Source organism: Croceitalea sp. W27 (genome assembly GCF_055693185.1).
This window is the reverse complement of record NZ_CM146327.1, coordinates 3,565,344-3,621,832: the sequence shown is the minus strand read 5'-3', so window position 1 is coordinate 3,621,832 and position 56,489 is coordinate 3,565,344. Positions and strand designations below refer to the sequence as shown.

64 protein-coding genes (2 of these 64 cut by a window edge) are annotated in these 56,489 nt (G+C 35.4%); 43 read left to right on the top strand and 21 right to left on the bottom strand.

The annotated features are described in order from the left end of the window. Positions 1–828, bottom strand: the 5' portion of a protein-coding gene (locus tag ACZ1GR_RS16515) for an IS110 family RNA-guided transposase (RefSeq protein WP_472608679.1). 228 nt of this gene lie to the left of the window's left edge; the window shows 828 of its 1,056 coding nt (coding positions 1–828); the start codon lies at positions 826–828; its stop codon lies off the left edge, out of view. A 563-nt stretch (positions 829–1,391) separates the two neighbouring features. On the opposite strand from ACZ1GR_RS16515, the gene ACZ1GR_RS16510 reads away from it, so the two are divergent. Next, a complete protein-coding gene (locus ACZ1GR_RS16510; protein WP_472609952.1) occupies positions 1,392–2,387 on the top strand; it encodes an IS110 family RNA-guided transposase in 996 nt (331 codons plus the stop codon). 141 nt (positions 2,388–2,528) lie between these two features. On the opposite strand, the gene ACZ1GR_RS16505 is transcribed toward ACZ1GR_RS16510, so the two are convergent. The 4 genes from ACZ1GR_RS16505 to ACZ1GR_RS16490 form a co-directional block, all read right to left on the bottom strand. After that, positions 2,529–3,089 (bottom strand): BfmA/BtgA family mobilization protein, encoded by a 561-nt coding sequence (locus ACZ1GR_RS16505; protein WP_472609953.1) that lies wholly within the window; start codon positions 3,087–3,089, stop codon positions 2,529–2,531. A 411-nt stretch (positions 3,090–3,500) separates the two neighbouring features. Continuing rightward, the gene (locus tag ACZ1GR_RS16500; protein WP_472609952.1) at positions 3,501–4,496 is read right to left on the bottom strand and encodes an IS110 family RNA-guided transposase; all 996 of its coding nucleotides are present in this window, start codon (positions 4,494–4,496) and stop codon (positions 3,501–3,503) included. 255 nt (positions 4,497–4,751) lie between these two features. After that, on the bottom strand, positions 4,752–6,023 hold the full coding sequence (locus ACZ1GR_RS16495; protein WP_472609951.1) for a site-specific integrase: 1,272 nt from the start codon (positions 6,021–6,023) through the stop codon (positions 4,752–4,754). Positions 6,024–6,490: 467 nt separating this feature from the next. Continuing rightward, the gene (locus ACZ1GR_RS16490; protein ID WP_472609950.1) at positions 6,491–7,390 is read right to left on the bottom strand and encodes a universal stress protein; all 900 of its coding nucleotides are present in this window, start codon (positions 7,388–7,390) and stop codon (positions 6,491–6,493) included. 114 nt (positions 7,391–7,504) lie between these two features. On the opposite strand from ACZ1GR_RS16490, the gene ACZ1GR_RS16485 reads away from it, so the two are divergent. The 9 genes from ACZ1GR_RS16485 (at position 7,505) to ACZ1GR_RS16445 (ending at position 16,765) form a co-directional block, all read left to right on the top strand. Continuing rightward, entirely contained in the window at positions 7,505–9,901 is a 2,397-nt protein-coding gene (locus ACZ1GR_RS16485) for a heavy metal translocating P-type ATPase (RefSeq protein ID WP_472609949.1), read from the top strand. Between the two features lie 70 nt (positions 9,902–9,971). After that, positions 9,972–10,187 carry a cbb3-type cytochrome oxidase assembly protein CcoS gene (ccoS, locus tag ACZ1GR_RS16480; protein ID WP_472609948.1) on the top strand — a complete coding sequence of 72 codons (216 nt, stop codon included), beginning with the start codon at positions 9,972–9,974 and terminating at the stop codon, positions 10,185–10,187. 12 nt (positions 10,188–10,199) lie between these two features. Next, a complete protein-coding gene (gene ccoN, locus ACZ1GR_RS16475) occupies positions 10,200–12,398 on the top strand; it encodes a cytochrome-c oxidase, cbb3-type subunit I (RefSeq protein ID WP_472609947.1) in 2,199 nt (732 codons plus the stop codon). Between the two features lie 6 nt (positions 12,399–12,404). After that, positions 12,405–12,596: a CcoQ/FixQ family Cbb3-type cytochrome c oxidase assembly chaperone gene (locus ACZ1GR_RS16470; protein ID WP_472609946.1), complete on the top strand. Its 192-nt coding sequence runs from the start codon at positions 12,405–12,407 to the stop codon at positions 12,594–12,596. After that, the gene (locus tag ACZ1GR_RS16465) at positions 12,593–13,549 is read left to right on the top strand and encodes a cbb3-type cytochrome c oxidase N-terminal domain-containing protein (RefSeq protein WP_472609945.1); all 957 of its coding nucleotides are present in this window, start codon (positions 12,593–12,595) and stop codon (positions 13,547–13,549) included. Before ACZ1GR_RS16470 ends, ACZ1GR_RS16465 begins: the two co-directional genes overlap by 4 nt. Before the next feature lie 38 nt (positions 13,550–13,587). Continuing rightward, a complete protein-coding gene (gene ccoG / locus ACZ1GR_RS16460) occupies positions 13,588–15,006 on the top strand; it encodes a cytochrome c oxidase accessory protein CcoG (RefSeq protein ID WP_472609944.1) in 1,419 nt (472 codons plus the stop codon). Positions 15,007–15,106: 100 nt separating this feature from the next. After that, positions 15,107–15,553, top strand: coding sequence for a FixH family protein (locus ACZ1GR_RS16455; RefSeq protein WP_472609943.1), 447 nt, complete (start codon positions 15,107–15,109; stop codon positions 15,551–15,553). Position 15,554: 1 nt separating this feature from the next. Beyond that, on the top strand, positions 15,555–16,259 hold the full coding sequence (locus ACZ1GR_RS16450) for a sulfite exporter TauE/SafE family protein (RefSeq protein ID WP_472609942.1): 705 nt from the start codon (positions 15,555–15,557) through the stop codon (positions 16,257–16,259). A gap of 11 nt (positions 16,260–16,270) precedes the next feature. Beyond that, the gene (locus ACZ1GR_RS16445; RefSeq protein ID WP_472609941.1) at positions 16,271–16,765 is read left to right on the top strand and encodes a GTP-binding protein; all 495 of its coding nucleotides are present in this window, start codon (positions 16,271–16,273) and stop codon (positions 16,763–16,765) included. A gap of 72 nt (positions 16,766–16,837) precedes the next feature. On the opposite strand, the gene ACZ1GR_RS16440 is transcribed toward ACZ1GR_RS16445, so the two are convergent. Continuing rightward, a complete protein-coding gene (locus ACZ1GR_RS16440; RefSeq protein WP_472609940.1) occupies positions 16,838–17,659 on the bottom strand; it encodes a universal stress protein in 822 nt (273 codons plus the stop codon). 18 nt (positions 17,660–17,677) lie between these two features. Further along, positions 17,678–19,039 (bottom strand): oxygen-independent coproporphyrinogen III oxidase, encoded by a 1,362-nt coding sequence (hemN, locus tag ACZ1GR_RS16435; RefSeq protein WP_472609939.1) that lies wholly within the window; start codon positions 19,037–19,039, stop codon positions 17,678–17,680. Positions 19,040–19,195: 156 nt separating this feature from the next. Between hemN and ACZ1GR_RS16430 the strand changes: the two genes are divergently transcribed. From ACZ1GR_RS16430 to ACZ1GR_RS16410, 5 genes are read left to right on the top strand one after another with little or no spacing between them, the layout of a single operon-like run. Continuing rightward, a complete protein-coding gene (locus ACZ1GR_RS16430; RefSeq protein WP_472609938.1) occupies positions 19,196–19,927 on the top strand; it encodes a sulfite exporter TauE/SafE family protein in 732 nt (243 codons plus the stop codon). A 6-nt stretch (positions 19,928–19,933) separates the two neighbouring features. Then, positions 19,934–20,728 carry a patatin-like phospholipase family protein gene (locus ACZ1GR_RS16425; RefSeq protein ID WP_472609937.1) on the top strand — a complete coding sequence of 265 codons (795 nt, stop codon included), beginning with the start codon at positions 19,934–19,936 and terminating at the stop codon, positions 20,726–20,728. Positions 20,729–20,738: 10 nt separating this feature from the next. Continuing rightward, positions 20,739–21,533, top strand: a complete 795-nt coding sequence (locus ACZ1GR_RS16420; RefSeq protein WP_472609936.1) for a DUF6544 family protein — start codon at positions 20,739–20,741, stop codon at positions 21,531–21,533. A 1-nt stretch (position 21,534) separates the two neighbouring features. After that, a complete protein-coding gene (locus tag ACZ1GR_RS16415; protein ID WP_472609935.1) occupies positions 21,535–22,425 on the top strand; it encodes a DnaJ C-terminal domain-containing protein in 891 nt (296 codons plus the stop codon). A gap of 5 nt (positions 22,426–22,430) precedes the next feature. After that, positions 22,431–22,724: a chaperone modulator CbpM gene (locus ACZ1GR_RS16410; RefSeq protein WP_472609934.1), complete on the top strand. Its 294-nt coding sequence runs from the start codon at positions 22,431–22,433 to the stop codon at positions 22,722–22,724. Between the two features lie 11 nt (positions 22,725–22,735). Here ACZ1GR_RS16410 and ACZ1GR_RS16405 read toward each other — a convergent pair whose 3' ends face one another. The 5 genes from ACZ1GR_RS16405 to ACZ1GR_RS16385 form a co-directional block, all read right to left on the bottom strand. Beyond that, positions 22,736–22,939, bottom strand: a complete 204-nt coding sequence (locus tag ACZ1GR_RS16405; protein ID WP_472609933.1) for a YgaP family membrane protein — start codon at positions 22,937–22,939, stop codon at positions 22,736–22,738. A 75-nt stretch (positions 22,940–23,014) separates the two neighbouring features. Further along, entirely contained in the window at positions 23,015–23,281 is a 267-nt protein-coding gene (locus tag ACZ1GR_RS16400) for a heavy-metal-associated domain-containing protein (RefSeq protein ID WP_472609932.1), read from the bottom strand. A gap of 28 nt (positions 23,282–23,309) precedes the next feature. Further along, the gene (locus tag ACZ1GR_RS16395; protein WP_472609931.1) at positions 23,310–24,008 is read right to left on the bottom strand and encodes an ABC transporter ATP-binding protein; all 699 of its coding nucleotides are present in this window, start codon (positions 24,006–24,008) and stop codon (positions 23,310–23,312) included. Between the two features lie 8 nt (positions 24,009–24,016). After that, a complete protein-coding gene (locus tag ACZ1GR_RS16390; RefSeq protein ID WP_472609930.1) occupies positions 24,017–25,279 on the bottom strand; it encodes an ABC transporter permease in 1,263 nt (420 codons plus the stop codon). Then, positions 25,276–26,376 carry an efflux RND transporter periplasmic adaptor subunit gene (locus ACZ1GR_RS16385; protein ID WP_472609929.1) on the bottom strand — a complete coding sequence of 367 codons (1,101 nt, stop codon included), beginning with the start codon at positions 26,374–26,376 and terminating at the stop codon, positions 25,276–25,278. Before ACZ1GR_RS16385 ends, ACZ1GR_RS16390 begins: the two co-directional genes overlap by 4 nt. A 174-nt stretch (positions 26,377–26,550) precedes the next feature. On the opposite strand from ACZ1GR_RS16385, the gene ACZ1GR_RS16380 reads away from it, so the two are divergent. The 5 genes from ACZ1GR_RS16380 to hpf all read left to right on the top strand — a co-directional run bounded on the left by ACZ1GR_RS16380 (position 26,551) and on the right by hpf (position 31,746). Further along, on the top strand, positions 26,551–27,519 hold the full coding sequence (locus ACZ1GR_RS16380) for a 1-phosphofructokinase family hexose kinase (RefSeq protein WP_472609928.1): 969 nt from the start codon (positions 26,551–26,553) through the stop codon (positions 27,517–27,519). Between the two features lie 9 nt (positions 27,520–27,528). Next, entirely contained in the window at positions 27,529–29,391 is a 1,863-nt protein-coding gene (locus ACZ1GR_RS16375; RefSeq protein ID WP_472609927.1) for a CBS domain-containing protein, read from the top strand. Then, a complete protein-coding gene (locus ACZ1GR_RS16370; protein ID WP_472609926.1) occupies positions 29,388–30,587 on the top strand; it encodes an aspartoacylase in 1,200 nt (399 codons plus the stop codon). The genes ACZ1GR_RS16375 and ACZ1GR_RS16370 overlap by 4 nt, the downstream gene beginning before the upstream one ends. A gap of 467 nt (positions 30,588–31,054) precedes the next feature. Further along, positions 31,055–31,444, top strand: a complete 390-nt coding sequence (locus ACZ1GR_RS16365) for a DUF302 domain-containing protein (RefSeq protein WP_472609925.1) — start codon at positions 31,055–31,057, stop codon at positions 31,442–31,444. 2 nt (positions 31,445–31,446) lie between these two features. Continuing rightward, on the top strand, positions 31,447–31,746 hold the full coding sequence (hpf, locus tag ACZ1GR_RS16360; RefSeq protein ID WP_472609924.1) for a ribosome hibernation-promoting factor, HPF/YfiA family: 300 nt from the start codon (positions 31,447–31,449) through the stop codon (positions 31,744–31,746). A 36-nt stretch (positions 31,747–31,782) separates the two neighbouring features. Here the strand turns inward: hpf and ACZ1GR_RS16355 are convergent, their stop codons facing one another. Next, positions 31,783–32,208 (bottom strand): hypothetical protein, encoded by a 426-nt coding sequence (locus ACZ1GR_RS16355; protein WP_472609923.1) that lies wholly within the window; start codon positions 32,206–32,208, stop codon positions 31,783–31,785. Between the two features lie 95 nt (positions 32,209–32,303). On the opposite strand from ACZ1GR_RS16355, the gene ACZ1GR_RS16350 reads away from it, so the two are divergent. From ACZ1GR_RS16350 to ACZ1GR_RS16325, 6 genes are all read left to right on the top strand, one after another. After that, positions 32,304–33,458 carry a PAS domain-containing sensor histidine kinase gene (locus ACZ1GR_RS16350; RefSeq protein WP_472611833.1) on the top strand — a complete coding sequence of 385 codons (1,155 nt, stop codon included), beginning with the start codon at positions 32,304–32,306 and terminating at the stop codon, positions 33,456–33,458. Beyond that, positions 33,455–34,507: a response regulator gene (locus ACZ1GR_RS16345; protein ID WP_472609922.1), complete on the top strand. Its 1,053-nt coding sequence runs from the start codon at positions 33,455–33,457 to the stop codon at positions 34,505–34,507. The genes ACZ1GR_RS16350 and ACZ1GR_RS16345 overlap by 4 nt, the downstream gene beginning before the upstream one ends. 86 nt (positions 34,508–34,593) lie before the next feature. Further along, positions 34,594–35,442: a universal stress protein gene (locus ACZ1GR_RS16340; protein ID WP_472609921.1), complete on the top strand. Its 849-nt coding sequence runs from the start codon at positions 34,594–34,596 to the stop codon at positions 35,440–35,442. A gap of 83 nt (positions 35,443–35,525) precedes the next feature. Next, a complete protein-coding gene (locus ACZ1GR_RS16335; RefSeq protein ID WP_472609920.1) occupies positions 35,526–36,371 on the top strand; it encodes a universal stress protein in 846 nt (281 codons plus the stop codon). A 10-nt stretch (positions 36,372–36,381) separates the two neighbouring features. Next, complete coding sequence (locus ACZ1GR_RS16330) at positions 36,382–37,224, top strand: universal stress protein (protein ID WP_472609919.1); 843 nt, start codon at positions 36,382–36,384, stop codon at positions 37,222–37,224. 8 nt (positions 37,225–37,232) lie between these two features. Then, positions 37,233–38,084, top strand: coding sequence for a universal stress protein (locus ACZ1GR_RS16325; RefSeq protein WP_472609918.1), 852 nt, complete (start codon positions 37,233–37,235; stop codon positions 38,082–38,084). A gap of 23 nt (positions 38,085–38,107) precedes the next feature. On the opposite strand, the gene ACZ1GR_RS16320 is transcribed toward ACZ1GR_RS16325, so the two are convergent. Continuing rightward, entirely contained in the window at positions 38,108–38,368 is a 261-nt protein-coding gene (locus ACZ1GR_RS16320) for a hypothetical protein (protein WP_472609917.1), read from the bottom strand. A 103-nt stretch (positions 38,369–38,471) separates the two neighbouring features. Between ACZ1GR_RS16320 and ACZ1GR_RS16315 the strand changes: the two genes are divergently transcribed. After that, positions 38,472–39,446: an ROK family protein gene (locus tag ACZ1GR_RS16315; RefSeq protein ID WP_472609916.1), complete on the top strand. Its 975-nt coding sequence runs from the start codon at positions 38,472–38,474 to the stop codon at positions 39,444–39,446. Here the strand turns inward: ACZ1GR_RS16315 and ACZ1GR_RS16310 are convergent. Both ACZ1GR_RS16310 and trxA read right to left on the bottom strand, forming a co-directional pair. Next, on the bottom strand, positions 39,443–39,892 hold the full coding sequence (locus ACZ1GR_RS16310) for a hypothetical protein (RefSeq protein WP_472609915.1): 450 nt from the start codon (positions 39,890–39,892) through the stop codon (positions 39,443–39,445). The two genes, ACZ1GR_RS16315 and ACZ1GR_RS16310, sit on opposite strands and share 4 nt — an antisense overlap. A gap of 116 nt (positions 39,893–40,008) precedes the next feature. Further along, complete coding sequence (gene trxA, locus ACZ1GR_RS16305; protein ID WP_472609914.1) at positions 40,009–40,308, bottom strand: thioredoxin; 300 nt, start codon at positions 40,306–40,308, stop codon at positions 40,009–40,011. A gap of 119 nt (positions 40,309–40,427) precedes the next feature. Here trxA and ACZ1GR_RS16300 point away from each other — a divergent pair, with 119 nt between their 5' ends. The 12 genes from ACZ1GR_RS16300 to ACZ1GR_RS16245 all read left to right on the top strand — a co-directional run bounded on the left by ACZ1GR_RS16300 (position 40,428) and on the right by ACZ1GR_RS16245 (position 49,894). Next, complete coding sequence (locus ACZ1GR_RS16300; protein WP_472609913.1) at positions 40,428–41,270, top strand: universal stress protein; 843 nt, start codon at positions 40,428–40,430, stop codon at positions 41,268–41,270. A 5-nt stretch (positions 41,271–41,275) separates the two neighbouring features. Then, entirely contained in the window at positions 41,276–42,136 is an 861-nt protein-coding gene (locus tag ACZ1GR_RS16295; RefSeq protein ID WP_472609912.1) for a universal stress protein, read from the top strand. Between the two features lie 64 nt (positions 42,137–42,200). After that, on the top strand, positions 42,201–43,049 hold the full coding sequence (locus ACZ1GR_RS16290; RefSeq protein ID WP_472609911.1) for a universal stress protein: 849 nt from the start codon (positions 42,201–42,203) through the stop codon (positions 43,047–43,049). 45 nt (positions 43,050–43,094) lie between these two features. Further along, positions 43,095–43,505, top strand: coding sequence for a hypothetical protein (locus ACZ1GR_RS16285; RefSeq protein ID WP_472609910.1), 411 nt, complete (start codon positions 43,095–43,097; stop codon positions 43,503–43,505). Beyond that, a complete protein-coding gene (locus ACZ1GR_RS16280) occupies positions 43,506–44,414 on the top strand; it encodes a mechanosensitive ion channel family protein (protein ID WP_472609909.1) in 909 nt (302 codons plus the stop codon). It abuts the gene before it with no gap. Then, complete coding sequence (locus tag ACZ1GR_RS16275; protein WP_472609908.1) at positions 44,411–45,250, top strand: restriction endonuclease; 840 nt, start codon at positions 44,411–44,413, stop codon at positions 45,248–45,250. The genes ACZ1GR_RS16280 and ACZ1GR_RS16275 overlap by 4 nt, the downstream gene beginning before the upstream one ends. A gap of 2 nt (positions 45,251–45,252) precedes the next feature. Next, the gene (locus ACZ1GR_RS16270; RefSeq protein ID WP_472609907.1) at positions 45,253–46,626 is read left to right on the top strand and encodes an MBL fold metallo-hydrolase RNA specificity domain-containing protein; all 1,374 of its coding nucleotides are present in this window, start codon (positions 45,253–45,255) and stop codon (positions 46,624–46,626) included. A gap of 108 nt (positions 46,627–46,734) precedes the next feature. Further along, positions 46,735–47,166, top strand: coding sequence for a hypothetical protein (locus ACZ1GR_RS16265; protein ID WP_472609906.1), 432 nt, complete (start codon positions 46,735–46,737; stop codon positions 47,164–47,166). A 99-nt stretch (positions 47,167–47,265) separates the two neighbouring features. Beyond that, positions 47,266–47,706 carry an Hsp20/alpha crystallin family protein gene (locus ACZ1GR_RS16260; protein WP_472609905.1) on the top strand — a complete coding sequence of 147 codons (441 nt, stop codon included), beginning with the start codon at positions 47,266–47,268 and terminating at the stop codon, positions 47,704–47,706. 74 nt (positions 47,707–47,780) lie between these two features. Further along, entirely contained in the window at positions 47,781–48,242 is a 462-nt protein-coding gene (locus ACZ1GR_RS16255; RefSeq protein WP_472609904.1) for a hypothetical protein, read from the top strand. Between the two features lie 10 nt (positions 48,243–48,252). Beyond that, complete coding sequence (locus ACZ1GR_RS16250) at positions 48,253–48,906, top strand: hypothetical protein (RefSeq protein WP_472609903.1); 654 nt, start codon at positions 48,253–48,255, stop codon at positions 48,904–48,906. Then, on the top strand, positions 48,887–49,894 hold the full coding sequence (locus ACZ1GR_RS16245) for a 2-hydroxyacid dehydrogenase (RefSeq protein ID WP_472609902.1): 1,008 nt from the start codon (positions 48,887–48,889) through the stop codon (positions 49,892–49,894). Before ACZ1GR_RS16250 ends, ACZ1GR_RS16245 begins: the two co-directional genes overlap by 20 nt. Here ACZ1GR_RS16245 and ACZ1GR_RS16240 read toward each other — a convergent pair. The 3 genes from ACZ1GR_RS16240 to ACZ1GR_RS16230 form a co-directional block, all read right to left on the bottom strand. Then, positions 49,889–50,167 (bottom strand): phospholipase D-like domain-containing protein, encoded by a 279-nt coding sequence (locus ACZ1GR_RS16240; protein ID WP_472611832.1) that lies wholly within the window; start codon positions 50,165–50,167, stop codon positions 49,889–49,891. The two genes, ACZ1GR_RS16245 and ACZ1GR_RS16240, sit on opposite strands and share 6 nt — an antisense overlap. A gap of 25 nt (positions 50,168–50,192) precedes the next feature. Continuing rightward, positions 50,193–51,245: a cardiolipin synthase gene (gene cls, locus ACZ1GR_RS16235; RefSeq protein ID WP_472609901.1), complete on the bottom strand. Its 1,053-nt coding sequence runs from the start codon at positions 51,243–51,245 to the stop codon at positions 50,193–50,195. A 90-nt stretch (positions 51,246–51,335) separates the two neighbouring features. Continuing rightward, on the bottom strand, positions 51,336–52,064 hold the full coding sequence (locus ACZ1GR_RS16230) for an energy transducer TonB (RefSeq protein ID WP_472609900.1): 729 nt from the start codon (positions 52,062–52,064) through the stop codon (positions 51,336–51,338). A 457-nt stretch (positions 52,065–52,521) separates the two neighbouring features. Between ACZ1GR_RS16230 and ACZ1GR_RS16225 the strand changes: the two genes are divergently transcribed. The 4 genes from ACZ1GR_RS16225 (at position 52,522) to ACZ1GR_RS16210 (ending at position 55,443) form a co-directional block, all read left to right on the top strand. Next, positions 52,522–53,349: an RteC domain-containing protein gene (locus ACZ1GR_RS16225; protein ID WP_472609899.1), complete on the top strand. Its 828-nt coding sequence runs from the start codon at positions 52,522–52,524 to the stop codon at positions 53,347–53,349. A 165-nt stretch (positions 53,350–53,514) separates the two neighbouring features. After that, the gene (locus tag ACZ1GR_RS16220; protein WP_472609898.1) at positions 53,515–53,817 is read left to right on the top strand and encodes a helix-turn-helix domain-containing protein; all 303 of its coding nucleotides are present in this window, start codon (positions 53,515–53,517) and stop codon (positions 53,815–53,817) included. Then, positions 53,798–54,913 (top strand): hypothetical protein, encoded by a 1,116-nt coding sequence (locus ACZ1GR_RS16215; protein ID WP_472609897.1) that lies wholly within the window; start codon positions 53,798–53,800, stop codon positions 54,911–54,913. The genes ACZ1GR_RS16220 and ACZ1GR_RS16215 overlap by 20 nt, the downstream gene beginning before the upstream one ends. A gap of 2 nt (positions 54,914–54,915) precedes the next feature. Further along, on the top strand, positions 54,916–55,443 hold the full coding sequence (locus tag ACZ1GR_RS16210; RefSeq protein WP_472609896.1) for an ORF6N domain-containing protein: 528 nt from the start codon (positions 54,916–54,918) through the stop codon (positions 55,441–55,443). Here ACZ1GR_RS16210 and ACZ1GR_RS16205 read toward each other — a convergent pair. After that, positions 55,440–55,877: a hypothetical protein gene (locus tag ACZ1GR_RS16205; protein ID WP_472609895.1), complete on the bottom strand. Its 438-nt coding sequence runs from the start codon at positions 55,875–55,877 to the stop codon at positions 55,440–55,442. The genes ACZ1GR_RS16210 and ACZ1GR_RS16205 overlap by 4 nt on opposite strands. Positions 55,878–56,029: 152 nt before the next feature. Further along, a protein-coding gene (locus tag ACZ1GR_RS16200; protein WP_472609894.1) for an N-acetylmuramoyl-L-alanine amidase family protein crosses the window boundary here: on the bottom strand, positions 56,030–56,489 show its 3' portion. The gene runs 170 nt beyond the window's last position; the window shows 460 of its 630 coding nt (coding positions 171–630); its start codon lies off the right edge, out of view; the stop codon is at positions 56,030–56,032.

Sequence of the window (56,489 nt, the reverse complement as noted above, 5' to 3'; positions counted from 1 at the left end):
AGTGTCCCCGCTTTGGTAAATGCCAGGGGAGAGACCAACATAGCCCGCCAGCTGTTTGATGTTCCTGAACCTTCGCAGGTCCCCCAGCTCGCTCAAGATGCCACTGGCAACTATGGGGCCGATTCCCGGGATACTGCGCAGGAGCATATAATCTTCTTTGTAATGTTTCTTGGTCCATTTGCGCAGTTGTGTGGAAACGTCCCTGAACTCCCGGTCGATGAACCTAAAGCTCCGCATGCGGCTCTCCAATGACTCCTTGCCCGTTTGGAACTCAAAGTCCAGGGCATCCAACCAATGCCTGAAACCATGGCTCCAGTGGTCGTTGTCGTACTGTTCGGGCACCTTGATACCATAATAGAGCAACTGCATCTTGATGTAGCTCTTTATCTGGCGCATGTCCTTCACAAGGTCGTTCCTCCTTCGGAACAGGCTGCGAAGCTGCTCACGCTTGGGATCCGGTACCTCGATACCGGCCAACCTGCCGTCCTTGAGCTCCCTTGCCAATAGTTGCGCATCTATGCTATCGGTCTTGGTATGGCGCTCCTTGCCACGGCGGAAAACATCCGCCGGGTTCACTACCATTGAATCCCAACCATAGGACTCAAAACAACGGTGGGCGGAATAACCGCAGCAGCCCGCCTCATAGACAGTGCTGACATGGTGGCCACCATAGTACTTGTTCACGTAGCTCTCCAATTGATAAGCGTCCGGAACCATGGAAAAGGTCTTGCCCATTCCGATATCAGTGGCACAATGTACCTTCCAGCTCCGTTTGTGGATGTCAATGCCAATGTATAACTTAGGTGTTGCAGTAATTTGAGTGTCCATATCTTAAGTTTTTTGCTAACCTTTAAGATACTCGACTTACTGCTTTTTCATAGATGCTAACCGCAATTACGGCGGATTCGACTGCGTCCGAATCCACTCGGAATTGCTAACGTCAGTGCTAAACCGAAAATTAACGCATATTAACCCGTAACTGACGGTTACACGAGACCGTTAGAGCACATTCAGCTGAAGCTGACTTTTTGGCTGTTTAAGAGCTATTGGTCAAATAAGAATTTTTTTATCGCTCAGCGAACGAAACTTCGTTTCGCGCTGCAAGCCCCAAATCCTTTAGATTAGCTTCTATATAAAAACCAAATAAAAAATCATTTTAATAATGTTGAAAAGAGGGGGTCTGGGGGAGACTCATAACTTCCTTTTTTGTGGATAACTTTGGTTTATTGAAAAAAGAATGGGGTGAACTCTCCCCAAATCTGGGTTAACGACCCAAGGTAAGTATTAGTCCCCATTCTTTCTTAATCCGGTTACAAGGACCAAATAGAATTTTAGGTAATACCTGTTAAAGGTTTTAGTCAAAGTAACCATTTTAAAAGCAAGATAAAGTTATGAAAATCAAAGAGACCATCGGTATCGATGTAAGCAAGTTGACCCTTGATGCCTGTATTCACTCGAATCAACAATCTTCAAAATTTGAAAATTCCAAAAAAGGTTTTGCCCTTCTAGTGAAATGGGCTTATATTAATAGTGAACATTCCAAGGAACATATTCTATTCGCATTTGAGCATACTGGACTGTACTCCGAAAAGCTCAACGAACACCTTACGAAAAAGGGAATACCCCATACCGTAATATCGGGATTGGAAATCAAAAGGTCATTGGGCATTGTCAGGGGAAAGGACGACAGGATAGATGCTGCAAAGATTGCACGTTACGCCTACAGGATGAGAGATGAGATAGCATTGTCCAAAGCCCCTTCAAAACAAGTTGTGACACTGAAAAAACTATTGTCCCTTAGGGAAAGGCTCATCAAACAAAGAGCGGGCTACAAAGCCAGTCTTAAGGAACAGAAGAAAGTGCTTGTTCAAAAAGACTTCAAATTATTGTTCAAAGTGCAGCAAAAAATGGTAGTGGAGCTCACCAAGCAGATAAAGACCATTGACCTAGAAATGGAATCCATCGTCAAAGCTGATACAGAGCTTTTGCGCATCTACGGCCTTTTACTTAGCATCAGGTGCATCGGAAGCCAAGCTGCAATGCTCTTTATCGTTCATACCGAAGGGTTCACAAAGTTCAAGAATGCAAGAAAGTTCGCTGCATATTGTGGAATCGCGCCTTACCCAAACCAATCTGGAACAAGTATCAGGGGAAGGACTAAGGTCAGTCCGCTTGCCAACAAAAAAATCAAGAGTTTGCTGAACATGTGCGCCATGTCATCCATTATCTACAATGCGGAAATCAGAAAGTACTATGACCTAAGGGTAGCGGCTGGAAAGAACAAGATGAGCACCATCAACATTATACGCAACAAACTTGTATCAAGGGCATTCGCAGTCGTCAATCGCGGCACACCATACGTTAACGTATATGGACATGCCTCTTAAACATTATTTTTCCTTCAAATCGCCCCCACTAAAAGACAGGGTGGGTTGAAGGAAAAATAATATCTCAAAAAAAGTGCTGATTTTATTTGGAAAGTCCATAGAATACTTACCAAACTTCATCCTATCTTTTTGCGAGGCAAATCATAGTTCTTGTTTAAGTGATTCCTTCAAACTTTCCAAATCACTTTCAGTAATGTCCAGTTTAAAGTATGCTTTACCAAATCTTGATTTTTCCAACTTCACTTTATTAAGTAGTTCCAATACTTTGTTTCGCTCTTTTTTCCAGTTCTCTTTGAGGATATAGTTGTCATATTGGGTTATTCTATTTTGTTTTAAGGATTGCTCGAACATTCTCTTTTCAAACTCCAAACCCTCCCTTCTGTCCTTTTCTTCCTTCTCAGCATATTCAAACAACTTCTTTAGTTTATCATGAGTTGGTCTTAATTGTTCCCGCTCTATTCTTCGTAGCAACTCTTCTATATAATCAAAGCGTTTATTCAATCTATGCTCAAATCCCATGTGGTCCATCAAATATTTGTCCTTTGGAGAAATCTTAGCCCCCTCAAAGAAGTCCATCATCAGTTCCAAGGTAAGCGTATGAGACTTCGAAATCTTCTTTGAAAACTCCCGATATCTTCCAGCGGTTATCCGATTGATGCTTACAGCCGAGAAATCACTTTTTTTCTTCTTTTTTAATTCCATTTACAGTAAATTTTTTCAACATTTATAGGGTCCCACAGGTTTTTTACTGTGTTTTTGACGCAAAAAATAATTGCACTATACTTTTAATTCATTGAAAATCAATGGTTTGAATAACGTAACATCGCTTTAGCGTGTTACCCTCTTGCTTTACAAACCTTATCCGCTTCGCTGCTAAAATTTGTAAACTTTGATCAGTACTTTTCATTCAAAAAGTAGGTCGCGCCCTATCCGATTTTTTCTTTACGCTTATCTTTCCGGAACACTAAAAAAGTCGGACAGGAACCATGCGCTTTTAGTTTTGGTAAGTATTCTATGGACTTTCCAAATAAAATCAGCACTTTTTTTGAGATATTATTTTTCCTTCAACCCACCCTGTCTTTTAGTGGGGGCGATTTGAAGGAAAAATAATGTTTAAGAGGCATGTCCATATACGTTAACGTATGGTGTGCCGCGATTGACGACTGCGAATGCCCTTGATACAAGTTTGTTGCGTATAATGTTGATGGTGCTCATCTTGTTCTTTCCAGCCGCTACCCTTAGGTCATAGTACTTTCTGATTTCCGCATTGTAGATAATGGATGACATGGCGCACATGTTCAGCAAACTCTTGATTTTTTTGTTGGCAAGCGGACTGACCTTAGTCCTTCCCCTGATACTTGTTCCAGATTGGTTTGGGTAAGGCGCGATTCCACAATATGCAGCGAACTTTCTTGCATTCTTGAACTTTGTGAACCCTTCGGTATGAACGATAAAGAGCATTGCAGCTTGGCTTCCGATGCACCTGATGCTAAGTAAAAGGCCGTAGATGCGCAAAAGCTCTGTATCAGCTTTGACGATGGATTCCATTTCTAGGTCAATGGTCTTTATCTGCTTGGTGAGCTCCACTACCATTTTTTGCTGCACTTTGAACAATAATTTGAAGTCTTTTTGAACAAGCACTTTCTTCTGTTCCTTAAGACTGGCTTTGTAGCCCGCTCTTTGTTTGATGAGCCTTTCCCTAAGGGACAATAGTTTTTTCAGTGTCACAACTTGTTTTGAAGGGGCTTTGGACAATGCTATCTCATCTCTCATCCTGTAGGCGTAACGTGCAATCTTTGCAGCATCTATCCTGTCGTCCTTTCCCCTGACAATGCCCAATGACCTTTTGATTTCCAATCCCGATATTACGGTATGGGGTATTCCCTTTTTCGTAAGGTGTTCGTTGAGCTTTTCGGAGTACAGTCCAGTATGCTCAAATGCGAATAGAATATGTTCCTTGGAATGTTCACTATTAATATAAGCCCATTTCACTAGAAGGGCAAAACCTTTTTTGGAATTTTCAAATTTTGAAGATTGTTGATTCGAGTGAATACAGGCATCAAGGGTCAACTTGCTTACATCGATACCGATGGTCTCTTTGATTTTCATAACTTTATCTTGCTTTTAAAATGGTTACTTTGACTAAAACCTTTAACAGGTATTACCTAAAATTCTATTTGGTCCTTGTAACCGGATTAAGAAAGAATGGGGACTAATACTTACCTTGGGTCGTTAACCCAGATTTGGGGAGAGTTCACCCCATTCTTTTTTCAATAAACCAAAGTTATCCACAAAAAAGGAAGTTATGAGTCTCCCCCAGACCCCCTCTTTTCAACATTATTAAAATGATTTTTTATTTGGTTTTTATATAGAAGCTAATCTAAAGGATTTGGGGACTAAGCTTCTTTCAACTTCCTTCTTATTCTTTAATTTCTCCATCAACTCTTGCATATCCTCCCCTACTTTCTTCTGTACCACTCTTGCATAGATTTGGGTCGTGGACAGCTTTGTATGTCCTAAAAGTTTTGAAACAGTTTCAATAGGTACTCCATTTGAAAGTGTAACAGTTGTGGCGAATGTGTGCCGTGCGACATGGAAGGTAATGTTCTTATGGATGTCACAGGCCTTGGCGATTTCCTTTAGGTTTTTGTTTGTCTTTTGGTTGCTTAACACTGGTAACAATTCTCCTGTCAGTTGCATTTCTTCCTTGTACTTCTCCAAGATTTCTTTGGCTTTTGGCAATAATGGAATTTTGACCGTTTCATTTGTTTTAGCTCTTTTGGTATAGATCCACTGGTGGCCATCTATCCCTATCAAGACTTGGTTGGGCTTTAATTCTTTGATGTCAACGTATGAGAGTCCTGTATAACAACTGAACAAGAAGACATCCTTTACGGTTTCTAGACCTCTGGTCATAAAAGAGATGTTTTCCAGTAGCTGAAGTTCTCTTTCTGTGAGATAATCTCTCTCGTTTCTTATAAATCTAAGCTTATAGTTTCTAAATGGGTCCTTTTCCAGCCATTCCATTCTTAAGGAAAGATTGATAATCTTTCGCAATCGTTCCATATGTTTCATTACCCCATTGTTGGTACAGGTCTTTCTTGTCGTCTTGGGCTTATAGGTTCTAATAAAGTTTTCAAAGTTCACGATAAACTTATAGTTCAACTGTACCAAATAAATATCATTGGTTTTTAGTTTTTCCAGTAGAAACTCTTTTAAGTACTTCTCCGTGGAAAAGTAATTTTTTAATGTTCCTGGTTTGAGCTCGTTGTTAATGTTCTTGTTGTGATATGCTACTGCCTGCATCAAACTCATTCGTTCTTCGTCCTCCCCGAAGTACCTTAGCTTGATTCCCTTCGCCGTAATTAGCTTCCTTTCCGAGTGCAATTGCTTATGGGCATTGAAGACTTCGGCATATACGTCATCCAGATAACTGTTGAATAAAATCAGGTTTTCACTGGTTTCTTTCGCTCTACACCTAAAAATGTCCCAATTGCACACCGCAATGTCCCGTTTGATACTAAATTCTGCCCGTTCTTTGTTGACCGTAATCCGAACATAAATGTCCAATCTTTCGGGGTTGTTCCGTTTTTTTCTAGTGAAGAAAATCACTCCTAATGTGCTGTCCGTACGCATGTTGTAAGTCTTTTTGGTTAAACAGTTATTGCTCAAAGACTACATCTAAATTGCTCTAAATGGTACTTAAAGTTAGCACATATTGTATACAGTTTTGTACACCGAATTGCACACCAGAAAGGTGGTTTTAAACGATATCAAATGATTGCAGAAAAAATGAAAAACCCTGCTAATCAATAAATTAGCAGGGTAATGAAGTCCACCTAAAGGCGGTTCGTCGGGGTGGCAGGAGGTAACCCATGCCACGCTATTCCTTTATTTACAGGACCTTCAGCCTTTTTCAATTTTGGAGGTAACCGAATAGGTAACTTTTTATTTGATTTAACTTGTGTTAAATTCTCTTCTAAAGATACGTAAGTCAAAAGAACAATACAACTAAAAAATTCAAGAATATTAAAATAATTCTAAGGCTTTACATATAAAAAACAGAATCCTCTATTATAATTAATTGTTCATCTTATAACGCTCTAAATCGAGGTTGCAGATACCCAATTATTACTTTTTGTAGAATTGGACATACCTAACTCTGGTATTATCAAAAGCGGAATTTTGGTATGAAAAGCCACTTTTCTTAAAATAGGTTCGGTTTTAATCTTTTCAAGATATCCTTTAGGACAGTTCAATAGTGCCAATAAATGTATATCCAGTTTTTTTGCAAATGATTCCAAAGCTTTTGAAACTGAATTTTCTGTTGAAACGATATGTAAATAATTTGGTATATCTCCAAAATATTTCTGAATAGACCTTAAATTAAACTTTTGGATATTTAACAGTGGGGCTTTTTCTTCAGTTACGTTAACTATACGTATAGTAGATTTAAAGGTTTTAGCTAATTCTAAAACCAGTTGTAACTCAGACTGGGAATAGAAACGATACAAGTCGGTAGCAAAACCTATTTCCATTGGTGCCTTAAAATCAAAGTTTTCTGGTATGGCTAATATAGGACAGCTCTTTACAGATTTAATTACGTTTACTGTTGTACTCCCCATAAAAACTTCCTTGAGTCCAGAAGCTCCCTTGGTTCCCATAATCACCAATTCAGATTTTGTATCATTTATCAATCTTTTGATTTCATTGTTTAATAATCTTGGAGATGAAATAGTCTTAAAAAAATGCCAAGGCCTATTTTGAATATCCTTTAAAATATTTAAAAACTCCTGTAAGCCTTTTTGAGAATTTAGGGCATTAATATTATCTGAAGTACCCATGTCCAGCGTAGCTGAATAAATACTATGATATGATTCTAAAGGAACGTAACAGTTGACTATATGAAAAGTGCATCTTTCTTTTTCTAAGAGCTTCAAAGCATATTTACATGCATTCAATGCATTTTCGGAAAAATCAGTTGGAAGAATAATATGCTTCATAAACCAAAAATTTTTCAAATATGCATTGAACTAGAACCTTAGACTATGACATCCGTCATATTTTAAGCAATAATCCTTCTTCACCTTTGTAGCAAGGTATAAGCAAATGTAATTATGAATAGTAGAAACTGCTATCATTGCGGTGAGGACTGTAGTAACAGTATCATTGAATTTGATGATAAAAAATTCTGTTGTAATGGATGCAAAACAGTCTATGATATTTTCGTTAGTAACGATCTATCCTATTATTATGATATACAATCTGCTGCTGGAGCCACTCCTAAAAAGGTTGAAGGAAAGTATGATTTTCTCGATAGTAATGCTATTGTTGAAAAACTAACAGAATTCAATGATGGAAATTTACAACTGATAAACCTATATATTCCTTATATACATTGTAGTTCTTGCATTTGGATTTTAGAAAATCTAAAAAAACTCAATACAGCTATTAAAAATTCTCTGGTTGATTTTCCAAGGAAAAAGCTGAGAATATCTTATAACAGCAATGAAATATCTCTTAAAGAGCTTGTATTATTATTAACAAAAATTGGATACGAACCTTACATCTCTTTAGATGATTACGAAAATAAAAAGAAACCTGTCAATCGTAGTTTAATATACAAACTCGGTGTTGCAGGTTTTGCCTTTGGAAATGTTATGTTTCTATCCTTTCCGGATTATTTTGATTTATCGTCAAGTGCTGAATCTGGCGGGGAATTCTGGCTTAATCAATATAAAGATGTTTTTCGTTGGTTGATGTTCACATTTTCACTTCCTGTAGTATTTTACGCTGGATGGGATTATTTTATTTCTGCATACAAAGGACTGCGCTCCAATTTCCTAAATATTGATGTGCCTATAGTTCTAGGGATTATAGTTTTGTTTTTAAGAAGTACAATAGACATTATTTTTGATTTGGGTCCAGGCTTTTTTGATTCCCTTACAGGTTTGATATTCTTTCTACTGCTGGGCAAATTTTTCCAACAGAAAACGTATTCCTTTCTTTCTTTTGAGCGTGATTATAAATCGTATTTCCCCATTGCAGTTACCCGAATTACACGTGATAAAAAAGAAGAAACCGTTCAGGTACATGATATAAAAAGAGGTGACCGTCTACTTATTAGGAATGAAGAATTACTCCCAGTAGATGCCATTCTAATTAATGGTAATGCCAGAATTGATTACAGTTTTGTAACGGGAGAATCCGAGCCAGTGCGCAAAGAATCTGGCAATAAAGTTTTTGCAGGTGGTAAACAGTTACAAGGTGTTATTGAAATTGAGGCTCTAAAAAAAGTGTCTCAAAGTTACCTAACCCAACTATGGAGTAATACAGCATTTAAAACAAACAAATTAAATACATTCCAAACATTAACTGATAGTATTGGCAAACGTTTTACAATAGCCGTTCTATCAATCGCCACAATAGCAACTGTATTTTGGCTCTTTTATGATATAAGTAAAGCAATGAATGTTTTTACAGCTGTATTGATAATTGCTTGTCCTTGTGCAATTTCATTGGCAGCTCCATTTACTTTGGGGAATATGCTGCGAATTTTTGGTCGTAAAAAATTCTATTTAAAAGACACGCAAACCATTGAACAACTGGCACAAATCGATACCGCTATTTTTGATAAAACTGGAACGATAACTACTTCTCAAAAAAGCATTGCTACATACGAAGGAATGCCTTTGACACCGCAAGAAGAAGAATTATTGAAAAATACTATCAGAGCTTCAAATCATCCTTTAAGTCGCACATTGTATGAAATGCTAGCAGAACAGGATATTATTACTTTAGATGAGTACGAAGAACATCTTGGAAAAGGTATTGAAGGACATAAGGGCAGTAATCATATTAAAATTGGATCTGCAGATTTTGTTGGGGAACATGAGCTAAGTAAATCGCTTAAAACTACCGTACATATAAGCAATAATGACGACTATAAAGGTAAATACATATTTCACAATCAATATCGAGAAGGCGTTTCAGAAGTTTTCAAAGCAATGTCAAAAACCTTGCAACTTGCGATTCTTTCAGGCGATAATGAAGGAGAAAAAGAGCTCCTTAAAAATTTATTGCCGAAGCTCACCCCCCTTTATTTTGGCCAAAAACCAGAAGACAAATTAGAATTTATCAAATCACTGCAAGAGCAAGATAGAAAAGTATTAATGGTAGGTGATGGATTAAATGATGCCGGAGCTCTGGCACAAAGCAATATTGGTATAGCCATTTCAGAAAATGTAAATGTATTTTCACCTGCATGCGATGGTATTTTAGATGCTTCTAAATTTCAACAGCTGTATAGGTATTTGCTTGCATCTAAAAAGGCTATAAAAATCATAAAACTAAGTTTTATACTGTCCTTAGCATATAATTTAATTGGACTATACTATGCAGTCACAGGACAATTACAACCCGTAATAGCTGCAATTTTAATGCCTTTAAGTTCTATAAGTGTTGTTGCATTTACAACGGTCATGACCAATGTTTTAGGAAGAAAAATAAAATAATTCAAACATGACAAATGTCATATTTATTAGAAAAACCCCAGTGTAGTTTTACAATCAAATTCAGGTAGGTATGAGTGTCATTTATGTGTTATTAACCATAAGCATTATTGTTGCATTCTTTTTTTTTATCGCATTTATCATATCCGTTAAAAATGGTCAATATGATGATTCATATACACCATCTGTGCGTATGCTTTTTGAGGATGAATTGGTTTTGCCTTCATCTAAAGAAAGTAATGAAGTACCTATGGAAAAAATAGAAATTGAAAATAATCCAACTAAATAAAAAAGAATAATTATGGAAACACAGCAGTTCTATTACGATAATAAAATCGTAAAAAACTTCCTTTATGCAACAATGTTATGGGGAATTGTGGGAATGTCCGTTGGGCTATTGTTAGCTTTTATGTTTATGTTTCCAAACTTGACCGACGGTATTTCTTGGTTGAGCTTTGGACGCTTAAGACCCTTGCATACAAATGCAGTAATTTTTGCATTTGTAGGTAATGCCATTTTTGCTGGAGTTTATTACTCTACCCAACGACTATTAAAGGCAAGAATGTACAGCGATTTCTTAAGCAAATTCAATTTCTGGGGATGGCAGGCCATTATCGTAGCAGCTGCAATTACACTCCCCTTAGGTTATACAACATCAAAAGAATATGCGGAACTAGAATGGCCTATTGATATTGCAATAGCATTAGTCTGGGTTGCTTTTGGTGTTAATCTAATTGGGACTATAATTAAAAGAAGGCAACGCCATATGTATGTTGCCATCTGGTTTTATTTAGGCACATTTGTAACAGTAGCAGTACTTCATATTTTTAATAGTTTAGAACTACCTGTAAGTGCGCTAAAAAGCTATTCTGTTTACGCAGGTGTACAAGATGCTTTAGTACAATGGTGGTATGGTCATAATGCCGTTGCTTTCTTTTTAACCACACCATTCTTAGGATTAATGTATTATTTTGTTCCTAAAGCGGCCAATAGACCTGTATATTCCTATAAACTTTCGATTGTTCATTTCTGGTCACTGATATTCATCTATATCTGGGCAGGACCTCATCATTTATTATATTCTTCATTACCAGATTGGGCTCAAAATTTAGGTGTTGCCTTTTCTGTAATGCTCATAGCACCTTCGTGGGGCGGTATGATAAATGGGCTGCTGACTTTACGTGGCGCTTGGGATAAAGTCCGCACCGACCCTACGTTAAAATTTATGGTTGTTGCAATTACCGGATATGGAATGGCAACTTTTGAAGGACCTATGTTATCGCTTAAGAACGTAAATGCTATTGCCCATTTTAGCGATTGGATTATTGCTCACGTTCATGTTGGGGCTTTAGCTTGGAACGGCTTTCTGACCTTTGGAATGATTTACTGGTTGGTCCCTAAAATGTTTAAAACCAAACTAGCTTCTAAAGGACTGGCTAATTTCCATTTTTGGATTGGTACGCTAGGTATTATTCTATATGCATTACCCATGTATGTTGCAGGCTTTACACAGGCATTAATGTGGAAAGACTTCAACCCAGATGGTACTCTAGTTTATGGTAATTTTTTAGAAACCGTAAATGAAATTATGCCTATGTATTGGATGCGTGCTATTGGAGGCAGTATGTACATAATTGGTGCATGTGTTATGGTATACAATGTGGTAAAAACAATAAGACAGGGTAGTAAAGTAGAAAATGAATTAGCTGAAGCTCCTGCTTTAACCAAAGTTTCAAAAAGGAGAACGGCTGGCGAAACATACCATACTTGGTTAGAACGAAAGCCTATTCAATTGACCATATTAGCTACCGTAGCTATTTTAATTGGAGGAATTGTACAAATAGTACCTACCATATTGGTGAAATCCAATATTCCAACTATAACAAGTGTAAAACCCTATACACCTTTAGAATTGGAAGGACGAGATCTTTATATAAGGGAAGGTTGTGTTGGTTGTCACTCGCAAATGGTGCGTCCGTTTAGAAGTGAGGTCGAACGCTATGGAGAATATTCCAAGGCAGGAGAATTTGTTTACGACCATCCATTTCTATGGGGTAGTAAACGAACTGGTCCTGATTTGCTAAGAGTTGGTGGCAAATACTCTGACAATTGGCATCTAAACCATATGTATGATCCTCAGAGTACCTCATCCGGCTCTATAATGCCAGCCTACCAATGGCTTGTTAGAAACGAGCATGATCGCAGCGGCATACAAGCAAAAATGGAAGCTATGGTAGCCCTTGGGGTTCCTTATTCCGAAGATGATATTGCCAATGCCTTGACAGATATGGATAAACAAGCTACACAAATTGAAAAGAATCTATATGCAGACCCTGATTTTGCAAAAGGTTATGAAAGGGATAAAAAATATGCTGCCGATAATGGAGAAGATTTTATAGAAATGCGAGATAGAGAGATTACGGCCTTAATCGCCTATCTGCAACGCTTAGGCACGGATATTAAAATAAAAGAAACTAACGAGACAATTTCACAAAACTAAAAAGTCATGCTAAAATTCGTTAAAGGTTATATGGAAAGTATAGAGGATGTAGCTACATACCCTATGATATCGTTGCTCATTTTCTTTGTCTTTTTTGTGATTTTGTTTTGGTGGGTGTTCACTGCATCAAAAGAGCATATAAAAGAAATGAGCGAAATGCCATTAGAAACTGAAAACCAACAAAATTTAGAGATATGAAGAGTTCACTTTCATGGTTAAGAGTCCTTGTGTTATTTTTTACCATTTTCGGGTTAATGGAATACTTTATTGATTCTGGTGATAAACCAGCCTTCATTACTTACCCAATGGCCCAGCTATTTTTAATATTTATTCTAATGCTTTTAATAGGCATAGAATTAATATTAAATGCGATAGAAAATGTTATGTACCAAACCTTGGATGATGAAGCTAAGGAGAGGTATTTAGCTTCTAAAAACAAAAAATGGCAATGGACTTGGGGTAAACGTGCGTACAAAAAACTACTAGGTTCAAAACCTATTGAAGCAGAAGGGGAAATTATATTGGACCATAACTATGATGGTATCAGGGAATTGGACAATAAGCTTCCACCATGGTGGGTGTACATGTTTTATGCAACAATCATATTTGGGGTAGTCTATTTGGTGAGGTTTCATATTTTCAATGATTATGATCAAGATTTGGAATACCAACAACAAGTAGCCGCAGCTCAACTAGAAATTGAAGAGTATAAAAAAACAGCTAAAAATTTAGTTGATGCCAGTACAGTTCAACTATTGACAGAAGCTTCAGACTTAGCGGCTGGCAAAGCCATTTATACAACAAATTGCGTTGCTTGTCACATGGCAGATGGAGGCGGCGGAATAGGGCCAAATCTTACCGATGAATTCTGGATATTGGGTGGCGGAATTAAAAACGTTTTCAATACAATTTCAGAAGGAGGAAGAGATGGTAAAGGAATGGTTGCCTGGAAACAGATTTTAAAACCTCTGGAAATGGCGCAGGTATCTAGTTACATTTTAACTGAAATCAATGGAAAAATAGCCGAAAACCCGAAAGCAGCTGAAGGTGAGCTATGGGTAAATCCTAAAGTTTCCAAAAAAGCCCCAGACCAGTTAAAAGATTCTATCTCAATTGCTGTTGACTCAACAAAAGTAGTACTAAACCAATAAAAATTTCACTACAAATGAGGTCTTAACATAAGCGTAAAATGGTACAAGATCAAGAAAATTTTAGAGATTCTATTGGAACCATAAATGAAGAGGGCAAACGTGCGTGGGTATTTCCTAAAAAACCTAGTGGTAAATTCTGGAAATATAGAAAATATGTAAGCTATTTTTTGTTGGCCTTTTTAATTTCTGCCCCCTTTATTAAAATTAACGGGAATCAGTTTTTAATGTTCAATGTATTAGAACGACGTTTTAATATTTTTAGCTTTCCTTTTTGGCCTCAGGATTTTCACCTATTCGTAATCTCCATGATTACTGGAGTAATCTTTGTAGCACTATTTACTGTTGCATTCGGTCGTATTTTCTGTGGATGGATGTGTCCACAAACCATTTTTATGGAAATGGTATTTCGTAGAATAGAATTTTGGATTGATGGAGATAGAGGTGCTCAAATGCGATTGGAAAGACAAGCTTGGGACGCAGGAAAAATAAGGAAACGAGTAACTAAATGGGTTATATTTTTTATAATTTCATTTCTAATAGCCAATGTATTCCTAGCATATCTAATAGGAAGCGATAGATTAATCAAATACATCATCGATGGCCCCTTACAACATGTAAACACATTAATTTCGTTATTAATATTTACCGCCGTCTTCTATTTTGTTTTTGCTTGGTTTAGAGAACAAGTATGTATCATCGCCTGCCCATATGGAAGAATGCAAGGGGTTTTGTTAGATAATAAATCTATAGTCGTAGCCTATGACCATAAAAGAGGTGAAGGAGAAAAAGGGCGAAAAAAGTTTCGAAAAAATGAAGATAGAAAAGCATTGGGTAATGGTGACTGTATCGATTGTTTTCAATGCGTAAATGTATGCCCAACTGGTATAGATATTAGAAATGGAACACAACTAGAATGTGTTAACTGTACCGCCTGTATTGATGAATGCGATACCATTATGGAAAAAGTAAATCTTCCTAAAGGGCTAATTAGATATGCAAGTGAAGATGAAATCGTCAAAAAAGAAAAATTCAAATTCACGCCTCGTTTAAAAGGCTACACCGCAGTATTAACCATCCTAATTGGTGTTTTAATCGGGATGTTATTTTTAAGGAACGATCTAGAGGCAAATATTCTAAGGTTGCCCGGGCAATTATATGAGCATAAAGATGGAAACATTATCAGCAATGTATACACTTATAAATTGGTAAACAAAACCTCTAAAGATGTAAATGAAGTAAGCTTTAAACTGCTTTCACATAAAGGAACAATAAAATTGGTAGGTAATGAAAATTTTATGGTACCTGCTCAAGAGTTGGCAGAGGGAACTCTTTTTATTGAAATTGATAATGCGGCGATTAAAAGTGATAAAGAGAAAATAAAGATAGGCGTCTATAGTGGTATTAAATTAATAGAAACAACTAAAACTGCTTTTTTAGCACCCAGGAATTATAGATAAGTTACTGTCTTTTTGGGCATACTAGATATCTAAAAAATAGTGCTAATTATAAATTAAAAAGATTACCCTCTTACGGGAGTTGAATACTAAAAAAATAATCATGAAAGTAAATTGGGGAACAGCAATAGTAATTTCATTCATAGGTTTTATATGCTTCATTTTGTTTTTTGTTGTACGGATGAGCATTGATAATAAGGCAAATCACGATCTGGTTACTGAGGAATATTACAAGGCCGAATTAGCGTATCAAAAGGAAATCGACGCCGAAAACAATGCGAACGAAAATTCGGTAAAACTCCAAGTTAAGAAAACTGAGGAAGGGTTATTGGTTGAATTTCCCAAAGAATTAGATTTTCAAAAAGTAAAAGGAAGAATATCCCTATATAGACCATCTAACAAACACTTGGACTTTGATTTAGACTTAAATCTGTCCAATGCACATTTGCTCATACCTGACAAACGTTTGTTGGATGGTCGCTGGGATATTAAAGTTTCATGGATATATGAGAATCAAGAATATTTGCATAAAGAAAGTATAACCTATTAAAATGTTTTTATCTGCTGTCATATTAGGTCTAATGGGAAGCTTGCACTGCATTGGCATGTGTGGACCCATTGCTTTTTTACTACCTGTTGATAGAACTAATACATATAAAAAAGTAGGACAGATATTTCTTTATCATGTTGGTAGACTGCTTGCTTATGGTTGTATTGGTCTTGTATTTGGCCTTATAGGAAAAGGGCTTTATACTTTTGGGGCACAGCAAAAACTATCTATACTAATTGGTGTAGTTATGATAATTTTGGTGCTTGTCCCTCATAAAAACTTTAGCAAATACAACTTATCAAAGCCTATTTTTAAAATCATTTCAAAAGTTAAAAATAAATTGGGTGAAGAGTTAAAGAAAAAATCACCAGATACGTTTATGACCATAGGCTTTTTAAATGGTTTTCTCCCTTGCGGTTTAGTATATATAGCCCTTTTTGGAGCAATTGCAATGAGCAGCGCTGCAAAGGGAAGTTTATACATGGTTTTATTTGGATTAGGAACAATTCCTTTAATGACGACAGCAATTTATTTTAGTGGGCTTTTAAAAGGCGCTATGCGTAATAAAGTTCAGAAATTAATACCTGTTTTTGTAATCATAATTGGTGTGCTTTTTATTTTACGTGGTTTAGGTTTAGGTATACCTTATATATCTCCAGAACCTGTAGTCGAATTGGTTTCCAATGCTATAGAATGTCATAATTAAATCGTTTTTAAATGAAACCAATTCCGAATGATATCGTCTTACGCCCACGGTTTCAATTGGAGCTGCCAATGTCTAAAGAAAAAGTTCAACAATCCTTTGAAAAATTACAAATAGAACCTTTTTTAGTTAAACGAATTGATGAACATGTGTTTATTAAATTCAATAAAAAAAACAATCATTTTTGGTCACCGCAATTGCATCTTGAAATTGATAAGATAGATGAAAAGAATAGTAAGGTCTACGGTGTTTTTGGCCCCAACCCTACCCTATGGACGTTTTTTATGTTTTTACATTTTGGGGTAGCTACTGTATTTATCATTCTTGGCATTTGGGCATACACTAGTGCCTCATTGAACAAACCCTACAGACTTCAATTAGGGTTAATGCTTTTTATGGTTATTCTTTGGTTTATGCTCTATGCTTTTGGTAGAATGGGAAAGCAAAAAGGGAAACCGCAAATGGAACTACTACATCAATTTATGATAAACACACTTAGGGAAGTATAGGAAGAAATACTATAAAAAAGGAGGAAGTTCCCCCAAACTTCCTCCTTTAAAACTAACAAAACGATTTCCAGTTTAAATCTTAAATGTAACAACGGGTAATCGTGAATGGTTAGCAATATCTTCTCCTATACTACCCATAAAAAAGTGTGACAATCCTTTTCGACCATGGGTCGGAATTCCAATTATATCCGCATTAACGGATTCTGCATAATTAAGTATTCCTTTTTCTACAGAGTAATCGTTATAAATATCTACTTCTAGCCCCAGCTTAGCCTTATTGAGGGTGTTGGAAATTTTTTGATAGGCATCCTTGGTACTCAAAAAAGCATCAGCCGGTGTATTTATATATACAAGATCAAGTTCTGCCCCTAGTAATCTTGCAAAAGACATGGCCTTTAATATAGCGTCTATGCTTTCCTTTTTAAAATCACTGGCAAAAACCATCCGTGCATATTTGAAATCGGTTACCTCACCTTTAATAACAAGGACAGGAACATCTGAATTACGAACTACCCTTTCCGTATTTGACCCAATAAAAATTTCTTTTAGTCCATCTGTGCCATGGGAACCCATCACCACTAAATCCGCTTCGTGCTTTTCTACTATCTCATTAACTTCACTAAATACCTTGTAATGCTTTATAATTGGAAAAACCTTTATATCCTTTAAATAGGGCTTATCCAAAAAATCCACGAAACGTTTTTCTCCGGTTTTAATGAGATGGACTATATGTTCCTGGGAAATATAACCAGTATCCGACATAATTACCGGTGAAAGCTCTAACATGTGTAACACGTATAGTTCTGCCTTGTTATCTAAAGCAATTTTTGCAGCTACTTTCAGCGCATTCTCAGATTGTTCGGAAAAATCTACAGGTACTATAATACTTTTCATTTTTTTAATTTATAAAAGTTAAACAGTCATTGAAAACAATTTCGTTTCTGGCGCTCTTCTTTGTAATAATAAATCGAATGCCATGCAGATGTTGCGAACAAAAGGTTTCCCTTTTTCGGTAATTTTGATTTGGTTTTGCGCTATAACTACCAATCCGTCAGATTCCATTTCCTGTAAGCGTTCCAGCACTTGTTCCATCTCAGCAAAATATAGTTTGTGTTTACTCCAAGAGGTTTCAAAATGACACATCAAATTCAAGATATGTCTACGTACGATTTCGTCTTCACCTGTCAATATATGTCCTCTAAAAATGGGTAGTATATCATTTTCAACCAAGTGTTGATACTCCTCTAAACTTTTTACATTTTGAGCAAAACCGTACCAGCTATCACTGATACTTGATGCTCCTAACCCAACCATTAAATGGGTTTTTGAAGCTGTATATCCCATAAAATTTCGGTGTAGTTTACCTGAAATCATAGATTGATGCAGACTATCTGACGGAAGTGCAAAATGATCCATTCCTATTTCATCATAGCCAACTTCCGCTAAAAGCTTTTTCCCTTGTTCGTATTGGTTTCTTTTTTCATTGGCAGTAGGTAAATCTTTATCTTTAAAACCTCGTTGTCCATTCCCCTTCATCCAAGGAACATGGGCATAGCTATAAAATGCTAGTCGATCTGGCATCAGTTCTTTCGTCCTTAGAATGGTCTCCTCAACATGAGCCGAAGTCTGAAAGGGTAGTCCGAAGATAATATCATGGCCAACTGAGGTATACCCAATTTCTCGAGCCCATTGTGTTACCTTTTTTACGTTTTCAAATGGTTGTACACGATTTATGGCTTTCTGAACGGTTTCATTGTAATCTTGTACCCCATAGCTAACTCGCCTAAAACCGACATCGTATAAGACTTGCAAATGTTCTTTGGTAGTATTATTCGGATGCCCCTCAAAACTAAATTCATAGTTTTTGGACTTTTCCGAATACCTTAGAATTCCATTAACCAAAAACTTGAGGTTTTCTGGAGAAAAGAAAGTAGGTGTCCCACCTCCTAAATGCAGCTCTTTAATTATAGGCCTTTCCGAAAAGAGGTTGCGATATAATTTCCATTCCTTGAGAATGGATTTTATATATGGTAACTCTAAATCGTGTCTTTTGGTAATCCGTTTATGGCAACCACAAAACGTACACATACTTTCACAAAATGGTAAATGAATGTATAAACTAATACCATCTTTTGAATTACTCGCATCGAAACTTTTCTTTACAGATGCTTCCCATTTCTTTCCTGAAAATGTATTTAAATTCCAATAAGGTACTGTGGGATAACTAGTATAACGTGGTCCAGGAACATTATACTTCTGAACAATACTGCACATAAAATTTTTGTTTCCTACAAAGCTAAAGACTACCAATAGTGTAGAATATGATTTATATCATGTTCTAATTTGTAATTGCCAATTAGGGAGCGCTTATGATAATTATCATTTTGCAACTTACATCACAAGTTTAGTTTTACTGCTTAAAAACAACTTATGTTAAGTCGTTACCTACCCGTATTTATTCTCCTATCCATATTAGCTGAAATATTGGGGACGGTAGGTGGTTTTGGGTCTTCGGTTTTTTTTGTTCCAATGGCTAGTTATTTTATGGATTTTCAAACAGTGTTAGGAATTACTGCTCTTTTTCATCTATCAAGCAACATTACCAAATTGGGTTTTTTTAGAAAAGGTTTTGATAAAACCCTGATGTTATATTTAGGCATACCCGCCATCCTGTTTGTATCAATAGGGGCATTTTTAAGCAAATATGCCAACCCTAATCTACTTACCTTAATCTTAGGGATATTTCTTGTTGCTTTTGGCCTTCTCTTTCTTATTCATAAAAAACTAAAGGTGCATCCTACTAAGAAAAATGCATTTATCGGTGGTTCACTTTCAGGGCTTTTTGCGGGTATCCTGGGTACAGGTGGTGCAATACGTGGAGCCACTATGACAGCTTTTAATCTAAATAAAGAAAAATTTATTGCTACATCAGCACTAATCGATTTAGGTATCGATTTAAGCCGAAGTGTCATTTATACCTACAATGGTTATGTGAAAAAGCAAGATTTATACCTAATCCCAATTCTAATCGGAGTAAGTATTGTGGGAACTTATTTGGGAAAAAAGGTTTTGGATAAAATCACTCAAGCACAGTTTAAACGTTTTGTCCTTTTCTTATTAGTGGGAATAGGCTTACTCACAATTATATTCAACTTAAAATAAGAAGCTATGGAATCATCGAATATTGGTCTTGTTTTATCTGGAGGTGGTTATAGGGGAATATCTCATGCAGGAGCCATAAAAGCATTTGAAGAAAATGGTATTTACCCTAATTATATCTCGGGCACTAGTGCTGGAGGATTAATCGGAGCACTGTATGCCTGGGGTTATTCGCCAGAAACTATGCTGGATTTTTTTAAAAAAATAAAAATTTTTGACCTTAGCAGATATGCCAGAAAAAAGCCAGGATGGGTAGATACTGATACTTTTCGAAGTTTTCTACTTTCCTACTTTCCGGATAATAACTTTGGTGCGCTCCGTAAAAAGCTGTTTGTTACTACTACTAATCTGTTTAATGGTAAAACCAGGGTTTTTAGTTCTGGCATTTTAATAGATCCGCTCCTGGCTTCAGCATCTTTTCCTGGCCTTTTCTCACCAGTGGCCATAGAAAACAGTTACTATGCAGATGGTGGAATTTTAGATAATTTTCCAATAGAGCCAATTAAAAATTGCCAAAAAATTTATGGTGTTTACGTAAGTCCAATAAGTACAATGGGAACGTCGGATTTTAAACATTCTTATGATGTCGTAAATCGAGCTTTGCATTTGCGAATGAACGCCAACTCATCCAAAAAATTTTCAGATTGTGAGATGGTTGTTTACCCAAAGGAGTTGAGCAAATACAGCTTATTCAATCCCAAACATGCAGATGAACTATTTAAAATAGGTTATGTACAAACAAAAAAAGCATTACAGAATAGAAACTTGAAACTAGCAGCTTGTAAAAATGAAATCATTCTTTAAAATAAGATATATGTTATTACTAATTGGGATTTTAATTGTGCTGGTATTACCTACTAGCATATTCTATGGGCATTATCGCTTTTATAGCATGGTGGACAAAGAAGTACAGAATATGTTTAATAATCTTGGAAACACGGAAAAAGTGGTTACCAAAAAAGATCTTGCCCCACTACCAAAAAAACTAAGAGATTACCTAATAAAAGTTGGTATAATAGATGCTTGCGCAGATTGTCATGCAACTTTTAAACAAACAGGACGTATTAAAACAGGGCAAGATAAAAAATGGATAGACTTTACCGCTACCCAATATATGACAGCAGATGTACCCAGTTTTATTTGGAGTGCCAAGTCTTTCCCCATCTTTATTAGAGATAAAAGTGTAAGGGGAAAAGGAGAGGTAAAAGTGAGTTTATTTGGTATGAAGGACATTGCAAAATCGAACACTTATAAAACAGACCAAAGTGCATTGGCAAGATGTTTAGGGGAATTACTGTTTTATCCCGTAGGATTTTTAAGTAATGCTATTATCTGGGAAAATGGAAATGATGGCTCTTTAAAGGCTACGATAATCGTAAATAGTACTAAGACGGAAGGTAGTTTTTTCTTTAATGAAGAAGGACTGCTTAATAGATTTGAATCAAAACGATATATGAACGAATCTTTAGAAAATTTTACAGGGATTGCTGAAGATTATAAAAAAATAAATGGGCTACTTGTCCCCACAAAAATGAGAGCAATTTGGAACTTAAAAAGTGGCGACTTTGAATATTTTAACTGTACAATTAGTGATTATCGGATAGAATAATATGGAGTTTATAGATTATTACAGGGTATTAGGACTGCATAAATCTGCCACGGAAAAGGATATAAAATCAGCCTATCGCAAATTGGCGCGTAAATTTCATCCAGATTTAAATCCAAACGATAACGAAGCCGAGAAAAAGTTTAAGCAGATTAACGAGGCTAACGAAGTTTTGAGTGATCCGGAAAAACGAAAAAAATATGATGAATACGGTAAAGATTGGCAGCATGCCGAAGAATTTGAAAAGGCCAAAGCCGAAAGACACACTAGTCGTGGTCCTAATCAATACACCTATTCCACCGGTCAAAAAGGGGATTTCTCCGATTTCTTTGAGTCTATGTTCGGAGGTGCGCGTTTTGGCAGACAACAACAAGTAAAATTTAGAGGACAAGATTTTAATGCCGAACTGAAATTAAACTTAACCGATGTATTAAAAACCCATAAAAGAACGCTTACCATTAATGGAAAGAACATTCGTATTACCATCCCTGCAGGGATAGATAATGGGCAAACCATTAAAATAAAGAATTATGGTGGTGAAGGATTAAATGGTGGACCAAAAGGAGATTTATTCATTACATTTTCATTAGTAAACAATACTTCCTTTAAAAGAGAAGGTGCTAATCTCTACAAGACCATTGAAATTCCTTTGACCAAAGCAATTTTAGGAGGGGAAATATTGATTGATACCCTTTACGGAAAAGTAAAGCTTAATGTGAAACCTGAAACTCAAAATGGCGCACAGATAAAATTGAAAGGCAAGGGCTTTCCAAAATATAAACAAGAAAAATTGTTCGGTGATTTATTTATCACCTATAAAATTAAGATACCTACAAAACTTACCAAAGAGCAGCAAAACCTATTTAAAAAATTGGAAGAAACCAATCTAAACTAAACGTTATGGGAGAAAATGACTTTATTAGAATTAGAGAGTTTTGCATTAATTATGATATAGAGCAGTCTTTTATTTTTAATTTATGTGATTATGACGTAATTGAAATTAAACTCATAGAAAATGAGCCACATCTCGCCCTTGGGGAATTACCCGTTCTGGAAAAAATGATTCGCATGCATAAAGAATTGGAAATAAACCCGCAAGGCTTACAAGCCATTTATCATCTTCTTGAAAAAGTGAGTACGCTCCAAGAAGAAATCTCTATATTAAGAAGAAGATTACACCGATTTGAAGAGTAACCTCTAATACGCTATTTCCTTGAACAAGTAGACATCCCAAAAGGGACATAAAGTGGACAGAAACTTATAAAACTAGTCAATACAAAAATCCCGGCCAACAGTAAAAGACCTATAGCCCAAGCACCTGAAATAACTCCTTGAACATATAACAAGACTACAATGACAGCCGCAACTATTCTTAGTATACGGTCCGTTTTACCCATATTTTTTTTCATAATTTAATTATTTTGTCAAGTTTAAAAGTAGATAGGTTTTTAACTAAAGAAAATGACATTTATCATTTCTGCTCATTATTGGATTTTTCCAATCGCACAGCTTACATAAGATTTTGCTCTCTTTTTTAAACTGTTCTTTTCATCCAAAACAGGGTATCCTAATTTAGAAAGTTCTAGTACTACTCGTTCCGTTTCTTCCCTTGAAATAGCTTGAAAACTTACTGTGCTTTGATTCATGTTAATTTTAAGGTTATTTACAGAAGGTAATGTATTAAGCTTTTTTTTAATACTATTCTCACAACCACCACATTTAAGGTTTTGTATTTTTAGAATTGTTTTCATACAAATAGGCTTTTCATAAAACTATATCCTAATTACTTTTTCTAAAATGATTTTTATCAACTATTCTCCCATCTTCCATTTGTATAATCCTATCTGTACGCTTTGCAAAGTCCTCATCATGTGTCACCACTAAAAGCGATAGGCCTTGTTCCTCTTTCAAGCGTTTAAAAATTGAAAAAACATTTTCAGAATTATGACTATCCAAGTTTCCCGTTGGTTCATCTCCCATCAATATAGTTGGGTTATTTATTAAGGCGCGAGCAATGGCCACACGCTGCTTTTCACCACCAGAGATTCTAGAGGCTCGTTGTTTTGCCAAATGCCCTATATGAAGCATATTTAATTTTTCCATCCCATCGCTTTCAATCTCAGCATGTGATTTTGCGGCAAGTTTCTTAGCTGGAAGCATCACATTTTCCAAAACACTGAATTCCGATAACAAATAATGGAACTGAAATACAAAACCAATATTCTTGTTTCGAATTCGTGAAAGTTCTTGATGAGACTTCCCAGTTACCAATTGATTATTTAGATATAGCTCTCCAGTATAATCGGTATCCATCGTAGAAAGTATATACAATAAAGTAGACTTTCCTGATCCAGATTTTCCCATAATGGAAACAAATTCACCTTTTGCAACACGAATCGAAATATCTTTTAAAACATGAAAGTCTTTTGGTTTATGAAAATACTTGTCTATATGTTTTGTTTCTAAGGCTAGGTTCATAGTGTTCTTTAAGTACCTCTAATAATACGTACGGGATCTATTCTTTTTGCCTTATTAGAAGGCAAATACCCTGCAATAAAAGTGGATAGTAAGGCAAAGCTTATCCCAATTATATAGTAACCAAATTCAAAATTGACCGGGTAGGTTGTAATAGTTGGTAAGGCCTCTGTATCAAATGGAGCATTATCAATCATTACAGATAATCCAAACCCTAAAACCAAGCCCATTAAACCACCTATCAGGCCAATAATCATTGCTTGACTCATAAAAATCAATTGTACATCACGTCCCGAAAATCCAGTCGCCTTTAAAATGGCAATATCCTTCATCTTCTCATATATAAGCATGTTCAAAATATTATAGATGCCAAAACCGGCAACAATTAACAAGGTTATAGAAACTGCATAGGTTATAAGATTTCGGATGTTGGAGCCTGTCTCAAATTGTGCGTTGGCTTCATTAATATCCGTTGCTTTTATGTCAAATTGTAGTTCCAACTTCTTGGACATTGGCACTGCGTCGGCAATATTTAAAAGCTTTACATTTATATCCGTTATATAATTTTCAGCATCACCCAAAATACGTTGTACCGTTTTTAGGTTAACCAAACTGTGTGCATTATCAATTTCAGCAATACCACTTTGGTAAATCCCTACAATCTTTAAGGGAAAAATAGCCCCGCTGATAGTACTTACCTGTACCCTATCACCAACCCAAAGAGACATTTTCTTTGCAAGACCTGCTCCCAAAACAATTCCATTGTCGTAATTTTTTAACGCCTCGGGAGAACCATCAATAATATTATCATCAATATTGGAGAGCCTTACCTCTTCCATAATATCTACTCCTACTAAACTTCCTCCCAATTCAATAGAACCAGATAAGTAAAAAATTTGTGCCCAGAGCTGCGGAGTGGCTCCTTTTACACTTTTATCATTTTTTAAATAATATAAAATGGGTAGGGCATTATGTATTTTTTTTTGACTTTGTTTTGGTTTTACAGAATGTACAACGTTTAAGGCATTTTTATACTTATCATATAGTGTTACCGGCTGTTTTTCAGAGGGTTCAATTTCATTGTAAATATGAATATGTGGAGTTTGATTTAACACAAGGTCATCAAGCATTGTATTTAACCCAGTCATAAAACTAACTAATGTAATGTATGCCCCAATACCAAAAGTCACCCCAAGTGTTGCTGTAGCAGTAGATTTTAACTTGGTCCACAAATGCGTTTTTGCAATAGTCAATATAACTTTCCAATTGGTCATTCTTTGGGCATTAGAATTTCAGTATCACTCGCAATTCCACTTTTTATTTCTACTTCTTCAAGATTTTGAAGCCCAATTTCTACTTCTATAAGCCCATCTACAGTATTTACTTTGTTACCGTCTATAAGATAAGCTTTGGGAATTGTCAAAGCTCGTTCCCTATTTGCAATGATAATGTTCCCCTCGCCCGAAAGTCCTGGATATAGTTTATTTGGAGGGTTATCAAAACGTGCTTCAACTTCGAAGGTTTGGGAACGCTCATCTTTTCTTGGATATATTTTGCTAACCCGTGCTTCAAAAACCTGGCCTTTATAAGCATCTAATGTGACCAATACTTTTTGGTTAATATTCAATTTTACAATATCAACCTCGTCTACCAATAGCTCAATGAGGAAGACATTGCTACTGCCTATTGCCGCCAAAGGCTCTAGGGTATTTACTATTTCACCTGGTTCTTTAAAAAGAGCGTAAACTTTACCACTTATCTTGCTGGTTACTGTAAAATCCTGAGTATTAATTCGAGAGGATTGGTAATTGTTTTGTGCTTGTTTAAGTTGGGTCTGCAACTCCTTTTTAGCACGTTCATAGTTGCTTTGTAAAAGCTTGAGCTTATTTTGAGAAAGTTCGTAGGCAAGTTTCTTATTATCAAGCTCCACCTTAGCGCCTATTTGCTGATTCCACAAACGTTTTTGTCTTAAAAAATTAATGGAATCATTTCGAAACGTTAAGATGGCTGATTGAATTTCGTCTTGTAATCCCTTGAGTATCGCAGATTCTCCATAATAATTTTCACGAGCTAATTCCAGGGCAAGTTTGGCATTCTCCGTACTGAGTTTAGGAGCAGTGTTTATAATTTGCAACAAGGGAGTTCCTTTTGACACGCTATCACCTTCTTCTACAAGATTGCAATCCAATATTCCAGCAACAATTGCATGAGCCTGATAGAGGCTATCTGGTTGAATGGTTACCGATGAATATACCGACTCCGTTATTGCAGTTTCTCTGGGAAAGGTTTTTTCTTGACTTGAATTGCAAGCAATTGAGATAATTAAAAATAAAATGCCCATTAATCGGAAACAGCAGTATTTAATTTTCATGATAGCATGCTTAAACAAATGGTAAAGGTAACTCTGGAGGCTACGGTGCAGTATGACATTTATCATGGTTAGAAAATAATTGTGTTCTTAATTTCCCAGTGAAATTTTAGAAAGAACGGGAATTGAACAGGTATGGCATTAATCTAATTCTAAACGCCAAAAACAAATAAATAGATGAATAAAATAATCACCTTAACAGTAAACCCATCGGTTGATAAAAGTACCTCAACAGCAAGTATTCGCCATACAAGCAAGCTAAGGTGTGCAAAACCTTTTTATGAAGCTGGCGGAGGCGGCATTAACGTATCTCGGGTTATTGAAAAATTAGGTGGTTACTCGCAATGCATTTTTTTAGAGGGAGGAGCCACGGGTAAGCATTTAAAAGAGCTATTGCAGCAACAAGATTTAAATTATGAGTCTATCCCAATAAAAGAACGGACAAGGGAAAATCTTGCAGTAACTGACATTTCCAATAACCAACAATATAGATTTGGTATGCCAGGACCCAGAATTTATAAGAATGAAATAAAAGCCGTGTTACAATTAGTCGAAGAAAAACTTGAAACAGCTGATTATCTGGTTGCAAGCGGTAGTCTTTCTATGGGTATGCCAAAGAATTTTTATGCGCAATTAAGTAAAGTGGTTATCAAAACTAATTCAAAAATGATATTGGATACTTCTGGTGAGGCACTTAAAATGGGTGCAAAACAAGGCGCTTATCTTATAAAGCCAAACTTAGGCGAACTAGCTTCCCTTTGCAATGTTACCTCTATATCTTCCATGACCTTGGAGGCTATGGCCTTGTGTTGTCTTAAAAACTATCCAATTGAAATCCTTGTGGTTTCTTTAGGGGCTAAAGGTGCACTTTTGGCCACTAAAAACAAACTAATACAACTATCAGCTCCAGCAGTTCATGAACAAAGTACAATAGGAGCCGGAGATAGTATGGTGGCAGGTTTGGTTTATGCGCTTTCCACAGGAAAAGACCTTGATGAAATCTTAAGACTTGGTGTGGCTTGCGGAACTGCGGCAACCTTGACCAAAGGGTCCCAACTTTGTAAAAATAAGGATGTAGAAGAACTGTATGATTGGTTAACCACTAACCAAAATCCAACATTAAATAAATTACAGACCATTCAATAACAAAATCTTATGGGCGACCAAAAAGTTTCAAAAATTGATATTGCATCCAGAGCAAAATTTGTAAGACACCTATTAAGCGATATTAGGGTCTTAGAGGTTATGCTCAAAAAAAATATGGTAGAAAGTGGCGTAACACGTATTGGTGCAGAACAAGAATTTTGTTTGATTGATGAATATTGGCGACCAGCCAAAAATGCCACCAGAATATTAAATGCTATTAATGACCCTAATTTCACCAATGAGATAGCAAGATTTAACCTCGAAATAAATTTAGATCCCGAAATATTGGAAGGAAGTTGTTTTACAAAAGTAGAAAACCAACTAAGACAACTATTGGAAAAAGGAAGCACAATAGCGGAAAAATACAATACCAAAATTCTTTTAACGGGCATCTTGCCCACAATTAGCATGAAAGAGCTTTCAATGGAATATATGACCCCAAGTATTAGGTATGAGTTGCTCAACGAAGCTGTAAAAAAAATACGAAAATCAGATTTAGAATTTCATATTCGCGGCGTTGATGAACTTTCTGTTCACCATGATTCTGTTTTGTTCGAAGCCTGTAACACGAGTTTCCAACTACACCTGCAGGTAGCCCCAGAAGATTTTGTAGCTAGTTACAATTGGGCTCAAGCTATTTCAGGACCAGTGTTAGGTGTTTCTTCTAATTCTCCGTTGCTAATGGGGAGGGAGCTTTGGAGCGAAACGCGTATTGCCCTTTTTCAGCAGAGTGTAGATACAAGGGATTCTTCTCATACACTAAGGGACAAACAGGCAAGGGTTACTTTCGGAAATAATTGGGAAACCGGGTCAATAGTAGATATTTATAAAGACCAGATTTCAAAATATGAAGTCCTATTATCAACAACTATTGAGAAGAATTCGCTAGAAGAGCTAAGGAAAGGAAATATACCTCAACTTAAAGCACTTGGCTTGCACAATGGAACTATTTACCGTTGGAACAGACCCTGCTATGGAGTCAATAAAAATATTGCTCACGTTCGAATTGAAAATAGATACCTTCCTTCTGGACCTACCATCTTAGATGAGATGGCAAATTTTGCTTTTTGGGTAGGCTTAATGATGGCTAGACCCCCAGAATATGATGATATGCAGAAGGTAATGGATTTTAAAGATGTCAAAGACAATTTTGTGAAAGCAGCTAGAAATGGAAAAAACAGTATTATGAATTGGAAAGGTGGGAATATTCCAATAAAAGAGCTTGTTATAAACGAACTGCTTCCTTTAGCGTATAAGGGTTTGGAAAAATGTTCGATTGACAAACATGATATTGAACGTTACTTAGATGTTATAGCCAATAGAACACATGGAAAAACCGGTGCTATGTGGAGTGTACAGAACTACCGTAATCTTATAAATAATATGAAACAAGACCATGCGCTTGTTGCTTTAACCGAAGCCATGTATAAAAATCAACAGGAACAGATTCCTGTGTCTCAATGGCCTGAAATAAAAAGCTTTGCGGAATTTAACACAGGTGCTTCCAGTGCAAAACACCTTATGTCCACTCAACTTTTTACCGTAAATAAAAATGACCTTGCAGATATGGCAATCAGTATTATGCAGTGGAAGAATATTCATCATATCCCTGTTTTAAACGATGATAATGAACTTTGCGGATTACTGACTTGGAATCATATGGTCGAATATCTAAAAGAGGATTCTAATGCATGTGAACTTAGGGTTGCGGAACTTATGGTTAAAAGAGTTATTACGGTTTCCCCAGAGACTGAATTGGAAAAAGTATTTGAATTAATGCATCAACATCAAATTGGGTGTTTACCTGTGGTAAAAAATAAAACCCTAGTGGGCATAGTAACTAGAAATGACATAACCGCCTTTGCAACATGACAAAAGTTTATAGTGAAGCCTTGGATAGATCAATAGAAATTGATCGTATTATTGGTAACATAAAAGGAACTAAATCTGGTTCAACCTTTATTTTCATTGCTGGTATTCATGGTAATGAACCATCTGGAGTTTTTGCTCTAAAAGACGTGTTGGATAAAATAAATTCAAAAAACATATCCTTTACAGGAAATTGTTACGCCATAGCAGGTAATTTAACTGCGCTAAAATATGGTGTAAGATACAGAAAGGAAGATCTTAACCGTATATGGACTTCAGATAGGATAAATGCAGATGCCGTTTTTGAATTTAAAACTAAAAGAGATGAAGGTTTTGAACAGTATGAGATTTTGAGCACTATCAATCAAATTATAAGTAAAGAAGATGGTCCTTTCTATTTTATTGACCTTCATACAACCTCTAGTAAGACTAGACCATTTATTACAATAAACGATACCTTATTAAACCGAAAGTTCACACAACAATTTCCTGTACCCCTTTTGTTGGGAATAGAGGAGTACTTGAACGGAACCTTATTTAACTACATCAATGAGTTAGGATATCTGGCATTTGGTTTTGAGGCAGGCCAGCATCATGAATTAACCTCCATAAAAAACAATGTAGCATTAATTTACCTTACTTTCTTCTTTGCCGGATGTATTAAAAAAACAGATTTTGAATATGATGCCTGTTACAATCTTCTTGCTAATGCCGCTGAAAATTTACCCAGCACTTTTGAAATAATTTATCATTACAAAATTGCAGAAAAAGAAAACTTTAAAATGATGCCAGGTTACACCAATTTTCAATTGATAAAATATGGGCAGCCATTGGCTAAAAGCAACTCAAAAATAGTCAGTGCAACTTTGGAAGGGAATATATTTATGCCATTATATCAATCAAAAGGAGAAGACGGGTTCTTTATTATAAAACCGATTGAGTCTATATTTCTTTCCTTATCAACTATTCTACGAACAATAAAACTAGACTATTTCCTAGCCATATTACCCGGAATTTCTTGGGATTCCAACAAGAAAAATGCACTAAGAATAAATCTATACATCGTACGATTTCTAGCAAAAAAAATCTTCCATTTACTTGGGTATAGAAATAAGCAAATAGATGAAAAACATCTTATCATATTTAATAGGGAGGCCGTTTCAAAAAAAATTCATTATAAAAATGAAACGTGGAACTAAAAACTGATAAATATCATTTTTTAAGACTTCTTTACTTTATACTTTAGAGGTATCAATAAGGAAATTGTTCTTTGAAATTACAGTAATAACTAATAGAGACCTAACAAAGGTTAAGAGGTAAGTTCTATAGAAGGTCGTAGACCTGGCAATAAGTAGTTCGTTTCAGGATTGAAATGGATTTTTACCGTTTGCCGTAAGTGGTACGAATTTCAATAAAATAAACCTCAAAGGATTGGGATGTTTAACATCCCAATCCTTTTAAAATAAGTACACTAATGAACAATGTGTTGCTGGAATTAAAATTTAAGTTATAGGAGTGAAAGACTATTATTTGATTTATTCCTGAAATTGATTAGCAATAATCGCTTGAAGGAAGAAAAGAAAAGTATTGGCTTAATCTCTTAAAAGGAAACAGGTATGCTTTTAAGTATACCTGTTTCTGTTTATAAAATATTTAAAAGAAGAGGATGAAGTATTATTATGAGACCAAACTGCAGCATATCAGTTTTGAAGAAGCTATAGAAAAAACCATTGAAGCTCTTAAAATAGAGGGTTTTGGTATCATTTCTGACATTGATATAAAAGCTACCATGAAAAAGAAATTAAATGTAGATTTTTACAACTACAAAATCCTTGGTGCCTGTAGCCCTGAGTTTGCCTACAAGGCATTACAGGCAGAAGATAAAATAGGCACATTATTACCTTGCAACGTAATTGTACAAGAAAAAGACCCTGGAACGATAGAAGTTGCTGCAATTAACCCTATGGCATCTATGCAGTCAGTAATTAATCTAAAAATATTAGACGTAGCTGAAACCGTTGGTCATCAACTTGAGAAAGCCATTAAATCCCTATAAATATGACAATAAACATACAGTATGTACACATGCCAAATAGCGATTCTTTAAGTAGTATCATAATAAAGAAACTAGAAAAATTACATCATAAATTCAACTGGATCATTAAAGCGGAGGTATTCTTAAAACTGGAAAATACCGCATCAAGTAAAAACCAAATATGTGAAATCGAATTAAGCGCGCCAGGGCCTCGATTATTTGCTACGGCAAAGGCGAACAATTTTGAAAAAGCCGTAGCAGAAACGATAAAGGAATTGGAACATCAACTAAAACGCAGAAAAAATACCTTTTCCCATCATTAGAAAAGGTATTTGTCAATAATGGAATATAGTTAACAATTAAGAATCTACAGGTGCAGCTGAAAAAAGTAACTGTAGTTTGCCCAGTAACATAAGTTCAGCTTTGTTTTTATTTGCGAACGAATAAGCAATGGCACTTGCAGTCTCAAATAGTAAACTTTTAATTTTTTTGGAAAAAAGAGATGCATTCTCTTCATAAAATTCAACGAATTCGAGAAAACTTTCATCACTGTTTTTTTCATTTTCTAAAAGCCAATCAAAAACGACTTCTATTTGAAATGCCGCATCGGTACCATACTCATCTTCAATATCATCTATAGGCAACCATTTTTCCCTTACTAAACTTTTTAATTTATCAATTTCCTTTGTGTGCACACTTTTGTCCGCCATTGCAATAGCAAAAAAAAGATACCCGGTTTTTTGATAAAACATGTTCCAAATGGATGTTGAATAGGATTTTTCCATGATGCAAATTTTTAATCCGTGATTTAAGTTTAAAACTAACCGTGATAATGAATTACAACAATGATAAAAATCAGTTTTTCGGTTATCTTTATGATATGAAGGTTTTTGAAAAAAACAGTAACATCTTTAGACTTCTTTCCGAGGCGGTTTCCGAAGGTATTTTGATAGTGAATCACAAGCAACTTATTGTTGCAGCCAATGGTTCTGCACATTCTATGTTTGGGTATGAAGAAGACGAATTGGTTGGCAAGCCATTAAATGTTTTAATTCCTTCTAAATATCAAAAAGCACATTCAGGACATGTGAATGGTTTTATAAAAAGGAGTGAAAAGCGTCAGATGGGCAAAGGCCGTAATCTCTATGGATGTAAAAAAAATGGAGAGGAATTTCCGGTAGAAGCCGGTCTAAATCCACTACAACTATACGGAAACTCTTATGTGATGGCCTTGATTACTGATATTACCGAACGTAAGGAATACACCGAGAATTTGGAAAAAATGGTTGCCAAGCGTACCGCTCAATTAGAAGAAGCCCTTACCGCAGAGAAAGAACTTGGAGAATTAAAAACAAAATTCCTTTCCTTGGTATCTCATGAGTTTAAAACCCCATTAAGCAGTATTTTAACTTCAACGACATTATTGGGTAAATATACCGAGACAGCACAGCAAGATAAGAGAGATAAGCATTTAGCCACAATTAAAAGCAAAGTGAAATATCTGGACAATATCATCAATGATTTTCTTTCCGTAGAACGCTTAGAGTCTGGTAAGGTAAAGTACAATCTAACTTTTTTTCCGTTAAGTAAAGTGGTTAATGAAGTAGTCTATGACTCCAATATGTTATTAAAAGAAGGACAGCAAATATTGTACCCGCAGGATGTTGATGAAATTAATTTATATTTTGATGAAAAAATATTGGAGCTGGCCCTTTCCAATCTTGTGCATAATTCCATTAAATATTCTCCAGAAAATACCAAAATTGACATTAGGGTCATTGCCGAAAAAGAGTTTTTTACCATTCTCATTATTGATGAAGGTATAGGCATACCAGAAGCAGAGCAGAAATTTATTTTTGAACGTTATTTTAGGGCTGGTAATGCGCTGTTAAACCAAGGAACAGGTATTGGGCTTAATATTGCCAAACGCCATTTGGAAAATTTAGGCGGCGATATTACATTTACTAGTGTTGAAAATAAAGGCACAGAGTTTAGAATTACCATTCCTATCCAACCCCTTAAATCCAACACATGAAAAAAGTACTTTTAATTGAAGATGATGTTTCCCTAAGGGAAAACACAGCCGAAATTTTAGAACTTTCCGGATACACGGTTATTATGGCTCCAAATGGAAAAATTGGGGCCGAGCATGCCAAAACTTATGCTCCAGATATTATTGTTTGTGATATTATGATGCCAGAAATGGATGGGTATGGGGTATTGCAAGAACTATCCAAAGATGATACTACACAACAAATCCCTTTTATTTTTTTATCTGCCAAAACCGAACGTGCAGAAATTAGAAAAGGAATGGATTTAGGCGCCGATGATTACCTTACAAAACCATTTGAAGAAGAAGAACTTATAAGTGCCATAGAAAGTAGATTGGCAAAAGCAGAACTTCTTTCCAGGATGACAGTCCCAAAAGTAAAAAGTCCCGAATCTTCAAGCGAACAATTACGCACTCTTAATGAGCTCAAAAATTTCTTTGATGATAATGGGGTTGTTGAGAGTTTTAGAAAAGGGGAACAGATATTTCGGGAGGGAGTGCACTCCAATACCATTTATTTGTTATTAAAAGGGGTTGTTAAATGCCATAAAATGGATGAGGAGGGCAAAGAATTAATTACCGCATTATACAGGGCTGATGATTTCTTAGGGTTTACTTCTTTTATGGATAATATTTTATACCAAGAAACAGCTACAGCGGTAGAGGATACAGAGCTTGCAGGAATATCTAAAACTGAACTAAAGGAAATCCTTAAGAAGAATCAGAATATTTCCCTAGAGCTTATGGAATTATTGAACAAAAATATTAGCGACATTAAAGAGCAGCTATTGCAGATGGCCTATAGTTCAGTCAGAAAAAAAACAGCACAAACGCTTTTACAATTCTCAGAAATACTGAATAAAAAACCTGACGAACCAATCCGTATATCACGGAGCGATTTATCCAGTGTGGCTGGTATTGCTACAGAAAGTCTTATACGAACCTTATCATATTTTAAAAAAGAAGGACTTATAGATATTGAAGGTAGAAACATCCGTATTCTAAAGCTGGACCGACTCCAACATATAGTCTAAGTCCCTTAAACTTTCGTATAGAACTGATATATATCATATTCTAAGGTAATGGAGGCTCTTAAATTTGGAGCTCTATTGTTTATCTAATGAAGAATATTCTAGTCTTGACCGATTTTTCGGAGAATGCTTGGAATGCTATAAAGTATGCCCAACAACTATTCAAACAAAATAAATGTAGTTTTTACTTATTACACGTAAATGCTTTATTCGACTATCCAGTCACTCCACTTTCCCTTGAAAAGAGAAACAAAATCGATTTAAAAAAAATTATTATTCCTTCTAAAACATTACTTGGTGATTTACTGAATAAGGTTGAAAGCTCATTTAACAACACAAAACATAAATATTTTGGTGTTCATGAAGAAGGATTTCTCTTAGAAGCCATCAAAAAAAATATTGATGAAAAGGACATAGACCTCATCGTAATGGGAACCAAAGGGGCAACAGGTATACGAAAACATATTATTGGTAGCAATGCAGGAGATGTTCTTACAAAAGTTAAGTGCAACACCTTGGTCATTCCAAAAGGAGTATGCTTTTCAGTACCACAAGAAGTAGCCTTCCCTACAGACTATAATATTTTCTATTCGCATAAAATTTTGGATGCGGTTACAGAAATGCTCCGCCTTACTGAGGGGAATATACGTGTGATGAATGTTTCTAAAGTAAATAAGAACCTAACAAAGGCTCAAGAAAAAAATCAAGAATATCTCTTGGATTACTTGAATGAGACTTTCCCAAATAATAACACTTTTCATACCATAACCAATAGAAGTGTAAATGCGGCCATACAATGCTTTGTAGAGAGTAGAGGTATAGATATGATAATAATGGTAGCAAAAAATCTTAATTTTTTACAACAAATACTTTTTGATTCTTTAGTGGAAAAAATAAGTTTCCATGCAAAAGTACCCTTCTATGTACTACATGAATAAGTACTATACACCTCTTTTAGGTAGCTGACCAATATCATGGTTTACACGAAAAGTACAATCTATTTTTGGCAAAAATAGATTGTATGAGAACCGTTTTGATTCCCACCGACTTTTCAGAAAATGCCACGCATGCCATTAAGTATGCCATGGCTCTTTATAAATGTGAACGGAGTAGATTCTATTTTCTCCATGCTTATGGAGATGAAGTATATGGTCCATTTAGAGCCAACTCTAAACTGGATATAGAAGTGGAAAAAGAAAAGGTTAAGAAAGAAACCCATAAAAAGTTGAATGCACTACTAAAAGAGGTTGCAGAAATTCCCCCCAACCCAAAACACACTTATGAAACTGTAAGTGCTTTTGATTCATTAGTTGATGCAGTGAATGATTTTGTAAATGAATTAAATATTGATTTGGTCATTATGGGAACTAGGGGGAAGACCAATGATAAAAAAATAACATTTGGCAGTCATACGGTTCAGGTATTTAAATATGTTCAATGCCCTGTATTGGCAGTACCTAATGAAGCTGAGTTTGAACAACCCAAGAAAATTTTATTCCCAACCGATTATATGTTACCCTACAAAAGAAGAGAACTAAAGCTCTTAGACTGTCTTTGTATGGAATATAAATCTGAAGTGCATTGTCTTTATATTTCTGATTTTGAGAATCTGAGTCATAGACAATTGGACAACAAACGCTTTCTAACAGCATCTTTGCCAAATTCATATCTCTTTTTTGAAAGAACCCCGGTAAAAAATAAAGCTGAAGCTATTCAAGACTATATCAAATTGAAAAACATTGATTTCCTGGTCATGGTGAATTCCAGACATTCCTTTCTGGAAGATATGCTATATCGTTCCACAGTAGATGAAATAGGACTCACTACTAAAATCCCGTTTTTGGTCATGCAAAATTTACCTCGATAAAAACATAAAAATGAAAAATATACTATTGCCAACAGATTTTTCGGACAATGCTTTAAATGCAGTTTTTACGGCTATGAAATTGCAATATAATACCTCCTGTAATTTTATTTTGTTACACGTTTATGAGTCCAATACCAGAAACACTACAAGTCGCCAAAGTTCAACTAGGGCAGGAATGGTTTATGATGCCATACAGAGGGACGTCACAGAAAAAATGGAAGACACTTTAAAAACAATAAAAAAAGTATCCGATAATCAAAAACACCATTTTTCGGCAATGGTAGTACAAGGAGATATAGCTACTAAAGTAAGCGAACTTATTCCAAAACATGATTTGGATTTAATTGTTATGGGAACAAAGGGCGCAACGGGTGCAAAACAAATTTTTTTAGGAAGCAATACGGTAAGAGTATTAAAAAAGAATAAGAACTGCCCCATTTTAGCGATTCCTAAAAAATTCAATTTTCAATCTTTAAAAAAGATTGTCTTCCCTACCGAATATGCTAATTTCTTTTCCAAGGAACAGTTAATGCCTCTTGTTGCGATGGCTGAAACCTGGAAATCGCAAATACTGGTCTTTCATGTCGCCCAAGAATTTAAGCTTTCCGAACAACAATTGACAAATAAGGAAATTTTAAAAGCCAGGTTGGATACCGTTTATCATTCTTTCTATAAAGGAACTATCAATACCACAGTAGCCGAAGCAATTAATGAATTTGCTCAAGAGCAGATGGCAGACATGATTGCTCTGGTCCATTACAGCCATACATTCATGGAAAAATTAACACAAGAACCGGTAGTAAAAAAAATAGGGTTTCACACAAAGATTCCTCTATTAGTGCTACCAGAATAATAAAAACTATGTTAAAAATATTATTGCCCACGGATTTTTCGGATAACGCGTATCATGCATTACGTTATGCCGTTTACTTGTTTGAAAAAGAAGAATGTACATTTTACATTTTAAATGCTTTCCAAACTGGGGCTTCCAACCTAGAAAGCAAACGTAATAAAGCACGAAATACTAGACTATTTCAAATTAATAAAGAAGGTTCTGAAAAAAAACTAAAGGATGTTCTTACTACGGTTAAATTAGAGAACGATAATCCTAAACATGTCTTTAAGACGCTGTGCATAGCAGATTCTTTAGTGAATGCCATTGGGCAATCAGTACTAGACCTCAACATTTATTACATATTTATGGGAACAAAAGGTGCAAGCGGCTTAAAAAGTGTTTTCCTTGGGAGCAACACCGTAAAGATAATTAGCAAAATAGATTTTTGTCCTATTGTTGCCGTTCCCGCTGATTATAGTTTTGATATTCCGGATGAAATACTTTTTGCAACTGGTTTTGAACATGTATATGATAAATATGAGTTACATCCAATGCTGGTGTTGTCAAAACTATGGGACTCAAAAATCCGTGTTTTGCATTTAATAGATAAGGAGAAGAAGGTAATGCATCAAGAAACTGCCAAAAAAGTCATTGCAAAAAGACTAAACCAAGTGCCTTATGAAATAGTAGAGATAGATAAAAAAGATAAGGTATCTAAAGAAATTGTAAAGCTTGTTGAACAAAATGAGGATATTGGCATGGTAGCAATGATAGACTATTGGCACAGTTTTATGCAGAAGTTGACTAGAGAACAGGTTGTTAAAAATGTGGCATTTAGAATAAAAGTTCCCTTTTTAGTCATGCACCTTTTAGAATAAGACACTCCAACTAGCCAAGGCTTTTAATAGAAGCTACTATACTCTCTTTTATTTTTTTTGTTTTGAACTTTTAGATTTAGAATAGGAAATCCAATGCAGTTTAGCTCTCGTTTTACTTTTTCTAAAGTCCTTTTTGTTGCAACATAAAACGTAATTGTACCAGTTTCAATATCCAAGTCTAATATTACCATATCTAAAATTCGGTTTAGATTACGAATAATACACTCCTTTCCCTCAAGTGTAGAAAGGTTTTTTAAAGTGGCATACGTTCTCATAATTTCCATTTCCCCATAAATTAATCCCTATAAATTAAATGGGGGATGATATATATCAGTAAAGAGCTAAAAATACTTTTATTGCTTTGTAATAGCTTAAAGTCCCATCACCATGCGTAAAGATAAAATTGACGTTGTACTCGCTATAGATATTGGAGGCACTTTTACAAAAATTGGTTTGGTAGACAGAAATGGAACGATTCTTTCTAGCCATGTATTCAAAACTGAAGCAAAAAAACCCTTTACAGATTTTAAAATTCTTTTGGAGAAAGAAATAAGGAAGCTACTTTCTACCAAAGGTATAAGACATACTATTCTGGGTATTGGCATAGGTGCACCTAACGCCAATTACAAAACAGGAGCCATGGAAAATCCTCCAAACTTTAGATGGGGAAAAGAGGTGCCCTTAAAAGATACTGTTTTACAAATTATAGATAAGTCTATCTATATTACAAATGATGCTAATGCATCGGCATTGGGAGAATTGTATTTTGGTATGGCAAAAGGCATGAAAAATTTTGTGGTACTTACTCTGGGAACAGGTTTGGGAAGTGGAATTATAAACGAAAAGAAATTAGTCGTAGGAGAATATGGCATGGCTGGTGAATTAGGTCATGTAAATGTATATCCCAATGGAAGAGAGTGCAATTGCGGATTAAAAGGATGCTTGGAAACCTACGCATCTGTTACAGGAATTAAACGGACAGTTTTTAGATTGTTATCCGATAGTAAGGAAGATTCTATATTGCGAAACTATAGTTTTGATGATTTAACCGGTAAAGAAATATCGGAAGCTGCATTAAAGGGCGATAATATTGCTTTAGAGGCATTCCAACGAACAGCAAAAATCTTAGGAAGTAAAATGGCAGATACCGTTGCCCATCTAGAACCCGAAGCCTTTATCTTAACCGGAGGTCTAAGCAAAGCGGGAGAGTTATTTTCACAGCCTTTAATTCAAAGCATGGAAGCTTCCCTATTTAATGCCTACAAAGGGAAAATAAAAGTATTTATTTCGAAAACCGTAAGTAACGATGCTATTTTGGGTCCTGCAGCTCTTGCTTGGCAAGAATTGGCAATGGAAAATTAGTTATAAGAAAACAGGCCAGTACTTTTATATACCCTTAGTCTTGATGCTTTTTTCTCTAAAACATCTTCGGTAATACTAAGAATTTCAGCTCTTGTTCTAATATAGATGCTTGTAAATTGTCGCATCTTGCAACATAAATGGGAATGTTCTTCTGCCAAAATCTCCCTATTTTTTTGTAGTCCTGTGTTTATGGCATATAGAAGTTTTGAACGATGTAATTCAAGCATATCGACTAGTTTGGTATAAGAGAAACTCAAGTCTTGAAAACGCATAACACACTCTCTAAGTTCATCTATATTTTCAATTTTAAAGATTTTATTAAAATAACGGTCCAGCAAATGTTTTAAAAAAGTCATATCCTTTTTAAAAAAGATCATATCACTTTTAATATCATCGCTCTGCTCAAATAATTCTGATAAATCAATTTTTACATTTTCTTTTTTCATTTTTGCAAACTTAGTTTTTCTAAAAATAAATTCTATGTGAAGAATGTAAAATGATATTGGTCATACAGCACTTCTAAAACCTACTACGGTGCTATGGTTTAAAGTCGTAGTTGGTTTCAATTATATGATTTTACAATAGCTATAACCGCATCTTTTTGTAGCACCCCAGATTGCCTCCATAGTTGTTCTCCATTTTTAAAAAGTATCATAGTCGGGACTCCGCGAACATGGTATTTATTGGCTAAAGATTGGTTTTTATCCACATCTATTTTAACGATGCGCACCTTTTCCTTTAGCTCTTGCTTTACTTGTTCTAAAATGGGGGAAAGCATTTTACATGGTCCGCACCATTCCGCAAAAAAGTCCACGAGCACAGGTGTATCCGAAATTATTAGTTTATCAAAATTACCCTTCATCCCTACTCCTTTTTATAGGTGCAAAATACAAAACCTCATCGGTTGTAAACTGACCAATATCATGGTTTTTGATACTACTTAAGGGTAGTTTTGAATATCTAATTTTAAACCATAGAGTTATGCTACGCGTACTGCTTCCAACAGATTTCTCAGATAATTCTACTAATGCCATTAAGTACGCCTTACTTGCATTTAAAGATATGGAGTGTGAATTTTACCTACTGCATACCTACATGCCGCCGGTATATCATGTAGAATATGTTGTTGGATATCCCGAACAGATTGGTCTTGGAGATGTAATTAGGCAAAAAGCAGTAAAAGATTTAAATAACCTTCAAAATAAACTAGAGGAAGAGTTTAAAAACGATAAACATTCTTTTCATGCTTTTGCATGTTTGAGCACCTTAAACCATCAAATTCATGAAATGGTCGAAGATAAAAAGATTGATGTAATCGTTATGGGTACTACAGGCGCCACCGGTGCAAAAGAAATTTTGCTCGGCACACATACCGTCCATGTGATAAAAAATGCAAAATGTCCCGTAATTGCGGTGCCACCCAATTTCAAATACGAAGTACCTAAAGAAATTCTTTTTCCAACGGACTATGAAGTGGATTTTAAAACTAGGCCATTACATGTTTTGCTTAAAATTGCCAGGCAACATATATCGAGTATCGAAATACTCCATGTATCCTATGGTTATGAGCTTTCTGACAAACAGAAAAAGAACAAAGATAAATTAGCTCGTGTTTTTAAGGGTATTGCGCACCTATTCCATGACAAACCCAATCAAGAAATAATAAATGCCATAAATAATTTTCAACTAAAACATAAGATAAACTTATTGGTCATGGTGCAAAACAAGCACACTTTTGTAGAACGACTTTTTATTGAACCTGTTATCAAAAAAATAGGTTTTCATATTACCATTCCCTTTATGGTAATTCCACATTTTAAATAGTCCTTATGATACGTAACATACTTGTTCTGACCGATTTTTCGCATGACGCCTACAATGCGCTTTTTTATGCAACGCAATTGTACAAAGGTCAAAAATGTGCGTTTCATATTCTACACGCCTTTGACCGGAATTCGCATTTTAAAGACGAATTTAAAGGGAATAAAACAAGTAAAAAGCTAAAAGAATTTTTTAGTCAGAGAACTGCCGAAAGTCTTAGAGAAACGTATCATAAAATTACAGCAGATGCGGATACCAAACAGAAATCTTTACACTCTTTTAAAACGGTTCCTAAGAATAATTCTTTAGAAAAAGCAATGATGGCATATCTGACTGAAAAACCCATAGACCTTGTTGTAATGGGAAATAAGGGTAGAACTGGATTGAAGACCATTTTTCTAGGTAGTAATACTATTAAAATTATAAAAAGTAACATCAATTGTCCCATACTCTGTGTCCCAAGGCAGATAGACTTTAGACCTATCTCACAATTAGGTTATATTACCAGTTTCAAGCATTCAGTAGCAGAATCTACATTATCGTTTATAAAATCATTAGCATTATTCTATGAAGCCGCACTCCATGTAGTTCATATTAATAAAGATGATGTACTGCATACATCACAAGAAAAAAACAAGACTAGCATAAGTACATTTTTTAAGGATATATGTCTTCGTTTTCATACCGTCCCCGAAAAAAATTCAAAAGCAAAAACGATAAGCAAATTTGCAAAACAACATGAACTGGATTTATTGGCCATGTCTTACTATCCAAACCATTTTTTGGATAGATTATTTAAAGAACCTATTGCTTTAAATCTAAGTATTTACACAGAAACACCTTTACTTATTCTTCCCATACAGGCATGACAATTATCATTTCATAGCATTCTTTGCAGTTATACTTTTATCCAATAACCTAAGTAAAACTGTTATGAACAAAAGAATTTTATTGCCTACGGACTACTCAAAAAACGCATTAAATGCAATTAGGTACGCTTTTGATTTATACAAGGATGTACGCTGCGATTTTTATTTTTTAAACACCTTTCATGCATCAGGATATTCTTTGGATAGTTTAATGGTGGCAGAGGCCGGTGAACGTCATTATGAAGCAGCAAAGTTGGAGTCAACGGAGGGAATGAAACGTCTTATGGAAATCTTACGTTTACATCCAGACAATGACAAACATACATTCCATACCATCTGTACTTTTAATGCTCTTTTAGTGGCTATAGAAGAGGTTTTAAAAGCAAAGGATATAGATATTATTGTCATGGGCACTAAAGGGCTTACCGATTCTACTAATGCCATTTTAGGTACTAATACAGTAGGTGTGATGGAGAAGATCACTCAATGTCCTGTTATAGCTGTACCCGCAGATTTTAGCTTTTCTAGACCAAAAGAGATTGTCTTCCCAACTGATTATAAGACCGTTTTTAGAAGGAAAGAACTTTATTATATGTTCGAAATAGCTAAAATGCATAACTCTGGGATTCGTGTACTACATATAGAAAAGCGAGGTAAGTTAAATACCGGTCAAGAAAACAACAAAGCATTATTGGAAGATATGATGCAAGGTCTCGATTATAGTTTTCACACGCTTAAAAAAGTTAAAGTAAGTCAGGGAATTGAAGCCTTTACCGATAGTAGAGGAAGCGATATGATCGCCTTTTTAAATAGAAAACATTTCTTCTTTAGTAGTATTCTCTCCAATCCCTTGGTAAAGGAAATTGGGTATGACAGTAAAATCCCAATTCTGGTTTTAAAGGACAATTCTTAAACTAGAAAATGAATTAAAATTTGCAAAAAATAAAATACGCTAATTATGAAAAAAGTTGGAGTATGGCTAGACAAAGAAAAGGCCCATATTGTTACATTAATAGATGATATTGAATACTTGGATACGTTATTTTCAGAACTGGAGTTTTTTAACCCAAAAGGAGGCTCTGGAACTAAATTAAAAGGAGGGCCTCAAGATGTGGTTCAGGATAGTAAGTATTTGGAAAGAGAAAAGCATCAGTTTAAGAAATACTTCGATCAAATTGCCAACAAGGTTATGGATGCCGATATGTTAATTCTTTTGGGGCCAGCTGGCACTAATGAAAAACTGAAAAAAGAACTAAATCAATCGTATCCATTACTGGCTGCTAAAACAAAAGCTGTAATTAAAGTAGATAGCATGACCGAAAATCAAATCAAAGCACGAGTGAGGGATTTTTACAAAATCCAAAGCTAGATGCAAGAAATACTTGATTTTTTTAGCAAACCAGTTGTAATTAAGATTTCTGGAATTTTAATTTGGCTGGTAATTATCCTATTGACTATAGGCTCTTTAAGAAAGCTCTTAAAACGGCGGATTGAAAATAATACGATACGATATAAAGCCCAGAAAGGACTTGAAATTATTGGATATATTCTGATACTATTACTCTTTATAGTCTCATTTACCCTAGATGATGTGAAAGATTATACTATCATCATAGGGCTTTTTACAGCTGGGCTTACATTTACTTTGCAAGAATTGATATTAAGTGTAGCAGGATCATTTTATATCTTTTTTGTTCGGGTCTATAAACCGGGTGACCGAATTGAAATTAATAATATCAAGGGAGATGTTATTGACATTGATAGTATTTACACTACTATTATGGAGATAGGTGAATGGGTCAGTAGCGATAACTATTCGGGCAGGATAATCAAAATAAGCAACGCCTTTGTCTTCAAGGGTCCAATTAAAAATTATTCCATGCACTTTCCATTTGTTTGGGACGAACTCAACGTATTGATAACCTATGACTCCGACGTAGAACTTGCCAAGCAGGTAGTATTAAAAATTGCAAAAGAGCAACTATCGGACTATGCAAAGAACTCTTTTGCAAAATGGGAAGAAATGGTTGAGCACTATTATATTGAAAATGCAACAATTGAACCAACAATAGCGACCAGTTTGACGGATAATTGGGTGGCGTTGAATTTACGATATATAACAGATTACAAAAAAAGACGTGCCACTAAACACCAACTCTATGAAAGCATCCAACTAGCAGTGGCACAAACTAAGGATGCTGTAAAACTGGCATCGACCACCTTACAATTGCTAAAATTTCCGGAAGTGAACATCAATCTAAAAAAACAACCCTTATGAAAAAAGACTCCATGGATGTTCTCAAGTCTTCCGGTGAGAGCGTGAAGTTCTCTATTGAAAAACTACGCGGTTCATTGAAACACAGTGGCGCAGATGATATTCTGATCAAACAAATCGTGAATACGGTTTGCAATGAAATGTATCAAGGTATTTCAACAAAAGAAATATACAACCGTGCATTTACACTATTAAAGCAAAAGAAATCGGTTTTTGCTTCGAAGTACAAATTGAAAAAGGCTATCTATGAATTAGGTCCCACAGGCTTCCCATTTGAAAGATTTGTTGCTGCTATTTTGGAGTTTTCAGGTTATTCTACGCAATTAAATCAGAATACATCTGGAATATGTGTATCCCATGAAATAGACATTATTGCCGAGAAAAATAAAAAAATCAGTATTGTCGAATGTAAGTTTCATGGAGAAGAAGGACGTAATTGCAATGTAAAAATACCGCTGTATATAAACTCGAGGTATAACGATGTTAAAACCCATTGGGAGAATAAAAAGGAAGACAAAAGTATTGGAAATGGATGGGTTGTTACCAATACACGATTTACAAAAGATGCTATACAGTATGGAGAATGTGCAGGATTATATCTACTAAGTTGGGATTATCCAAAAAATGATAGCATAAAAGAACGAATAGACAGGTTAAGACTCTACCCCATAACTGTTTCTACGTTATTGACCAATAGAGAAAAACATTTTCTATTAAGCAGGGATATCGTTCTGTGCAGACAACTTATGGATGATAAATTTTTTCTTGACCATTTAAGGGTTTCCAAAGAACGAAAAGAAAAAATATATAGCGAAATAAGTCAACTATGTAATCCCTGATTATGAACAGGATTAAAGTTCACTTTTTAGGTGGTGCAGGTACCGTGACAGGATCTAAGACCTATTTAGATACTCCAGAGTTAAACATCATGGTCGATTGCGGTATGTTCCAGGGGTTAAAGGAACTTCTGGAGTTGAACTGGAAACCGCTTCCTATTGAAGTTTCTAAAATTGATTTTGTCTTGGTTACGCATGGCCATTTAGACCATACTGGATATCTCCCCAGGCTTATAAAAGAGGGATTCACCGGAAAAATAATAGGAACCTCCCCAACCTTGGCAATTACTGAAATTATATTACAGGATAGTGCTAAAATACATGAAGAAGAGGCAGAAAAAGCTAATGCAGAAGGGTTTTCCAAGCATCATCCAGCATTGCCATTTTATAATTTAAAAGATGTGGAAAGGACATTGAACTTTTTTGAATTTCAAGAACTTGAACAGTGGTCGCAACTCTCAAAAAACATCAAGTTTCGATTTGTATACAACGGACATATCATAGGCTCCTGTTTCATAGAACTTGAGATTTTTGGAAAGCTTTTTGTTTTTTCTGGAGATATTGGTAGACAGAATGACTATCTACTCGATTCCCCAAAGTTTCCCAAGTGGGCAGATTATGTATTTATGGAAAGTACTTACGGTCATAAATTACATCCAAAAGAGAATATTATTGATTTGTTAACCACTCTTATTAAAGAAACTGTTACGAATAGAGGTAATCTTATTATTCCTTCTTTTGCCGTAGAACGATTGCAATCCTTAATGTATGTGTTATGGAAACTATATCGTCAAAATAGTATTCCTAACATTCCAATTTTCATTGACAGCCCCATGGGAAATAACGTACTAAAGGTTTTTGAACAATTTCCAGAATGGCATAAACTGGGGATGAAAGAATATCATGCGATGTGCCAACATTTTAATATCATCAGTTCTTATGCGGATACCTGGCAAACCATTGATAATCCAAGACCAAAAATTGTAATAGCAGGTAGTGGTATGGTCACGGGCGGCAGAGTATTGACCTATTTAAAACAACTAATCAACAGCCCATCCACAACAGTTCTTTTGGTGGGTTATCAAGCCGAAGGTACACGAGGTAGATTATTATTGGAAGGTACCCGTGAAGTCAAAATATTTGGCAAATATGTTCCTGTTAAGGCCACAATAAAACATATGGAAAGTCTCTCGGCGCACGCAGACCAGACGGAACTTATCAATTGGTTAAGCGGTATAAAAAATGTTCCCGAACTCATTTTTCTAATGCATGGTGAACCTACCGCCTTAAATGGTTTACGTATTAAAATAAAGGATACTTTCGGCTGGAAAGTGAGTATTCCTTTCTTATCTGAGGAAGCCGAGATTTTAATACCATAGTCAACCTGATTTATATCATTTTATATTAAATGGGCCGCACTTATCTTGAAATGGTTTTGAGGTACATCAAAACTTAAAATCAAATTAATAAACCTAATCCTATTTGATATGAAAAGTGCCTACTCATCACAAACGCAGAATAAAAAAATAGAAGAACTGCATTACGAATTACAAGATTGGAAATCTAATTTACATTTCATTAAGGATGAAATCAAGTTCATCAATCAATTACTTAGTTCCTACGTATTTCAACCAAACACACCGAATCTATTTGAACGGTTACAGGATTATCAACACCGTTTAAAAAAAATAAAAAAAGGGAAAACAGAATTGCAGAAAGCTATTGCCCAACATGAAAATAATTTAGGCGGCATGATTGAGTGCACTGATGAATACTGCGACTTACAGTATTATAAAAAACATGATGCCCTTAAAACTAAAATAGTAGATTCAATGATCAGGTTTAAGGATCTTAAATCAGAAATATTCAACTACGCAGGCGGTATTTTAAAAAAAAGAAAGCCAATATCCAACAATTAAAAAAAGAGGTTAAACTGATTTTGGTCATTTTTAAAAACCAAGGAGCAACATACATTTATAAAAGAAAATGAAACAATATTAACCCTAAAATTTCACACTATGTCACTTATTAAATTCAACAAAAACAGATTTCCATTCAATAACAGCTTAGGGGATTTCTTTGATCGTGACTTCTTTTTGGATGATGACTTTTTCAACTTAGAAAAGTCAACGCCGGCAATAAATGTAAAGGAACATGATTCAGATTTTGAAATTGAATTGGCATCACCTGGTTTTAACAAAAAGGATTTTGAAATTACCATGAAAGATGATGTGCTTGAAGTCTCAGCCCAAAAAAGCGAGGAAGAAGAAGAAAAGGAGGAGGATTATATGCGGAAAGAGTTTAATTATCGCTCCTTTAGAAGGTCATTACAATTACCTAAAACGGTAGATGACACCAAAGATGTGAAGGCAACCTATAAAAATGGAATCCTTAAACTACAACTTCTTAAAAAAGAAAGTAGTAGCGAAAAAAACAAAAGAAAAATTGAAGTGGTTTAAACTTTTCCAATCGGCAAATTACTATATGAGGTCATTTGCCGATTTTTTTAATCTATTCAGACACACATAAGAAAATGACCTCTCACAATTACATAGAATGGTTTGACGCAACAGAAATGCATGAACATTCCAAGGAATGGTTTTCAGAGCTTTCCTTTATTAAAGATGAAAAACAATTTCTAACTAATTTAATTCACTTTTTTGCCTTGAAAACTTTGACAAAAGAGGAGTTTAAAAAAATTGCTTCACTTAAAGAGGCCATTGCTAAAAATCAAAAGCGATTGACCTTAATTTTAAAACAAGTTCAAAAGCATATGAATCAACTTGAAGTAATGGTTGATGATGTAAACCAACTTGAAATGGAACGAGCTTATAGAGAGACACATAAAAAACTGTTTTCGGAAGTCAATGAATGTCTCCTGGACTTTAGAAATACTAAACAAAAAGGATTTTCAAATTTAACCGCTATACTCAGAAAAAATAAAAAAATGGCTTTGGGTAATCCTGATTACAAGGTCAGAAAAATAAAAGACTAAAATCAATATCATGAAAAAATTAATGTCTGGCTGCTTAGTAATACTCTTATCATATAGCTGTTCTTCAGTTCATCTTGTTAGCAACTGGAAGGATCCGGATACGGTCTTGTTCCATGCTAATAAAGTACTTGTAGTTGGTATGACGGATAACGAAGAAGTTCGTGAAGATTTTGAAAGCAAACTAAAGGCCGTTTTTGAGGAACGAAATGTGGAAGCCATGCGGAGCATAGATCTTTTTGATGTTGAGTTTACTTCGTCGGAACAATCCGAAAAAGAGCTCTCCGATGTAGAACAGCAGTTGCTCGATAAAGACTTCGACGCTATACTTTTTACAAAAATCGTAGGTTCAGAGGATAAGAAAACACTAAGAACCGAACTTTCCAAAATAGAAGACTTTTTTAGTGCCGATTATTTGGAACATCAAGGCATCTATTATGAAGATGATTATTACGAAACCTTTAAAGTTTTCCATGCTGAAACCGCCTTGTATTGCATTTGTGTTGGGAAAGAACGCCAAACAATATGGAAAGCAGGAATTCATATCACTGACCCTAAAGACTTTAAAAAAACGGTAGATGAATATGTTAAACTGGTCATAGTAGCAATGGAAGAGCAGGATTTAATTTTTTATAAAACCAAAAAACATGAAGTTACTGGTATATAGTGCCAAAGAATTTGAAATTCCATTTTTAAATAAGGCCAATAATGAAGTTCATACTATATCTTATACTAAAGATGCCTTGGACTTTGAAACTGCTACACAAGCTCTAAACTTCAAGGCAATCTCAATTTTTTCGGGAGACGATGCAAGCTCGGTTGTCTTGGAAAAGCTTTGGGACATGGGAGTTAGGTATATACTTACACGCTCGACGGGTTTTAATAACATACGTATAAAACCAGCATATCAACTAGGATTTAAAGTGGCAAATGTTCCTAATTATTCTCCTCATGCCATCGCGGAACATGCAGTTGCGCTTCTTTTATCATTAGCAAGAAAGATTCCTTTGGCCAACAGACAAGTGCTTAATTACAATTTTTTGCTGGACAATTTGATGGGTTTTAATCTACATGGTAAAACAATTGGGATTATCGGAACAGGTAATATTGGTGCCGTAATGTGTAAAATTATGAGTGGTTTTGGCTGTAAAATCTTAGCAAATGATCTTGAACCAAATCATCATTTAGTGGAGCTTTGTGGTGTTGAATATACAAGCTTAGAAAACTTATGTAGAAAATCTGATATCATTACATTGCACATACCCCTATCGTATGATAATCATCAACTCATAAATGGAAAAAGGTTGGGATGGATGAAAAAGGGAGTCATAATTATTAATACATCAAGAGGAGCTATCGTTGAACACAAAGCATTGCTAAAAGCCTTGGAAACCAAAGAATTAGGCGCTTATGGTTCAGATGTATATGAGAAAGAAAAGGGGATTTTCTTTAAAGACAATTCCAGTACTGGCCTGAAAGATGAACAGCTCAAAAAATTATTGTCGTATCCCAATGTGATACTTACTCCGCATCAAGCGTTTGTTACAGAGGAAGCCTTAGAAAGGATTGCTGAAATTACCATACAAAACCTAAGCGATTTTGAAGAGGGCAAAACCTGTAAGAACGAGTTGGGCTATGAAACGCTCATATTATAGTATAGGACTAAATATCTTTCCAAAACCTTCTTTCAATTTTTCAGTATAAGGTCGTTGTAAATATTCCTCATAGGAGAGTATTCTACAAATATGTATATCCTTTAAAAAATCCTCTTTCAACGCCTTGGCAGTTGGTTTATTATAAATGATAGCATTTACTTCATAGTTTTGTTCAAAACTTCGGTCGTCCAAATTAGCAGTGCCTATTGTTGAAATTTCATCATCACTTACAATAATTTTACTATGTAAAAAACCATCTGGGAACAGATAGATTTTAATTCCGGATTTAAGCAGGGGTTCAAAATAAGAACGTACGCACCATTTTACTGTCGGTCTTTTCAGAAATCATCAATCGTACATCGACCCCACCAAGAGCTGAAGTTTGTAACGCTTGTTTAATTGCCTGTCCGGGAATAATGTACGGGTTGGTTATATAAAGGTACTCCTTTGCCTTATTAATGATTGTGAAATAAGCTTGCTCCAACGATGGAAAGTCATCATCTGGACCACCTGAAACTATTTGCACTAGCGTATTGGCAGCAGCGACATTAGCTATTTTAGACGATATATTAGGTTCAAGCTGTATTTTTTTTTGGCTTACCAAATACCAATCCTTAGCAAAAACATAATCTAGCTGGCGCGCGGCATCTCCTTCTAATCTTAGGTGCATATCATGCCAATTTCCTAGAACAGCATCTCCTTTTAAGTATTTATCCGAAATATTTATCCCTCCAGTAAATGCTACCTCACCATCAATTACAATTATTTTACGATGATTTCTATAATTTAAGGAGGAAAGAAACCTGCCAAATTTAAAGGGAAGAAAGGGATAGGCTTCAACACCTAAAGCGGTTAGCTTCCTTAGGTATAATTTGCTTAACGAAAAACTGCCTATGCTATCATAAATCATTCGAACCCTTACCCCTTCATTTATCTTTTGCTCAAAAAGCAATAATAATTGATCGGCAAGCTCCCCTTCTTCAAAAATATAGTATTGAAGATGTATTTGAAATTTAGCCTTACTTAAGGCCTCAAAAATAGACTCAAAAGTAGTTTTTCCATCTTTCAATAATCTTAAATTATTATTGGAAGTTGGTGGAAACAGCGAATTCTTAAAAATAAGACGAATTAACTTTTTATGTTCTTTATTTTGTACTGATTCTAAGGTATTAGGTAATGTACTACTACTTGAAAAAACTTCCTTCTTTAATCTTACTAACTTATTTTTTCTACGATTTCTTCCAAGTAACAAATACAAGAGCATTCCTCCTACTGGAATAGTGAAAATAGCTAAAAGCCAAGACAAGGATTTAGTAGGTTTTACACCGTACAATAAAATTCGGATTACCATAGATATCCCTATGACTATATATATGATAATGAAAACCGTTATCCACACAACATTATTTTTATGAAAGACGCTTTATGTTTATTGATAAAGTTAAATCATCAACTTAAAGTTAACAGGTATGCTATAGGGCACGTTCACTGCTATTCCGCGTTGTTTGCCAGGAGTCATTTGAGGTAAAGAAGCAATAATCCTTTTAGCTTCTTGTTCCAGCAATTTATCTGGCCCCCTAGTTTTAATACTAGTAACATGACCACTACTGTTTATAATAAACTGTACATATACCTTTCCCTGAATACCCATTTCTAAAGCAATGGGTGGATATTTGAAGTTTTCTTTAATATGTTCTTGAATCTTTTTTTGAAAACAAGCTCTTTTGTCAGCATTGGTACCATTCTCACACCCTGGGAAAATGGGCACATCTTCAATAACCGCAAAAGGAACGGTAATTTCTTCCTCTATTTCTTCCATCAAGACATCATCGACAGAAAGGACAGGAGCATCGATGGAAGCCTCTTGATCGGTTTCTGTACTTTGTATGATCGTTTCTTCAATTTCTTCAGTATCATCAACAACTTCGATAATTGTAGGGGCAGAAGGGGGCAGTGTTGGTGGAGGGGGTGCGACTTCTTTTGTTATGGGAACTTCTTCATCTAAATCTGGTTCCATCGTATGGGCAATTACAGCCTCATGAATAGCGGTATCATAGCTTTTTAACTCTAGGGCTCTCCAAGTGAGAAATAGAACCAATGTAAGTCCAATTACAAAGTAGAGTCCGCTATTCTTATTTAAGTCTGCTTTTGGATTTTTTTTTGGCTTCATAACCTCCTGATTTTACATCTGAAGGTAGATGAAAGAGGTAGTATAGACTATGACATTGGTCAGTTAAAATATCATTTTTGCAACCATGTTAAATAAATGTACAATTGAAAATTCATTCAAAAATTTGGTCGGATTTTTTTCCTTTTGGAGGTAGCGAGATAAGTCTCTAGAGGGTTCCCGCATTTTTGGATAACTGTGCAAATCCCATTACCAAATCAAAACATAGATTCTAAATAATTGAAAGCTCTGCCAAAACTTGATAATTACTCATTGGAAATGGTCTTACACTCAATACTGCTTTTGTATGACCAACAATTGTTATAGCTTTTACAATTAACAAGAATTAAGGCACAATAATTGCGGATAAGTATTAGATTGTCTGACCCTTAAATAAAGCATATCCCCAATCGCACCATGTTTTTATCTACTATGGTTACTAATGCTCAAAGGTCAGCTTATGGAACTACAACTACTATCTCAAGAACTTTCAGATGAACTTGCAAGAATTGAATCGATTACAACAGATGTAGTCAAAAAAAGTGATCTGTCCATTGTACTTTGTCGTAACCTACTCATAAAATTGAAAAGACATGTCTCAAAAAAGGAATTTGAATCAGCATCCAAAGAGATTGCCTTTTTTAAACATACAAAACAAGTGCCCTTGCGCAATCTGGTGTATTTCTTTGAACTGAAATCCTTTGAGATACATTATCCCAATGGCGATGACGGTACCAAGCAAAAATATATTATCAGAAAGTTGAAAAAACTGAATAGTTTCTTTTCACGAAATCTTGACTTCATCCAATACATAGACCAAGGAAAAACCTATTTGGACACCCACTACTTTACAAGGGAATATTTCAACGAATTCAATATCACCCATGCTAGATATTACTTTAGGAATCCGGAGTTCAGCAGTTCCCATGATTTACTATTGGCCAAACTGGATGCCAACCGCAGGTTAATTGCTTATTTAGATATTCGGTTGAAGAACATTGGGAAGCTAAATGGACATAAAACAATCCCTCCCAACCAGTTAAAGTGGACGGCTAGCAAAACAGATATGACTGAACTCGCCTATGCTTTAAAAAGCAGTAGAGCAGTTAACGATGGGCAGGTCAGCATTCGTGAAATCATCAAGACCTTGGAGCTAGCCTTTTACTTCAAGAGCGGAGATCCATACCAGAACTATGGTGAAATACGAATCAGGAAAAAAAGTCGCACCAAGTTTTTGGACGACTTGACCCTTAGTCTTCTCTCTAATTTGGACAAAGGAGATCAATAATTCAATTCCTGATAGGTGCCTTACATATGTTAAAATTTCACCCAACTAGGGTGGAACTGGTGATTTTTTTTCCCGAAAACAACCCAAGTTTGTACAAAGAATGTCAAACGATATGGATTGGGTCCAAATGGAACTTTCGGTTCAATTCCTTAAAAAAGAAGTATCATGCCTGCAAACATTATTACCTCCGATGATTTAAAAGAGTTCAAGGAAGAACTCCTTTCAGAAATAAAAGAACTGTTGAACAACTACGATAGGATAACCATTGATAAATGGATAAAGTCAAACATCGTAATGAAAAAGTTGGGCATTAGTCCAGGGACTTTACAGAACTTTCGTATCAATGAAACCATTCCTTTCTCTAAGCTGGGAGGAATCATCTATTACGACGAAGAGGAAATCGATGAGATACTGAAAAACAACAAGAATTTCTTTTTAAAAAAAAATTATGATCCTGGCAACATATAACATCCAGAATATCTTTTATCGGAACAGCATTTTGATAAAGAGCTATAGAGCGGAAAATAAAGAACTATGGGTCGAGGAATTTGAAACACTATTGTTAAAAGGAATGCACACCAATAATGAGCTTAACCGAATGCGCGTTTTATCGGAACTCTTGGGTTTCGAAGATTCACTACACAGTCCATACCTTATCATGAAGCATAAAATGGGACGGTTATTTTTAAAAAAAAGTGTGGGAGCAAAGACCCATAAGGCAACACATTTAACGGATTGGAACGGTTGGATAAAGCTAAACTCCAATCCTATAAATGATACTGCCATTGGCAATAAGGCCAGGGTTATCAAAGAAGTATCCCCTGATGTCCTTATCCTATTAGAGGTTGAGGACAGGGCGTCTTTACTGGAATTCAACAAATTCTTTTTAGCTGCTTCATACAAACATATTCACTATTTGGAAACCAATGATAGCTATGGGCGGGGAATCGGGATTTTAATGAAAGATGGGTATCAGGTAAAATCAATGACATCACACGTCAACGATACCGATGAAAACGGGAATCCCATTTTTGATGTGGATTTGCAGGAATATAAAATTAAGACCCCAAACGGAACAATTATAACCGTCTTATCAACTTGCTTTTTGAATGATTCCGAGAAACCGGAACAAACCAATGCCAAGATTGAAATTCAATCCAAAAGAATAGCCGAAATATATAAATCACTTTATAATACAAACCATTTAATTACCGTGGTTGGCACCTTAAACGTACCTTATTACAGTAAACTCCTTTCCCCTTTAGTGGAAGGAACAGATTTGAAAGATGTTTCAAGGCATCGCACTTTTGATGTCGATCTGGACAAAGGAAATGATTCGAAATACTTTCGTTTGGGAGCCTATAAAATGGGCGTCAACCTAAAACAGCGTGACTACTTGATGCTCTCCGATAGATTGTATAAGGCGGTAAAGAATAGCGGATTGATCAGAAAGGGGATTTGGTTCAAAAAAAAACCACAGTGGGAGATGCTCAAAAGCATTAAAAATGAAACACATATCGCTAGTGAACATCCGTTGATATGGTCACAACTAAAAATAGGTTAAAGATGGAACTACAAACCATACAAAACAGGATTTACGAAATACGGGGCCAAAAAGTACTTTTGGATTTTGACCTTGCCGAGCTGTACGGCACAGAAACCAAAAAACTAAAGCAGGCAGTTCGACGAAACATAGACCGTTTTCCATTTGATTTTATGTTTGAACTGACAAAAGAAGAATATACAGCTCTAAGGTCACAAATTGTGACCTTAGAGCATCAAGGAAGAGGAAAATACAGTAAGTACAATCCTTTTGCGTTTACCGAGCAAGGTATCGCAATGTTGGCAAGTGTACTACGGAGCCCAAAAGCTATTGAAGCCAATATACGGATTGTACGTGCCTTTGTTTTTTTGAGAAAATATGCCCTGTCCCATACGGAATTGACGAAAAAACTTCAAGAATTGGAAGCTAAGTATAACAAGAAATTCAATGATGTTTTTGAGGCAATCAATTACTTACTTCAAAAAAATCAGGAGCAAACCGAACAACGCAACAGAAAGCGTATCGGTTATAAGAGCGGAAAAACGGATTAACCCACCACCTCATAAACAAACTTACTTTTAGCATCCCCGATTTTTTGGGTAAGTTCTAATTTAATAGGAAGGATAAGACTTGGTATGTGCTCTAGACTTTGCAAATACCGGCCCAGTTCTTTCTGTTCTTTAAAGGTAGCCTCTACCCCACTCTTGTCAAATTGCCGCAAACAATGGTGTGACCCGTTCCTTATCCAGGCGATTGAACTCAAGGGAAAATTAAAAAAGACCTCACATTGGATATCGATATGTTCATGGTCGGCTATTTGGAAATCTTTTGCGATAACGTCATGCAATGATTCACAATGCATCAATAGCGCATTTAAGAACTTACCGTCTTGATCAGCTTTAATTGATTTAAGGACAGTCTTTAACTGCTTGAAATTATCCAGTTGTCGTAATGGATTGGGCCTTGATTCAATATTAAATTTCATAATAAGTGATTTTATTGTTATTAATTTCCAGTATCGGATAATTTCAGTTTTTGGAAAACAATTGCTTCATAAATGCGAACATTTCCCCACCAACTGTAATTGTAATTTCTTTAAGTACTTTATACAAGTCCACAAATAAGGCTTTCATATGCTCATAATTTAATTGGCATCAATACAGCTAATGCCAATGCGTTTCTGTTCTTTTTTATTCCTAGGTAATTCGCCTCATCATTGTTCGATAAAAAACCCAGCTCCACTAAAATTGCAGGACAGGTTTGTATGGTTTGCCTTAACACTTGGAAATTGGCCGTTTTTACGCCCCTGCTACGATACCCTAATTTTTTGGCAAGCTCATCTAACATAGCCTTGGCTATCCTATTGGATTCTTCTTGATTTGGATTTTGTAATGGCGTATTACGATGTAAAAACACTTCTATCCCGGTAGCCATCTTATTGGGCGCATGGTTGCAATGAATGGAAATAAAAAGGTCTGGTTTTAGCACCCTTGCGAGTTTGGTCCTATGACCTAATGAGATAAGCGTATCGGTATATCTGGTCAAATAGATATCATATTGATTCCCCAACATTGTTTTGTTCAACGTAAGTACGGCC

Coding starts and splice junctions, on each gene's coding strand:
- ACZ1GR_RS16345 (WP_472609922.1), top strand. CDS start 33,455: ATGAAAAAAGTACTTTTAATTGAAGATGATGTTTCCCTAAGGGAAAAC.
- ACZ1GR_RS16210 (WP_472609896.1), top strand. CDS start 54,916: ATGGAACTACAAACCATACAAAACAGGATTTACGAAATACGGGGCCAA.
- ACZ1GR_RS16395 (WP_472609931.1), bottom strand. CDS start 24,008: ATGAACCTAGCCTTAGAAACAAAACATATAGACAAGTATTTTCATAAA.
- ccoN (WP_472609947.1), top strand. CDS start 10,200: ATGGAAACACAGCAGTTCTATTACGATAATAAAATCGTAAAAAACTTC.
- ACZ1GR_RS16260 (WP_472609905.1), top strand. CDS start 47,266: ATGTCACTTATTAAATTCAACAAAAACAGATTTCCATTCAATAACAGC.
- ACZ1GR_RS16370 (WP_472609926.1), top strand. CDS start 29,388: ATGACAAAAGTTTATAGTGAAGCCTTGGATAGATCAATAGAAATTGAT.
- ACZ1GR_RS16285 (WP_472609910.1), top strand. CDS start 43,095: ATGAAAAAAGTTGGAGTATGGCTAGACAAAGAAAAGGCCCATATTGTT.
- ACZ1GR_RS16275 (WP_472609908.1), top strand. CDS start 44,411: ATGAAAAAAGACTCCATGGATGTTCTCAAGTCTTCCGGTGAGAGCGTG.
- ACZ1GR_RS16255 (WP_472609904.1), top strand. CDS start 47,781: ATGACCTCTCACAATTACATAGAATGGTTTGACGCAACAGAAATGCAT.
- ACZ1GR_RS16355 (WP_472609923.1), bottom strand. CDS start 32,208: ATGGAAAAATCCTATTCAACATCCATTTGGAACATGTTTTATCAAAAA.
- ACZ1GR_RS16330 (WP_472609919.1), top strand. CDS start 36,382: ATGAAAAATATACTATTGCCAACAGATTTTTCGGACAATGCTTTAAAT.
- ACZ1GR_RS16400 (WP_472609932.1), bottom strand. CDS start 23,281: ATGAAAACAATTCTAAAAATACAAAACCTTAAATGTGGTGGTTGTGAG.
- ACZ1GR_RS16325 (WP_472609918.1), top strand. CDS start 37,233: ATGTTAAAAATATTATTGCCCACGGATTTTTCGGATAACGCGTATCAT.
- ACZ1GR_RS16335 (WP_472609920.1), top strand. CDS start 35,526: ATGAGAACCGTTTTGATTCCCACCGACTTTTCAGAAAATGCCACGCAT.
- ACZ1GR_RS16310 (WP_472609915.1), bottom strand. CDS start 39,892: ATGAAAAAAGAAAATGTAAAAATTGATTTATCAGAATTATTTGAGCAG.
- ACZ1GR_RS16425 (WP_472609937.1), top strand. CDS start 19,934: ATGGAATCATCGAATATTGGTCTTGTTTTATCTGGAGGTGGTTATAGG.
- ACZ1GR_RS16510 (WP_472609952.1), top strand. CDS start 1,392: ATGAAAATCAAAGAGACCATCGGTATCGATGTAAGCAAGTTGACCCTT.
- ACZ1GR_RS16280 (WP_472609909.1), top strand. CDS start 43,506: ATGCAAGAAATACTTGATTTTTTTAGCAAACCAGTTGTAATTAAGATT.
- ACZ1GR_RS16465 (WP_472609945.1), top strand. CDS start 12,593: ATGAAGAGTTCACTTTCATGGTTAAGAGTCCTTGTGTTATTTTTTACC.
- cls (WP_472609901.1), bottom strand. CDS start 51,245: ATGGTAATCCGAATTTTATTGTACGGTGTAAAACCTACTAAATCCTTG.
- ACZ1GR_RS16485 (WP_472609949.1), top strand. CDS start 7,505: ATGAATAGTAGAAACTGCTATCATTGCGGTGAGGACTGTAGTAACAGT.
- ACZ1GR_RS16205 (WP_472609895.1), bottom strand. CDS start 55,877: ATGAAATTTAATATTGAATCAAGGCCCAATCCATTACGACAACTGGAT.
- ACZ1GR_RS16380 (WP_472609928.1), top strand. CDS start 26,551: ATGAATAAAATAATCACCTTAACAGTAAACCCATCGGTTGATAAAAGT.
- ACZ1GR_RS16245 (WP_472609902.1), top strand. CDS start 48,887: ATGAAGTTACTGGTATATAGTGCCAAAGAATTTGAAATTCCATTTTTA.
- ACZ1GR_RS16500 (WP_472609952.1), bottom strand. CDS start 4,496: ATGAAAATCAAAGAGACCATCGGTATCGATGTAAGCAAGTTGACCCTT.
- ACZ1GR_RS16350 (WP_472611833.1), top strand. CDS start 32,304: ATGAAGGTTTTTGAAAAAAACAGTAACATCTTTAGACTTCTTTCCGAG.
- ACZ1GR_RS16490 (WP_472609950.1), bottom strand. CDS start 7,390: ATGAAGCATATTATTCTTCCAACTGATTTTTCCGAAAATGCATTGAAT.
- ACZ1GR_RS16495 (WP_472609951.1), bottom strand. CDS start 6,023: ATGCGTACGGACAGCACATTAGGAGTGATTTTCTTCACTAGAAAAAAA.
- ACZ1GR_RS16340 (WP_472609921.1), top strand. CDS start 34,594: ATGAAGAATATTCTAGTCTTGACCGATTTTTCGGAGAATGCTTGGAAT.
- trxA (WP_472609914.1), bottom strand. CDS start 40,308: ATGAAGGGTAATTTTGATAAACTAATAATTTCGGATACACCTGTGCTC.
- ACZ1GR_RS16215 (WP_472609897.1), top strand. CDS start 53,798: ATGATCCTGGCAACATATAACATCCAGAATATCTTTTATCGGAACAGC.
- ACZ1GR_RS16265 (WP_472609906.1), top strand. CDS start 46,735: ATGAAAAGTGCCTACTCATCACAAACGCAGAATAAAAAAATAGAAGAA.
- ACZ1GR_RS16440 (WP_472609940.1), bottom strand. CDS start 17,659: ATGAAAAGTATTATAGTACCTGTAGATTTTTCCGAACAATCTGAGAAT.
- ACZ1GR_RS16390 (WP_472609930.1), bottom strand. CDS start 25,279: ATGACCAATTGGAAAGTTATATTGACTATTGCAAAAACGCATTTGTGG.
- ACZ1GR_RS16455 (WP_472609943.1), top strand. CDS start 15,107: ATGAAAGTAAATTGGGGAACAGCAATAGTAATTTCATTCATAGGTTTT.
- hpf (WP_472609924.1), top strand. CDS start 31,447: ATGACAATAAACATACAGTATGTACACATGCCAAATAGCGATTCTTTA.
- ACZ1GR_RS16405 (WP_472609933.1), bottom strand. CDS start 22,939: ATGAAAAAAAATATGGGTAAAACGGACCGTATACTAAGAATAGTTGCG.
- ACZ1GR_RS16300 (WP_472609913.1), top strand. CDS start 40,428: ATGCTACGCGTACTGCTTCCAACAGATTTCTCAGATAATTCTACTAAT.
- ACZ1GR_RS16320 (WP_472609917.1), bottom strand. CDS start 38,368: ATGGAAATTATGAGAACGTATGCCACTTTAAAAAACCTTTCTACACTT.
- ccoS (WP_472609948.1), top strand. CDS start 9,972: ATGAGTGTCATTTATGTGTTATTAACCATAAGCATTATTGTTGCATTC.
- ACZ1GR_RS16365 (WP_472609925.1), top strand. CDS start 31,055: ATGAAGTATTATTATGAGACCAAACTGCAGCATATCAGTTTTGAAGAA.
- ACZ1GR_RS16410 (WP_472609934.1), top strand. CDS start 22,431: ATGGGAGAAAATGACTTTATTAGAATTAGAGAGTTTTGCATTAATTAT.
- ACZ1GR_RS16225 (WP_472609899.1), top strand. CDS start 52,522: ATGGAACTACAACTACTATCTCAAGAACTTTCAGATGAACTTGCAAGA.
- ACZ1GR_RS16375 (WP_472609927.1), top strand. CDS start 27,529: ATGGGCGACCAAAAAGTTTCAAAAATTGATATTGCATCCAGAGCAAAA.
- hemN (WP_472609939.1), bottom strand. CDS start 19,039: ATGTGCAGTATTGTTCAGAAGTATAATGTTCCTGGACCACGTTATACT.
- ACZ1GR_RS16445 (WP_472609941.1), top strand. CDS start 16,271: ATGAAACCAATTCCGAATGATATCGTCTTACGCCCACGGTTTCAATTG.
- ACZ1GR_RS16430 (WP_472609938.1), top strand. CDS start 19,196: ATGTTAAGTCGTTACCTACCCGTATTTATTCTCCTATCCATATTAGCT.
- ACZ1GR_RS16315 (WP_472609916.1), top strand. CDS start 38,472: ATGCGTAAAGATAAAATTGACGTTGTACTCGCTATAGATATTGGAGGC.
- ACZ1GR_RS16385 (WP_472609929.1), bottom strand. CDS start 26,376: ATGAAAATTAAATACTGCTGTTTCCGATTAATGGGCATTTTATTTTTA.
- ACZ1GR_RS16230 (WP_472609900.1), bottom strand. CDS start 52,064: ATGAAGCCAAAAAAAAATCCAAAAGCAGACTTAAATAAGAATAGCGGA.
- ACZ1GR_RS16505 (WP_472609953.1), bottom strand. CDS start 3,089: ATGGAATTAAAAAAGAAGAAAAAAAGTGATTTCTCGGCTGTAAGCATC.
- ccoG (WP_472609944.1), top strand. CDS start 13,588: ATGGTACAAGATCAAGAAAATTTTAGAGATTCTATTGGAACCATAAAT.
- ACZ1GR_RS16250 (WP_472609903.1), top strand. CDS start 48,253: ATGAAAAAATTAATGTCTGGCTGCTTAGTAATACTCTTATCATATAGC.
- ACZ1GR_RS16470 (WP_472609946.1), top strand. CDS start 12,405: ATGCTAAAATTCGTTAAAGGTTATATGGAAAGTATAGAGGATGTAGCT.
- ACZ1GR_RS16420 (WP_472609936.1), top strand. CDS start 20,739: ATGTTATTACTAATTGGGATTTTAATTGTGCTGGTATTACCTACTAGC.
- ACZ1GR_RS16450 (WP_472609942.1), top strand. CDS start 15,555: ATGTTTTTATCTGCTGTCATATTAGGTCTAATGGGAAGCTTGCACTGC.
- ACZ1GR_RS16295 (WP_472609912.1), top strand. CDS start 41,276: ATGATACGTAACATACTTGTTCTGACCGATTTTTCGCATGACGCCTAC.
- ACZ1GR_RS16415 (WP_472609935.1), top strand. CDS start 21,535: ATGGAGTTTATAGATTATTACAGGGTATTAGGACTGCATAAATCTGCC.
- ACZ1GR_RS16270 (WP_472609907.1), top strand. CDS start 45,253: ATGAACAGGATTAAAGTTCACTTTTTAGGTGGTGCAGGTACCGTGACA.
- ACZ1GR_RS16290 (WP_472609911.1), top strand. CDS start 42,201: ATGAACAAAAGAATTTTATTGCCTACGGACTACTCAAAAAACGCATTA.
- ACZ1GR_RS16220 (WP_472609898.1), top strand. CDS start 53,515: ATGCCTGCAAACATTATTACCTCCGATGATTTAAAAGAGTTCAAGGAA.